Source organism: Thiobacillus sp., from assembly GCF_030696885.1.
Classification (GTDB): Bacteria; Pseudomonadota; Gammaproteobacteria; order Burkholderiales; family Thiobacillaceae; genus Thiobacillus.
Genome location: NZ_JAUYRI010000029.1, coordinates 1 through 49,315, shown reverse-complemented (window position 1 = coordinate 49,315; position 49,315 = coordinate 1). Strand labels below are relative to the sequence as shown.

Sequence of the window (49,315 nt, the reverse complement as noted above, 5' to 3'; positions counted from 1 at the left end):
GCTCAACTCAAACTCACGACACCAAATTAATAGCATCGCTTCATTCAAGTGTGAGCATTTATGCTAGTTGCTACCCCGGCCGAAACCAGAACAGCTACCGCAACAACACCCACACCTATCGGCTGTAAATTGTTAAAGATCGCTCGATAAAACCAGCGGCTTTCGCTGCAAGGCCGTTTCGAGAAGGTGCGCATTCTACAGAGCTCAAATCATCCGTCAACACTTTCGACCGATTAATTTTAAATAATTGTGACGCGGGCAAATTTCCGCTTGCCGACCTGCGCGACGACGGTCGTGCCGACCGGCACGCTCACGCCCTTGTCGGCCACGCGCTCGCCATCGAGCTTGACGCCGCCACCGGCGATCTGGCGGATGGCATCCGAAGTGCTGGGCACCAGCCCGGCCTGCTTCAGCAACTGCGGCACTGGCAGCGCGCCCTCGATGCCGGGTAGGCTGATTTCCGGCATCTCGTCCGGCAACGCGCCGCGCTGGAAGCGCGCCTCGAATTCGGCCAGTGCCTGGATTGCCGCCGCCGGACTGTGGAAACGCGCGACGATCTCCTGCGCAAACCGCACCTTGATGTCGCGCGGATTGGCACCTGCGGCAACCTGTTGCTTCCAGTCCTCGATGGTCGCGAGCGACTCGAACGACAACAGCTGGATATAGCGCCACATCAGATCGTCGGAAACCGACATCAGCTTGCCGAAGATCTCCTGCGGCGGCTCGTTGATGCCGATGTAGTTGCCGAGCGACTTCGACATCTTGTTGACGCCATCCATGCCTTCCAGCAAGGGCATGGTGAGGATGCACTGTGCGGGCTGGCCGTGATGCTTTTGCAGTTCACGCCCCATCAGCAGATTGAATTTCTGGTCGGTACCGCCGAGTTCGACATCGGCCTTCAGCTCAACCGAGTCATAACCCTGGATCAATGGATACAGGAATTCGTGGATCGCGATCGGCTGCTGGCTGGTGTAGCGTTTATGAAAGTCGTCCCGCTCCAGCATCCGTGCCACCGTATGGGTCGCCGCCAGACGGATCATGCCGACTGAGCCGAGCTTTTCCATCCATTCCGAGTTGAAGCGCACCTCGGTCAGCGCCGGGTCGAGGATCTTGAACACCTGTTCCTGGTAGGTTTTGGCGTTTTCCGCCACCGCTTCGCGGGTCAGCGGCGGACGGGTGGTGTTTTTGCCTGTAGGATCGCCGATCATGCCGGTGAAATCACCGATCAGGAAAATCACCTGATGCCCCAGCACCTGGAACTGGCGCAATTTGTTCAGCAGCACGGTATGCCCCAAGTGCAGATCCGGTGCGGTCGGATCGAATCCAGCCTTGATCCGCAAGGGGCGGCCCGTTTTCAGCTTCTCGACCAATTCGGCCTCAACCAGCAGCTCGTCGGCTCCACGCTTGATTTCCTGCAACGCGTCCTGCATCAAATTCCTCTCTACGACCGATCAAGTTTGTCCGAAACTGGCCGTAAAACATGAATATCGCCTCATCCCATGCACACAAGCTGCTGTTTGGATTGAGGAAGTTTCCGGGGGGCATTTGTGGTAGACTCCCCGCTTGCAAACAGAAGGGAAACGGTCCATGCCGCTCACCAAACTGAGAATCTTAACCGATCGCCTGACCGGAGCGGAACGCCGCTTCAGCCTGCGCACCTTGGTTGCCCTCTCCAGCCTGCCGCTTTTTGGCGTCGTCGCCGCGTTTGGCTTGGCCCCCGACACCAATCCGCTCGACATCACCCCGCAAACCATTACCGAAGCCATCACCCTGCCAACCCTGATCGGTTCAGGCAGCGAAGGCAGTTTTGAACGTGAAAGCCTGATCCAGTCCGGCGACACGCTGTCCATCGCGCTGTCGCGCCTGAAAATCGACGACCTGGAAATCCAGCGCCTGCTGGCCACCGAAGCGGTCCGTCAGATGGCCTCCAGCATCCGTTCGGGTCGACGCATTCAGGCCACGACCACCCAGGATGGGCAGTTACTGACCATCCGTTTCGACCGGGGCGACGCCCCTGCGCTGATGATCAACCGCCAGGGTGATGGCTTTGTCGCCTCGGAAAGCGAGGATGTACTCGAATCGCGCGTGGTGATGCGTTCCGGACGCATTCTGTCCTCGCTGTATGGCGCCACCGACAGCGCAGGCATCCCCGACAAGATCGCAAACCAGCTGGCCGAAACCTTTTCGACCAGCATGGACTTCCGCGAGGACCTGCGCCGCGGCGACACCTTCTCGGTGATCTACACGGTCAGCTACCGCAACGGCGAACCCATTGCCGCCGGCAAATTGCTGGCTGCCGAGTTCGTCAACGCCGGCAAGCCCCACCGCGCCATCCTATACCGCGACCCGTTCGGCCGCGAAGACTATTACACCCCCGAGGGCGAATCGCTCAAGCGCGGTTTCCTGCGTTCGCCGCTCGAATTCTCGCGTGTCACGTCCAGCTTCAGCAACTCGCGCAAGCACCCGGTTTACGGCTTCCACCGCGCCCACACCGGCGTCGACTTTGGCGCCCCCACCGGCACCCGGGTCAAGGCCACCGGCGACGCCACCGTGGCCTTTGCTGGCCGTCGCGGCGGCTACGGCAACCTCGTCATCCTGCGTCATTCCAACGGTTTCGAAACCTACTACGCCCACCTGAGCGCGTTCGCATCCGGGATCCGCGCCGGCCGTCCCGTCAGCCAAGGCCAGGTCATCGCTTATGTCGGATCGACCGGCGCCTCCACCGGCCCGCATCTGCACTATGAAATCCGCATTGCCGGCAAACCGCAGAACCCGATGGCCATCAAGTTGCCTGGCTCGCCTCCGCTGGTTGCCGAACAGCGCGCACGTTTCCTTGAGCAGACTGCCGACTGGTCCGACAAGCTGGCCCTGTTGCGCGGTACCAATCTCGCCGCGCTCGATTGAGCGCAGCTTCCCCACATGAGGCCGAGCGTTATGTCGGCCTCATGTCCGGCACCAGTCTGGACGGCGTCGATGCTGCCCTCGCCGAAATAGGCCCAGACGGCCAGACACGACTGCTTCAAACCCATTACCTGCCCTACCCGGACAGCCTGCGCGCTCAATTGCTGGCGCTGCATGCGCCGCAGCCCGACGAAATCCACCTGGCCGCCTGTGCGGCCAACGCGCTGGCACACCTGTATGCCGAGGCGGTCCGCTCGCTGCTAGAGGGCATTGCGCCCGGCAGCGTGCGCGCGCTCGGCTGCCACGGCCAGACCCTGCGCCATCGCCCCGCAGACGGCTACACGCTGCAGATCGGCAATGCCGCCCTGCTGGCCGAACTCACCGGCATCACGGTCGTCGCCGATTTCCGCAGCCGCGACATTGCCGCGGGCGGTCAGGGTGCGCCGCTGGTGCCCGCCTTCCATGCCCAGGCGCTGCGGCATCCGGACCGCCACCGCGTTATCGCCAATATCGGCGGCATTGCCAATATCACCGACCTGCCGCCGGATGGCCCGGTGCGCGGCTGGGACACGGGACCCGGCAATATGCTGCTGGATGCCTGGGTCCAGCGGCATCGCAATGCTCGCTACGACCGCGACGGCGCCTGGGCGGCGAGCGGACACCTTCATCCCGGCTTGCTGGCTGTACTGATGCGGCATCCTTATCTGCAGGGTCCGCCGCCCAAAAGTGGCGGGCGCGAGCAGTTCAACCTGGACTGGCTCGACGCCACGCTCACACACCTGAACGAAGCCATCGGCCCCGCCGACGTGCAGACCACGCTGCTCGAATTCACTGCGCTCAGTCTTGCCGATGCGGTGAAACGCGAATGCGCTGGCGTTCAGGAACTCTACGTATGCGGCGGCGGCGCCCACAACGGCGCGCTGATGCAACGCATCACCGCGCATCTGCCGGAAGTCGACGTGGCGACGACCGCAGCGCTGGGCATGGATCCGGACTGGGTGGAAGCGCTTGCCTTTGCCTGGCTGGCCCGGCAGGCAGTGCATCATGCGCCGGGCAACCTGCCGGCGGTGACCGGCGCGCGCGGCGAACGCATCCTGGGGGCGATTTACCCGGCTTGAAAGCCGCGCCGGAAACAAAAACGCGGCCGAAGCCGCGATGCTCTAATTGAAAAAAGCGGCCGAAGCCGCTTTTTTTATTCCGCGAGGAAACGCTTACGCCGAGAACGACGAGCCGCAACCGCAGGTGGTGGTGGCGTTCGGGTTCTTGATGACGAACTGCGCGCCTTCCAAGCCTTCCGAGTAATCGATTTCGGCGCCGACCAGGTACTGGAAGCTCATCGAATCGACTAGCAGCGTCACGCCGTTTTTCACCATCACGGTGTCGTCGGCATTCTGCGCTTCGTCAAACGTGAAGCCGTACTGGAAGCCGGAACAGCCGCCGCCGGAGACGAACACGCGCAGTTTCAGGTCGGGGTTGCCTTCCTCGTCGATCAGGTTTTTGACTTTGCTGGCTGCGCTGTCGGTGAAGATCAGCGGGACTTCCATTTCGGTTGCTGCATTCATGGTGGTGCTCCTTGAAAACGTATGAGGTGATTATCCGCATCACCCGGCTTGCGTCAAGCAAAGACCCTGTTTGGGCCACGGAGTTCCGCTGTTTAAGGCAGCATGCCGATGTCGGCCAGCGCCGTGTCTTCGGGCAGGTCAAACAGAATATTCATGTTCTGCACCGCCTGCCCCGCCGCGCCCTTGACCAGGTTGTCGATCACCGACAGCACCACCACGGTGTCGCCGCCCTGCGGCCGGTGCACCGCAATGCGGCAGACGTTGGCGCCGCGTACCGAGCGGGTTTCCGGGTGGCTGCCGGCGGGCAGCACGTCGACGAACGCCTCGCCCGCATAGCGCTTCTCGAACAGCGCCTGCAGGTCGACGTCCGCGCTGACTTTTGCGTACAGGGTGGCATGGATGCCCCGGATCAGCGGCGTCAGGTGGGGCACGAAGGTGAAGTCCACCGGCTTGCCGGCGAAGCCATCCAGCCCCTGCTTGATTTCCGGCCAGTGGCGGTGGCCGGCGACGGCGTAGGCCTTGAAGTTGTCCGCCGCCTCGGCAAACAGGATATGGGTTTCCGGCTTGCGGCCGGCACCCGATACGCCCGACTTGGCGTCCGCCACCAGAAAGCCGGTATTGACCGCACCCGACTCCAGCAGCGGCAGAAAGCCCAACTGTACCGCCGTGGGGTAGCAGCCCGGGTTGGCGATCAGCCGTGCGCCCTTGATCGCTGCACGGTTGACCTCCGGCAGGCCATACACGGCCTCTGCCACCAGGTCGGGGCAGGCGTGCTCCATCTTGTACCACTTCTCCCACACCGCGATGTCCTTGATGCGGAAATCGGCCGCGAGGTCAATCACCTTGACGCCGGCATCGAGCAGCGCACGCGTCTGCTGCATCGCCACGCCGTTGGGGGTGGCGAAGAACACCACGTCGCAGTGTTCCAGGCCGGCCTCCTCAGGCGTGGAAAACGCCAGCTTCACGCGGCCGCGCAGGTTGGGGAACATCTCGGCCACCGGCATGCCCGCTTCCTTGCGCGAGGTGATCGCCTTCAATTCCACGTGCGGGTGGCGCGCCAGCAGGCGCAGCAGTTCGACCCCGGTGTAGCCCGTGCCGCCGACGATACCGACTTTGATCATGGTGTGAATCCTTGCAATGAATGACTGAATTGTAAGACAGCCGTGCGTTCAGATATAAAAAAAGCCGCCCTGAAGCGGACGGCTTTTTTGGCTCGAAGCGAGTTTAACGCTTGGAGAACTGCTTGCGGCGACGCGCCTTGTGGAAGCCGACTTTTTTCCGTTCGACTTCGCGGGCATCGCGGGTCACCAGACCGGCGGCCTTCAGCGCGGGCTTCAGTTCGGGCGAGAACTCGATCAGCGCACGGGTGATGCCGTGACGCACTGCACCGGCCTGGCCGGATTCACCACCGCCTGCCACGTTGACCATGATGTCGAACGTGTTCAGGTTGTCGGTCAGCACCAGCGGCTGGCGCACGACCATGCGGCCGGTTTCGCGCGAGAAATAGTCGTCCACCGGCTTTTCGTTGACAACGATCTTGCCGCTGCCGGCCTTGATGAACACGCGCGCAACCGATTCCTTGCGGCGACCCGTACCGTAGTTGTAGTTACCGATCATGATGCAGCCTTAACGTTGAGTTCGAGGGGCTGGGGCTGTTGAGCCTCATGCGGATGGTCCGCGCCCGCGTAGATTTTCATTTTCTTGATCATGGCGTAGCCGAGCGGGCCCTTGGGCAGCATGCCCTTGACCGCCTTCTCCAGCGCACGGCCGGGAAAGCGCTCCTGCATCTTGTCGAAGTTGGTTTCGTAGAGGCCGCCGGGATAGCCGGAGTGGCGATAGTATTTCTTGTCGAGGCCCTTGTTGCCGGTCACGACCATCTTGCTGGCGTTGACCACCACGATGTAATCGCCGGTGTCGGCGTGGGGGGTGAACTCCGGCTTATGCTTGCCGCGCAGGCGGCGTGCAATCTCGGAAGCCAGGCGACCCAGCACTTTGTTGTCGGCATCAACCACGAACCAGTCGCGTTTGACTTCATGCCCTTTAGCGGAAAACGTTTTCATGACCCAACCTCTATACAGAGGACAATCTCGGAAAGCCGGGCATTTTAACTGCGCACCCTGCACAAAGTCAAACACTGCTTGCACCCGGCCGCAATGGCGCTGGCGGCCCCTGGACCGCAGTCGGGTTTGCCGCGCAATGGCCGCAAGGCTTGGGCAGGCCCCGTCGGGCAGCATACAATCCACGCCATGACCGCCTGGCTTGCAACCAACCTCATCGCCGCCGCCCTGCTGCCTCCGCTGGTGCTGGTGATCCTGCTCGCCGCCGGGCTCTTTTTTCATCGCCGCCGTCCACGCCTGTCCATGTCGCTGATCCTGCTGTCCACCACCGCGCTGTATGCCCTCTCCACCCCCTGGGTCGGCGGCCTGCTGCTGAAAACCCTGGAAATCAGCACGCCGGTCAGCCCCGATACGCTGCAGGACGCCCACGCCATCGTCGTCCTCGGCGGCGGCCGGCGGGTGGACTCGGCCGAATATGGCAGCGACACCCTCAACGGCATCAGCCTGGAACGCCTGCGTTACGCCGCCTTCCTCCATCGCGCCAGCGCGCTGCCGATCCTCGCCACCGGCGGCAAACCCGGCGGCGGCGAACTTGCCGAAGGCCGCATCATGCAACACATCCTGCAGACCGAATACGGCCTGACCACCCACTGGGTCGAAGACGCCGCCCTCACCACCTGGGACAACGCCCGATTGTCCGCAGCGCCGCTCAAACAGGCGGGCGTCCAGCGCATCGTGCTGGTCACCCACGCCTGGCACCTGCGCCGCGCCGTCCCCCTGTTCGAGGCGCAGGGGCTCGACGTCATCCCCGCCGGTATCCAGTTTTCCAGCACCCGGCTCGACTCCATCCTCGACGTCCTGCCCACGCCCGCCGGCTTGCGCGACAGCACCTTTGCCCTGCACGAATGGCTGGGCATTTTATGGTACAAACTCCGCTCGATTTTTGCCTGAAGGAAGCCCATGAAAGCCCGCGTCAAACTCATCGAAGGCGTCAGCTTCGTCGGCCAGAGCGAATCCGGCCACAGCGTCGTCATGGACGGCGCGCCCGAATCCGGCGGCAAGAACCTCGGCGTACGCCCGATGGAAATGCTGCTGATGGGACTGGGCGGCTGCTCCGCCTTCGACGTCGTCCTGATCCTGCGCAAAAGCCGCCAGCAGATCACCGACTGCGTCGCCGACCTCAGCGCCGAACGCGCCGACAGCGACCCCAAGGTGTTCACCAAAATCCACGTCCACTTCACCGTCACCGGCAAGGGCCTTGATCCCAAACGCGTCGAACAGGCGGTCAAGCTCTCTGCCGAGAAGTACTGCTCGGCCTCGATCATGCTGGGCAAGACGGCCGTCATTACGCACGATTTCGAGATTCAAGAAGCGTGACTGGATCGGGGCCTGCTTCGCGCTCCCGCACCCGGCGCTCCGCGCCCACCGAGTCGCTGCCTGCCCACCATCATGCTCGGCAAGACGGCCGAGATCACGCATGACTTCGAGAGGGTGGAAAGTGACAAAAAAAAACCGCGCTCCGGGGAAGCCAGCACTTATCGTGGCTCTGTTTAATTAGCCACTTCGGATGGTTTCTGCTGCCAACACCATTTTTGCCACATCCCACGCAAGGCATGCTCCAGATTGCCCGCGAAGCGTGGCGCATCACAAAGGGGCGAAGCCCGTAGGCGCTCGCGCAAACCTGCCCGTAAAGCTCCCAATTCCTGGATATCGCCAGAAAATGCCACCGCCTTTGCCACGTAGTCGTCTTCGTCAGCTGCGATCCATTCCGGCAGCCCGACGTTGTTCAAAATCGACTCCCCCTGATGGCTGATAAAGCGATCTCCTTTCATCGACAGCACGGGCACCCCCATCCAGAGCGCTTCTACCGTGGTGGTGATACCGGGATAAGGGAAAGGATCCAAGGCAATGTCGACTCGGTGATAAGCCCGGAAATGCTCCTCATGGTTGGCAAATTGCCCATCAAGGATCAGGCGTTCTGGAGCAATGCCGAAGCGGCCAAAGTCGGACACAAGCTTCTCGCGCACTTCAGACACGCCCAAAGTTTTGGTTTTCAAGTAAAGCCGCCCGCCAGGCACAGCCTGCAAAACACGCGCCCAGCAAGCAACAACCTGATCACTGATCTTGTTCAGATTGTTGAAGCAGCCAAATGTGACGTAACCCTCGCCCAGCGCGGCCAGGGGCTCGACCTCGAGAGTCAGATCCGGCGGCGAGAAACAGATATAGGTTTCGGGCAAGCGCCATGGCGTTTCCGTAAACTGCCTCTCCTCCCCGTGCGGCAACGCCCAGCGGTCGGCGAGAATGTAATCCATGGTGTCCAAACCGGTGGTTCCAAGGTAGCCCAGCCAAGTCACCTGCACTGGCGCCGCTTTCCATGCAAACACGGGGAGCCTGTTTTTCGACGTATGTCCGGCCAGATCGATCAGGATATCGATGCCGTCCGCCCGAATCTTGTTCGCAAGCACCTCATCACTCATCTTGGCAACGCTGGCATCGTGCCAGTGTGGAATCGACCGGCGCAGCCGCTCGTTGAGCGCATCCTTGCGCTCAGCCGTCGCGTAGACAAACAGCTCCAGCTTGTCCGAAGCGAGATGCTCCAGCACATTCTGCAAAAAATACCCCACTGGATGCTGCCCCAGATCGCCCGACACCAGTCCCACACGCAGTCGACGATCAGGGTCGATCGGATTGTCGTAATCTACAAACCTTACAGCCTTTTGCGCCGCTTTCTCGCCGAATACTCGCGCCTTGGCAAGCAACGTTTCCGGCGTATCGCGCGCCCGATAGTTGAGCACCAGCAGCAAATTGCTGTACGTACTGAAGAACCCTTCCGGATCGCGTGACAGAAGCGCCAGCCCCTGGTGATAGACGTCAATCGCTTTGTCGTAACGCCCCAGATCCAGCAAGGTACTCGCAAACAGATTAATCGCCGCAGCGGAATCCGGCTTCAACTCGAGCGCCCGCTGCAACGCGGTCAGCGCACCATCATGCCTAGATGCGTCTCTCAGCGTTGCGCCAAGGCTGATGTACGACGAGGCCTCATCCGGCCTGAGTTCGGCCGCATAGCGGTAAGCCGCGGCCGCATCTTCATAGCGCTTAAGTCTGCGTAAGGCATGGCCCAAACCTTGGTAGGCGTCGAAGTATTTGGGACGAAGCTTAATCGCGCGCTGCGAAACCTCAATGGATTCCTCGTATCTCCCCAGCAGGTGTAAGACCAGCGCGAGGTTGACATGGACTTCAACCAGGCCGGGTTGGAGATTGAGTGCCCTCTCGTAGGCGGATATCGCCTCTTCCAGCCGCTCCATACCCCGCAGGGCATCCCCGCGGTTCATGTGATATCCGGCTGATTCCGGCCGCAGCACGAGCGCTCTGTCGTAGGCCACCAAGGCCTCACTGGAACGATTGAGCTTCTGCAGCACATTACCCAGATTGTTGTGCGCATCCGCCAATTGCGGGGCAATTTCTATCGTGCGCCTGTAGGCTTCCAGCGCCTCATCAAAGCGCCCCAGCTCCTCCAGGGCGAAGCCGAGATTGAACTGCGCCGGCGCCATGCCAGGCTCGTGTTCCACTGCATGCCACAGCGGCTGTATCGCATCCTGGTAGCGCCCTTGTGCCAGTGCGGCCATACCCAGCAGATACCACACCCGTGGCGCTTTGGCGTGGCGGCGCTGCACCACTCTCGCAAACGCCTCCATTTCGGCATATCGGCCCGCCTGAAACAAGGCGTCGAGCTGGCGCAGCGCTTCGTTCAGCGGAACGGGTTTCTCGGCTTTCTGCTTGTGCCCGGAACGCGCCTGCCGGAGCAGTTCATCTGCCATGGGATGGCGCAGGCCCTTGCCGATCGCTTCGGAAATGAGCTTTTTCGCGTCTTTTGCGTGCCCCAGCGCGAGCAGGCATTGGGTCAACAGCAGCCAGTGCTGGGCGACACCGGGTTCCATCTGGCGCACCTGCTCCAGCAACGGCTGCGCTGCAGTGAAATTGCCTTTCTGCATCAGCAACTCGCCCAGATGCCCCAGCAAATTGGGCTGCCGGGGGTGACGAACGAGTCCGTTGCGGTACAGCGCTTCGGCCTCGTCGAGGCGTCCGCCCCTGCGGAATTCGAGCGCCAGGCGCAGCGTTTGCTGTAAATCAGGCGGCAGTGCGGCAACATGGAACGACGGCATCATTTGGAGTCTTTTGTCACAAGGTGAAACGAACCAACGGCTAAGGACGATATTAAGCGTTCGTATCCAGCATATCCAATAGAAACGGGCTCCCGAAGGAGCCCGTTTCAACTTCGTTTTTCAAACCGGGTTGCCCCGGCGTTGAATTAGAAGGTGTGGACCACGCCCAACGAGATGACGGAGATATCGCCACCACAGGTTGTGCAGGAACCAACCTGGTCGCTGGTGCCAGCGCCAGCACCCACGTTGATGTACTCGCCATTGGCGTACAGCGCATAGACGCTGGTGCGCTTGGACAGGTTGTAGTCAGCACCGATCGTCCACTGCTGGGGATCGTTGCCGGTGTTGTCGACATCACTCTCCATGTAGTTGGCTTTCAGCACGACGTTGCCCATAGTGAAACCAGCGCCCACCATCCAGGCATCGCTGTCGGCAGTGCCGGAGATGCTGTCGGTCTTGTCGTACTGAGCCACAAACTTCAAGTTACCCATGGTGAAACCTGCAGCCAGACGCGCCGCTTTGTCCACGGTTGCGGACAGGCCATCGCCGTCCTCGTAGGCGGCGCCCAGGAACAGGGGGCCGTTCTTGTAGGTGACGCTCAGGCTGTACATGTCGGTGTCGTCGGCATCAGACGTGGTAGTGGTGGAACTACCGGTGACATAGGCAGCAGCGATGTTCACGCCCGTGAAGGTAGGCGACGTGTACATCAAGACGTTGTTGGGACGGCCATTCGCGTCGGCCATCACGTTGCGCGAGTCAGCCATGGTGTCGCCGAACAGGTCGACCGTGCGGCCGACCAGCTTCAGGGGGGTGTCGTGACGGCCAATCAGCGCCGTACCGAAGCCGCCCTTCAGGCCGACAAAGGTGTTACGGGTGGCGAAGTTGCCGCTACCCTCGTCCATATTGACGGTCTGCTCGATTTGCCAAATCGCGGCCAGGCCGCCACCGAGATCTTCGGTGCCCTTGAAGCCGATGCGGCTGGCGTTGGAGGAAATACCCACATCACTGATGTTGGAGGGCTGATCGTCAAAGGCATTAATGGACAAATGCAGCTTGCCGTAGACGTCAACGTTGGCGGTGGCTGCGAATGCGGGGGCAGCGAAAGCGGAAACGATCGCTGCTGCGAGGATTTTCTTCATCATCTGTTTATCTCCTTGGATTGGAATAAAAGCTTGTTCAAGCTCTGCAGAGCTGTCCTGCACAGACTGAATGCCTGGGGACGAGGTCGATTATCCAGACAAGGGGCAGGCCAGCAAGCAAAGCTGTTGTTTTTTCTGCCACGAAGGGCGAAAAGTGTTGTTTTGTTGCACAGGTGCAACACGCCGGGCCGTGGCCGCGCGTCTGCAGGCGCGGCACCACGGGCTGGTGATCAAGCAGGGCCCCGGTATCATCAGACATTCAAGCGCCGCAGGCGCTATAGATAAAGTGCAGCACATCTCATAAGGAGGCGCCATGCGCTGGGAACGTGGACGACGCAGCGACAACATCGAGGACCGGCGCGGCATGCGGGTGGGGCGCGGATTGGCCGGGGGCGGCATCGGGGCGATCGTGCTGGCGCTGGTGGCGATGTATTTCGGGGTGGACCCGTCGGTGGTGCTGAACCAGGTGGGCAATCAGGCGCCGACGCAGGCGGAACAGCAGGCCACGTTCAGCCCGGAAGAGGAACGGCTGAAGGAATTCGTGTCGGTGGTGCTGGCGGACACGGAAGACGTCTGGGGCACGCTGTTCCAGGCGGCGGGCCAGCGCTACCAGCAGCCGACGCTGGTGCTGTTCTCAGGCGCGGTAGAGTCGGCCTGCGGCTTTGCCGAGGCGGCGGTGGGGCCGTTCTACTGCCCGGCCGATCAGAAGCTGTATCTGGACATGCGCTTCTTCAACGATCTGGCGCAGCGCCACGACGCGCCGGGCGACTTTGCGCAGGCTTATGTGGTGGCGCATGAAGTCGGCCACCACGTACAGACGCTGCTGGGCATTTCGAAACAGGTCCACGCGGCGCGCAGCCGGGCCGGCGAAGTCGAGGGCAACGCGCTGCAGGTGAAGATGGAGTTGCAGGCCGACTGCTTTGCCGGCGTATGGGCGCACCACGCCCACAAGGCACGGCAGATTCTGGAACCAGGCGACACCGAAGAGGCGCTGGCGGCCGCGGCGGGCGTGGGCGACGACCGCCTGCAGAAACAGGCCCGCGGCCATGTGGTGCCGGATTCCTTCACCCACGGTTCGTCGGCGCAGCGCATGCGCTGGTTCAGCAACGGCCTGCAGGGCGGCGACCCGGAGCAGTGCGACACCTTCCAGGCGGCGCGGCTGTAGGCGTTTGCCATGCATATCTGGGTTGACGGCGACGCCTGCCCGGCGGCGATCAAGGACATTTTGTTCCGGGTGGCCGAGCGGACGCAGCTGCCGCTGACGCTGGTGGCCAACCGCCTGCTGCGGGTGCCGCCCTCCCCTTATATCCGCGCACGACAGGTGCCGATGGGCTTCGATGTCGCCGACCGACACATCATCGACGAGGTGGCGGCCGGCGATCTGGTGATCACGGAGGACATTCCGCTGGCGGCCGCACTGATCGAACGCGGGGCCGCCGCACTGTCGCCGCGCGGCGAACTCTACAGCGCCGACAGCATCCGCGAACGGCTGGGCCTGCGCGATTTCATGGAAAACCTGCGCGGCGCCGGGGTGGATATCGGCGGGCCGGCGGCGCTGTCGCAGGCAGACAGGCAGGCGTTTGCGCGACAACTCGACCGTTTTCTGGCGCAGCCGCGCACCTGAATCCTCGCCCGTCCGCCACCTTCACGCCCAGCGCCCCGCCCCGGACAGCCCCACCATCAGCCGCACACCACCATATGCCAGCCACGACAGCATGCGCTGCGGCCAGGGGCGGCGCTGCCAGTCGGCAGGATCGAGCGGGGTGGACTGGGCGATGGCCAGTTGCAGGCGCTGCTGCAAATCGCGGGCAAATGCCGCATCGTCGACCACGATGTTGGCCTCGCGCGCGAGCAGCAGGCTGAAGGGATCGATATTGCTGGAGCCGACTGTGGCCCAGTGGCCGTCGAACACGGCGACCTTGGCGTGCAGTTCGCTCACCTGGTATTCGTAGAGATGGACACCGGCGGCGAGCAGGTCGCGATAGAGGGCGCGCGCGGCGGTCTGGAAAAACGGGTGGTCGGTATGGCCCTGCACCAGCAGGTGCACCTGGACGCCACGCGCGGCGGCTTTTTTCAGCAGCGTGCGGAAACGGCGCCCGGGCAGGAAATAGGCATTGGCAATGTAGATTTCGTCGCGCGCCAGCGCCAGCGCAGCGAGGTAGACCCGCTCGATATCGCGGCGGTGGGCGAAGTTGTCGCGCACCACAAAGGCCGCGCGCGTGTGGCCGTCGGTAGGCCAGCTGGGTTCGATGGGCACCTGCTGCCGGTCGGGCTGGGGCTGCAACTGCGTCAGGGCAACCAGCCGCCACAGGCGACGGGCGCTGAAATGCATGCTGGCCAGCAGCGGGCCCTGCACCTCGACGCTGAAATCGAGCCGGGGCGCGTCGAGGTGCAGGGGCTCGCGGTCATCGATCAGGTTCATGCCGCCGACGAAAGCGATCCGCGCATCGATGACCGCCAGCTTGCGGTGCAGCCGCCGCAGGCTGCGCGGGTTGGAGCGCCATCCGCGGCCCACCAGCGGACGATAGAACAGCACGCTGACCCCCGCCGCCCGGAGCGTTGCCAGCCAGTCAGCGGGCAGCGTGCCTGCCGAGCCCACGCCATCGATCAGCAGCCGCACCTGCACGCCGCGGCCCGCGGCGTGTATGAGCGCGTCGCGCACGCGTTCGGCCGTGGGGTCGGCGTTGAAGATATAGGTTTCGAGATGGACTTCGCTTTGCGCCGCGTCTATGGCGGCAATCAGCGCGGGGAAAAAGTCGGCGCCGTTTTGCAGCAGCCGCAGGCGGTTGCCGGGAACCAGCTCGACGCCGCTGAAAAATAAGCTACGCCAGCGATTGCGCTCGGCCATCAGGTCGGGCTGAGTTTTGCGCTCAACGCGGCGTGATCGGAAATGCGGTGCCAGGCGTTGCCGGTGTGGACGTGCGCGGCCTCGATGTTGAAGCGCCGCACATAGATGCGGTCGAGCTGGAACATCGGCATGAAGGACGGGTAGCTGCGTGCGGACCGGCCATGGTGCGTCTCGAACACTTCGGACAGGCCCAGCTCGTCCTCGAAATAGCGGCCGACACGCACCCGCCAGTCGTTGAAGTCGCCGGCGAGGATCAGCGGCGCATTGTCCGGCACCATCTTCCGCACGCGCGCGACAATCATCGCCAGCTGGCGCTTGCGTCCGCCTTCGTTCAGCGCCAGGTGCACGTTGATGCAGTGCACCGGGGTGGCCATGCCCGGCACCTCGATTTCGCAGTGCAGCATGCCGCGGCTCTCGTAGGCATGGGAGGAGATGTCCTCGTTTTCCCACGACAGGATCTTGTGGCGCGACAGGATGGCGTTGCCGTGGTGACCGGTGTCGTAGACGCAGTTCTTGCCGTAGGCGAAATCGGTGTAGACATGCCCCGCCAGGAACTCGGTCTGCGGCCGCCCCGGCCAGTGCTGGAAACGGCTGGCGCGCAGGCCGTGGCAGCCCTGCACTTCCTGCAGGAAGACGATGTCGGTGCCCAGCGTGCCGAGGCGGTCGCGCAGTTCGTGCACGGTCAGCCGCCGGTTGAATTGCGACAGGCCTTTATGGATGTTGTAACTGGCGACGTGCAGCGGAGAGCTCATCGGATCATTATATGCGTGCGGGAAGCAGCCGGATGGCCGCTGCATTGCTGGGTGAAAAGCACCGTTCGGCCGCGGTTTCCCACGGCAGCCATTCGTAGCGAAGGTGCTCGCGCGGCGCGAGTATGACCGGCTGCGGCGCGGGGAGTTGCAGGCCGAACACGTGCTCGGTGTTGTGGGTGACGCCGGGCGCATAGCGATGGCGCCAGCGTTCGTAGATTTCGAAACGGGTTTCGATGTCCCACGGCGTCAGTACGAAGGCCGTGGCGTCGAGCCCGGTCTCTTCGCGCACTTCGCGGATCGCGGTCTGTTCGAGCGTTTCGCCAGCATCCTGCGAGCCAGTGACCGACTGCCAGAAGCCCGGCGCATCGGCACGCTCCATCAGCAACACCTGGCCGTCTGCCGTGTGGATCACCACCAGCACGGAAACCGGAAGCTTGTGGGGGGTCACGCGATGCGGGCGTTGAGCGGGCTGCCCGTGGTCATGATCGCGATCAGGCGGTCGATATTGGGATGCTTGCCGGGGTGCATGCTCGCGTCTTCGGTGTGCTCGGCGAAAATCGCCAGCCCCTCGGCGGCGGCCTCGACGTTGATCGCGCCGTATTGCTGCGCGAGATGAGCATACACCCGGAACGACCCGGCGGTGCCGGGCGCGTTGGCGATGGTCGCCACCTCGACGCCGGCGGCGTCGGTCAGCACCAGTTTTTCGCCGGCGAACTCCGGCAGGGTCTTCAGGGTGTCGGCGAACTTCATTTCAAAACCCTTGATCAAGCCGCCTTGTCTGCCGCCGGCGTGTTGCGCAAACGGATATGCAGTTCGCGCAGCTGCTTGTCGTCGACCACGTTGGGCGCGTTGGTCATCAGGCAGGAGGCGCGCTGGGTTTTGGGGAAGGCGATGACGTCGCGGATCGACTCGGCGCCGGTCATTAGCGTGACCAGGCGATCGAGGCCAAACGCCAGGCCACCGTGCGGCGGTGCGCCGTACTGCAGGGCGTCGAGCAGGAAGCCGAATTTCTCGCGGCGTTCCTCCTCGCCGATGTTCAAGGCAGAAAACACCTTCTCCTGCACGTTCTGCTGGTGGATACGCACCGAGCCGCCGCCGACTTCCCAGCCATTCAGCACCATGTCGTAGGCCTTCGATAGGCACTTTCCGGGATCGGTCGCGAGCCAGTCTTCGTGGCCGTCCTTGGGCGCGGTGAAGGGATGGTGCAGCGCGTCCCAGCGGTTCTCGTCCTCGTTGTATTCGAACATCGGGAAGTCGACCACCCACAGCGGCGCCCAGGCGCGGCCGTCGACATGGCCCTTCTCGTGGCCGATTTTCAGGCGCAGCGCGCCGAGCGCGTCGTTGACCACTTTTGCTCGATCAGCCCCGAAGAAAATCAGGTCGCCGTTTTGCGCGCCGGTACGTTCGATCACCGCGGCGAGCGAAGCTTCGGAGAGGTTCTTGACGATGGGCGACTGCAGCCCGGCTTCGTTCAGCTGCGTGATGTCGTTGACCTTGATGTAGGCCAGGCCCTTGGCGCCGTAGATTTTCACGAACTCGGTGTAGCCGTCGATCTCGCCGCGGGAGAGGCTGGCGCCGCCGGGGATGCGCAGCGCGGCGACGCGGCCTTTCGGATCGTTGGCCGGGCCGGAGAAGACCTTGAATGCGACGTCTTTCATCACGTCGCCGACGTCGACGATTTCCAGTGTCACCCGCATGTCGGGCTTGTCGGAGCCGTATTTGTTCATTGCCTCGGCGTAGGTCATGCGCTGGAACGCGGCGGGCAATTCGATGCCCTGCGCCTTCTGCATCATGTCGCGGATCATGCCCTCGACCAGGTTCATGATTGCTTCTTCGTCCATGAACGAGGTTTCCAAATCCACCTGCGTGAACTCGGGCTGGCGATCGGCGCGCAGGTCTTCGTCGCGGAAGCATTTGGTGATCTGAAAATAGCGGTCGACGCCGGACACCATGAGTAATTGTTTAAAGAGCTGCGGCGACTGCGGCAGCGCGTAGAACATGCCGTCGTGCACGCGTGAAGGAACCAGATAATCGCGCGCGCCTTCCGGCGTGGAACGCGTCAGCATCGGCGTCTCGACTTCCATGAAGCCGTGCCCATCGAGATAATCGCGCATCAGTTTCGACACGCGATAGCGCAGGCGCAGGTTCTTCTGCATCGGCTCGCGACGCAGGTCGAGGTAGCGGTACTGCAGGCGGATGTTCTCGTTGATGGTGTCGTCGTCGATCTGGAACGGCGGCGTCAGCGAGGGGTTCAGCACTTCCAGCTTTTTGGTCAGCATCTCGACCATGCCGGTCGCCATGTTGGGGTTCTCGGTCCCGGCGGGGCGCGGCCGCACCAGGCCTTCGATCTTCAGCACGAACTCGGAACGCACGTCCTCGGCCAGCTTGAAGGCCTCCGGGGTGTCGGGGTCGATCACCACCTGCATCATGCCCTCGCGATCACGCAGGTCGATGAAGATGACGCCGCCGTGGTCGCGCCGGCGATGGGCCCAGCCGCACAGGGTCACGGTGTTGCCGATGTCGGCGGCGGTGACGGCACCGCAGTAATGAGTACGCATGGTCTTCCTAATCAATTACGGGGACGCGCCTGATTCGCGGCGGCGTCCATCAAAACGGTGTGCTTGCAGCGGAAACAAAGAAGCGGACGGCTTACACCGCCCGCTTCCCCGTCATGTCGCGGTCCTCAGGGGCAGGCCGGACAGGCGCCCGTGCCGCAGGCGGGCGACGGCGCGTCAGGCTTGGCCTCGGCCGGCTTCGCGCCCCCCTTGAAGTCGGTGGCGTACCAGCCGGTGCCTTTCAGGGCAAAGCCGGGCGCCGTCAGCTGCTTGGCGTACTCGGCCTTGCCGCACGCCGGGCACACCGAGAGCGGCGTATCGGACACTTTCTGCATTTCGTCTTGGGCATGGCCGCAGGACGCACATTTGTAGGCATAAATCGGCATGGTTCGCTCCGATAAATCAATAAGTTACGGGATTATAACCTTTGCGGGCACAAATGCCCACGGGCGCACCGGGAATCTGGCGCCGAGCGGCCCCGGTTTCAAGGCCCCTACCAGGCGACGCTGAGACTGCCGTAGACGCGCCGGCTGAAGACGTTGGTATCACGGAATTCCTGGTAATCGTTCCCCAGGTTCTGCCCAACCAGCGCGGCATCGAGGTCGTAGCCCTGCCATTTCCAGCGCCGCGCCAGGCGCAGGTCGACCCGGGTGTAGGCCTCGGTCAGATCACCTTCGGTCAGCCATTTCATCGCGTCGGTGCGCCACACGCCCAGGCTCGTCTCCCAGCCGCTGGCCAGGCGGTAGCTGGCGAGCATTCCCCAATTGTTGCGCGGAGCCGACTGCGGAATATCCTCATTGTAGTTTTCTCGCGAGGTGTCAGCGCGCAGGAAGACCCGGGCAAAGTGCGCACTTACGTCGAGCAACTGCGTAGGCCGCCAGCGCAGCTGGATTTCCCCACCTTGGGAGTCGATCGTGCCGATATTGTCGAACGTAAACACCTTCGGCTTGTAGGTGGCCTCGTCCGGCGCCCGGATCTGGCCGATGAAGTCGGTGATTCTGTCGCGATAAAGCCGCATGTCCAGCTCAAGATGCAGGGCGCGCCAGTTGCCGACGTAGCCGATCTCGCGCGACACAACGCGCTCCGGCTCCAGTCCTTCCGATGGCACCGTTTCGCTATCGACGACGGCGCCGGATTGCAGCACAAAAACCTGATTGCCTTCTTCCTCGAAGAAAGTCGGCGACCGGTACGCGCGCGAGACGCCCAGCCGGATGACGTGTCCCGGCGCCAGGGTGAAATTGACCGCGGCCCGCGGCGAAACGTCGGCGCCGGTGTAGAAATGGTGCTCCAGCATGGCGCCACCCTGTAGCAGCACGTGTTCATTGAGCCGCCATTCCAGGTTGCCGAATGCGCGTGCAAGCTCGCCGCGCACGGTCTTGCCGGAATTGTAGTTTTGCGGACTTTTGACCGTCTCCTGCCGCACTTCGCCGCCCCACACCCCGCGCAGATGCGGTGTCCACTGCTCGTTTACCTGCACTTCGAGGTTGCTGCGGGTCTGCATCAGGTATTGATCCACCGTCACCAGGCCCGCACCCAGCCCCGTCAGGTCCGCCTGCGTGTCGGCGTCGAAACGGTTCTGCGCATGGTAGGCCTGCACGCGCCATTCGCGCTGCGGCGATTCCACTTTGTGATAGGCGAGCTGCAGATAGAACGCACGCGAATCCTGCTCCGTGGGTTCGAGTACGGCGAGCGGATTGGCGGCCTGCCGACCGGCGCGCCAGTCGCCGCTCGACACGCCGAACTGCGCCATCAGGTCGGAATCCGGCGCAAGCTGGCGGTCCAGACGCCCGTTGACGAAGTAGGTCTGGGTGGCCTCGAAATAGCGCCCGTTATCGCCACTCGCAACCGATTTGAACGTCACATCCTGCTCGAAGCGGTCCCGCTGCTGCACGGACGCGGTCAGCCGGTAACGCAAGTCCGCGTCGCCGCCGCCGTGGCGCACGGTCAGCCCGCGCATATCCTGCTCGCCGGCCTGCAGCGAGACGAGTGCGCCCGGCACTTGGGCCGCGGTCTTGGTGATGATGTTGATGACGGCGACAAAGGCGTTCGCACCGTAGATCGCGGCGTTGGGGCCGCGTACTACTTCGATGCGTTCGATGTCGTCGATGGCCAGAGGCAGGTCGGTCCAGTACACCGCACCGTAGTGCGGGCTGTAGATTGAGCGGCCGTCCACCAGCACCTGGAATCGCCGCGAGTACGCATCGCCCAGGCCATGGTAGCCGGCCGTCCAGGTGTTTTTGCGGGTATAAGCCACGGAGAAGCCGGGCACCAAGCGCAGCAGCTCGGGGATATCGCGGAAGCCCGAGGTGCGGATCATCTCGTGGTCGATGATGGTGACGGCGGCTGGGGCCTCGTGCACCGGCTGCGACAGGCGCGACACCGACAGCACCACCGGTAGCTCGTCGAGAAAGTCGGATTCGGTGACCTGGGCCATGGCCCGCCCGGACCCTGCAAGCAGACCGCCCAGCAGGAGCGCCATCGGCACGACGTGGAGCATCGTTGGTGGGGTGCGGCGCACGATCATTACATGCCGGCGCTGCGCGCCGGCCTTACTCCGCATAGTTTGATGTCGACACTTGAATTGCGGCAGAACGGCCCACGAACTTGAATTGCGGCCCCCTGCCGCCGAGTCTGTAAGCAGACGCAGACGGACACTTCGTCTTCGCTCATACGCGCCCCGTTACCAGCCAATACTGAGGCTGCCGTAGACGCGCTGGCTGAAAATATTGGTATTGCGAAATTCCTCGTAGTCCTCGCCCAGGTTCTGCCCGACCAACGCGGCCTCGACTTCATGCCCCTGCCAGTCCCAGCGCCGCGCGAGGCGAGCGTCCCAGCGGGTAAACGCCTGAGTGACATCGCCATCCGACAGCCATTTCATCCGCCCCGAGCGATATACCCCTGCGCTCGCGGTCCAGCCCTGCCCCAGCTCATAGCGCGCCAGCAGGCTGAAATTGTTGCGCGGCGTGGATTGGGGCAGATCCTTATCAATGGCCGCGGCCGCGTCGATAAAGGCACGTGCGAACTGCGCCGACAGCCGCAGCCCGGAAACGGGCTGCCAGTTCAGCTGCAGATCGCCGCCTCGCACCGTGAAATCACCCCGGTTGTCGAACTGGTTAGGCGTGCCGTCGTTGTTGATGTAGTCGTACACGGTGTCACGAAACAGCCTTGCATCGAGCTGAAGGTGGAACGCCGGGTACTGGCCGACGTAGCCGATTTCGCGCGACAGAATGCGCTCGGGCCGCAGCGGGTCCGAGGGTACAAACAGTCGCGCGACCTGCGCACCGGCAGTGGTGTAGTAGGTCAGGTTGCCCTTCTGTTCAAAGAAGGTGGGCGAACGATAGGCCTGGGATACATTCAGACGCATCGTGTGGCCTTTGGCCAGGGTGTAGTTGACGGCGACACGCGGCGATATGTCGGTGCCGGTAAAGTGATGGTGCTCCAGCATCGCGCCGCCCTGCACCAGCAGGTCGGGGCGCGCGCGCCACTCCAGATTGGCGTGGACACGCCCGAGCATGCCCTCGAGTGGCTCGTCGGTGTCGAAATAGCGCTTCGATTTCACCGTTTCCTGCCGCAACTCGGCGCCCCACGCCATCCGCCAGGAGGGCGCCACGCGCTGGTTCACCTGCAATTCGACATTGGCACGGGTTTGCACGAGATCGCCCCCGGCATCGAGCAGCAATGACGTTGGTAAAGGTACCAGCGGGGGAACGAGAGGCGTCACGTGCGGCGCATCCAGGGCGTTGCGGCTGAAGTAGGCCTGCACCATCCATTCGTCGTCGGCACCCGTGGCACGACGATATTTGAGTTGAACGTACTGCGCTGACACCTCCTGCGCCGGCGGCTCTTCAAGCGCCAATGAATAACCGGCCTGCCAGTCCCCTGTCGATAGCCCGAACTGTGCGCTGAATTCGTCGGTCGCCGAAATCCGGTAATCCGCCCGCCCGTTGACGAAATAGGTCTGCGTCTCTTCGCCGATCGACGCGCCATTGGGTGCGTGGGTCTCGAAACGGTCACGCGTCTGCGCAGACACCGTCATGCGGTAACGCAGATCGCCGTGCTCGCCGCCGTGGCGGAACGTGACTCCCGACATGCCCTGCTCACCGGCCTGCACAGACGCGAAGGTACCCGGTGTCTGCGCTGGATCCTTGGTAATGATGTTGATCACGGCCAGAAACGCGTTGGCGCCGTAGCTTGCCGCATTGGGCCCGCGTACCACCTCAATGCGCTCGATATCGTCGATCGAAAGCGGCAGCTCGCCCCAGTAGACAGCACCATAGGCGGCGCTGTAGATCGAACGCCCGTCGACCAGCACCTGAAAGCGCCGCGAGAACGCGTCCGCCATGCCGTGATAGCCGACCGCCCAGGTGTTGTCGCGGGTGTACGCAACCGAGAAGCCGGGCACCAGGCGCAACAGGTCTGGGATGTCGCGAAAGCCCGAGGCGCGAATCATGTCGCGGTCGATGACGGTGACGGCGGCGGGGGCCTCGTGCACCGGCTGTGACAGGCGCGACACCGAGAGCACCACCGGCAGGTCGTCGAGGAAATCGGCTTCGGTGACCGCGGCCCACGCCAAGTGCGGTAAGGCCACGGCTACGGCACCGCCCAGCAGCAGTGCGCGCGTCGCCCTCCCGAAGTTTGTGTGTGGCCCCATGTTCACCGGCATCGACGCAGCACGCGCCGGCCTTCTCCGCATTGTTATGGATGATTCATGACATTAACAACTACTCACGTCCGCAACGTTGAACCTCAGAACGGAATGTCGTCGTCCATATCGTCGAAGCCGCTGCTGGCGGGACGTTGCGCGGCGGCCGGCGCGTTGCTGCGCGGCTGGCTGCGCGGGGGGGGAGACTGGTTAAAGCTGCCGTCGTCCATGTCGGCCATGCCGCCGCCACCGCCCTTGCTGCCCAGCATCTGCATGCGGTCGCCGCGGATCTCGGTGGCGTATTTCTCGATGCCTTCCTTGTCGGTGTACTTGCGGGTGCGGATCGAGCCTTCGACGTAGACCTGGCTGCCCTTCTTCAGGTACTGGCCGCAAACTTCGGCGGTGCGGCCGAAGAAGCTGACGCGGTGCCATTCGGTCTGCTCGACCATCTGCCCGGTCTTGTCTTTGTATTTGTCGGTGGTGGCGATCGCGAGGTTGGCGACCGCTTCTCCGCTCGGCAGGTAGCGCATGTCGGGGTCGCGCCCCAGGTTGCCGACCAGAATGACCTTGTTGACGGATGCCATCGTGTTTCCCCCGAATATTTGGATTGATTGAGCTTCGTGTGTTGCGGATTCTATCAGGCCTGCCGGGCCGGCAGCGCCGCATCCAGCAGCGTGCGCGCGGCGGCCTCGTCCCAGCCCTTGAGGCTGACCTTGAGCATGGCCACGCCCTCCTCGGCCACCACCACCGCCTCGACCACGCCCGTCACTTCGGCCAGCTGCATTTTCAGCAGCGCGGCTTGATCCGCCTGCATCACGCCGACGCGAAACAGACGGGTCTTGATCGCGGGCGGAGTGGTCATCGACAGGCTGGCCAGCAGCCAGATCGCCATCAAGATCACGCAGAAGATGAACACCGCGGCAAAACCGTAATGCTGGGCCAGCCAGCCGCCGAAGAAGCCGCCGAAGAACAGCCCCAGCGCCTGCGCAGTGTTGTAGACGCCCATCGCGGTGCCCTTGGCCGACGCCGGCGCGAGTTTGGAAATCAGCGAGGGCAGGCTGGCTTCGAGCAAGTTGAAGGCGACGAAATAGAAGAACAGCGCCCACACAATGCCCCAGAAATGATCAATGCCGTAGGCCAGTCCCAGCTGCGCCAGCAGCATCAGCGCCACCGAGCCGATGAAGATGGGCTTCATCTGGCCGCGTTTTTCGCCATAGATGATGCCCGGCACCATCAGCACGAAGGACCCCAGCAGCACCGGCAGGTAGACCGCCCAGTGGTGATCGGCAGCCAGCCCGCTGTTCACCAGCGCCACCGGCACCACCACGAACATCGCCATCTGCGCCGCGTGAAGGGCGAAGATGCCGAAGTCGAGGCGCGCGAGCTGGTCGTTCTTCAGCACATCCGCCAGTTTGGCCGGATTGGCCTGGGCGTCGGCGTGAAAGTGGGTGTCGGCCGGATCGGGCACCCACACCTTGACCACCCAGATCGCGGCCAGCGCCAGAATGCCGGTCATCGCGAAAATCCCCGGCACGCCGATCAGGCGGTTGAGCGCCGGCCCGGCTGCCAGCGACACGGCAAAGGCGATGCCGATGGTGGAGCCGATCAGCGCCATCGCCTTGGTGCGGTGCTCCTCGCGGGTGAGGTCGGCCAGCATCGCGGTGACGGCGGCCGAAATCGCCCCCGCGCCCTGCAGCGCGCGGCCGATGATGGTCCAGTAGATGTCGGTGGCCGCCATCGCGACAAAGCTGCCGAACGCAAACACGATGAGGCCGAAAATGATGACCTTTTTGCGCCCGATGCGGTCGGACGCCATGCCGAACGGAATCATCAGGATGGCCTGGGTCAGGCCGTAGATGCCGAGCGCAAGCCCGACCAGTGTGTAGTTGTCGCCGCCCTGCAGGTCTTCGGCATACAGCGCGAACACCGGCAGGATCAGAAACATGCCCAGCATGCGCAGGCCGAAGATCGCCGCCAGGCCCGATGCGGCGCGCTTCTCGGCGCGGGTCATGCTTTCGGACAGGTCGATCTGGGCCACTGCGGGTTCGGCTGAGTCGGGAAGTCCGTTATATTAGCAGGTTGCGAATTACGCCTGAGTGCAGCAAACAATGGAATTCATCCGCATCCGTGGCGCCCGCACCCACAACCTGAAGAACGTCAACCTCGACCTACCGCGCAACAAGCTGGTGGTGATCACGGGGCTGTCGGGTTCTGGCAAATCCTCGCTCGCCTTCGACACGCTGTATGCCGAAGGCCAGCGGCGCTACGTCGAATCGCTGTCGGCCTATGCGCGGCAGTTTCTGCAGCTGATGGAAAAGCCCGACGTCGACCTGATCGAGGGTTTGAGCCCGGCGATCTCGATCGAGCAAAAGGCGACCAGCCACAACCCGCGTTCGACCGTCGGCACCGTCACCGAGATCCACGATTATTTGCGTTTGCTGTACGCCCGCGTCGGCGACCCGCAGTGCCCCGAACACGACATCACACTGGCCGCGCAGACGGTGTCGCAGATGGTCGATGCGGTGCTGGCGCTGCCGGAAGACACCAAGCTGATGGTGCTGGCGCCGCTGGTGGTGGGCAGGAAGGGCGAGAACCTCGAGCTCTTTTCCGAACTGCGTGCGCAGGGTTTCGTGCGGGTGCGGGTCGACGGCAAGGTGCACGAGATCGACGCGGTGCCCAAGCTCGACAAGAACAAGAAGCACACCATCGAAGTGGTGGTCGATCGTCTGAAGGTGCGCGCGGACGCCAAGCAGCGACTGGCCGAAAGCTTCGAGACCGCGCTGCGTCATGCCGATGGCCGCGCGCTGGCGGTGGAAATGGACAACGACCGAGAACACCTGTTTTCCGCCAAGTTCGCCTGCCCGGTATGCAGCTACGCGCTGCCTGAACTGGAGCCGCGCCTGTTCTCGTTCAACAACCCGATGGGCGCGTGCCCGACCTGCGACGGCCTCGGCCAGATCACCTTTTTCGACCCGGCGCGTGTGGTCGCCTTCCCGCATCTGTCGCTGGCAAGCGGTGCGATCAAGGGCTGGGACAAGCGCAACCAGTTTTTCTACATGCTGCTGCAGAGCCTGTCGATGCACTACGGCTTCGACCTCGACACGCCGTGGGAAAACCTGCCGGCACGCATTCAGGATGTGGTTCTCAACGGCTCCGGCAAGGAAGCGATCGCCTTCCAGGTGCTGGCGCCGCGCGGCGGATTTTCCACCAAAAGCTATCCGTTCGAAGGCGTGCTCGCCAACATGGCGCGGCGCTACCACGAGTCCGACTCGATGGCGGTGCGCGAGGAACTCGCCAAGTACCAGAACAACAAGCCCTGCCCGGCCTGCCACGGCACCCGGCTGCGCGAAGAGGCGCGCCACGTGATGGTCGGCGGCGTGCCGATCTATCAGGTCAGCGCGATGCCGCTGAAGCAGGTGCTGGTGTTTTTCGAGGCGTTGACTCTCGACGGCCACCGCGCGCAGATCGCCGATCGGATCGTCAAGGAAATCGTCGCCCGCGTCGGTTTCCTCAACAACGTCGGCCTCGATTACCTGTCGCTCGACCGTTCCGCCGATACGCTGTCGGGCGGCGAGTCGCAGCGCATCCGGCTGGCTAGCCAGATCGGATCGGGCCTGACCGGTGTGATGTATGTGCTCGACGAACCGTCGATCGGCCTGCACCAGCGTGACAACGACCGCCTGCTGGCGACGCTGAAGCACCTGCGCGACATTGGAAACTCGGTGCTGGTGGTCGAACATGATGAGGACGCGATCCGCGCCGCCGACTACGTGGTCGACATGGGCCCCGGCGCCGGGGTGCACGGCGGCGAAGTGGTGGCGGAAGGCACGCCGGAAGCGATCCGCATGAGCGAACACTCGCTCACCGGGCAATACCTGTCCGGCCGGCGCCGCATCGCCATCCCGAAGACACGCCGCCCACCCGACCCCGAACGGCAGCTGGTGGTGACCGACGCCAGCGGCAACAATCTGAAGAACGTCACGCTGAACCTGCCGGTGGGCCTCTTCGTCTGCATTACCGGCGTATCCGGCTCGGGCAAATCGACGCTGATCAACGACACGCTCTACGCTGCGGTCGCACGCCATCTGTATGGCTCGTCGGCCGAGCCGGCACCGCACGGCGAAATCCGCGGTCTGGAATTCTTCGACAAGGTGATCAACGTCGACCAGAGCCCGATCGGTCGCACGCCGCGTTCCAACCCGGCCACTTACACGGGCCTCTTCACGCCGATCCGCGAGCTGTTCGCCGGCGTGCCGGAAGCGCGCATGCGCGGCTACGGTCCGGGACGCTTCTCTTTCAACGTCAAGGGCGGACGCTGCGAGGCCTGCCAGGGCGACGGCGTGATCAAGGTCGAGATGCATTTTCTGCCCGACATCTACGTGCCGTGCGACGTCTGTCACGGCGCGCGCTACAACCGCGAAACGCTGGAAGTGCAGTACAAGGGCAAGACCATCCGCGACGTGCTGGAAATGACCATCGAGCAGGCGCACGAATTCTTCGCCGCGGTGCCGGTGGTGAAAAGAAAACTCCAGACCCTGCTTGACGTCGGCCTCGGCTACATCCGCCTCGGCCAGTCGGCCACCACGCTGTCGGGTGGCGAGGCGCAGCGCGTCAAGCTGGCGCTGGAACTGTCCAAGCGCGACACCGGGCGCACGCTCTACATCCTCGACGAACCGACCACAGGTCTCCACTTCGCCGACATCGACCTGTTGCTGAAGGTGCTGCAACGGCTGAGTGACGCCGGCAACAGCGTGGTCGTCATCGAGCACAACCTCGACGTGATCAAGACCGCCGACTGGCTGATCGATCTGGGTCCCGAAGGCGGCGCCGGCGGCGGCGAGATCATCGCCGAAGGCACGCCGGAAGCGGTGGCCGACAACCCGGCGAGCCATACCGGGATGTATCTGCAGCCCGTACTCTCGAGGCACTGATGGCCGAGCCAGTCCGCCTCTCCAAGCTGATGTCCGAACGCGGGCTGTGCTCGCGCCGTGAGGCCGACAGCTACATCGAGAAAGGCCTGGTCTTCGTCGACGGCAAGCGCGTCTCCGAGCTTGGCACCAAGGTCGACCCCGACTGCGCGATCCGGCTCGACGCCGCAGCGAACGCCCGCCAGGCCGAGCGCGTCACGATCCTGCTGCACAAGCCGATCGGCTACGTGTCGGGCCAGCCAGAGCCCGGCTACCAGCCGGCCGTGACGCTGATCCGCCCGGAAACCCTGTGGCAGGACGGGCGCGCCGGCCGCGCATTTCACCCGACCCACCTGAAGGGACTGGCGCCGGCCGGGCGGCTCGACATCGATTCGACCGGTCTCCTGGTGCTGACACAGGACGGCCGCATCGCCAAACAGTTGATCGGCGACCACTCCGACGTTGAGAAGGAATACCTGGTGCGGATCGAAGGCCGGCTGGATGAAAAAGGGCTCGCCCTGCTCAACCACGGGTTGTCGCTCGACGGCCGCAGATTGCGCCCGGCGCGGGTTGTGTGGCAGAACGCCGACCAGTTGCGCTTCATGCTCAAGGAAGGCCGCAAGCGCCAGATCCGCCGCATGTGCGAGCTGGTGGGACTGAAAGTGGTGGGGCTCAAACGCGTGCGCATCGGCCGCGTGCGGCTGGGTGACCTGCCTCTGGGGCAATGGCGCTATCTTCGCGACGACGAGGCATTCTGACACGCGGGCGTGTTTGCGCAGGCTGGAAAACTTGTTCTGCAGCCTTTTTGGGGTTATTAATAAACGAGCGGGTGGCCAGACCCGCTTTCCTTTTACACACTCCAGGGAGACTCCGATGCAATCCAAACTACTCGTCGCACTGTTCGCCGCGCTTGCGCTGACCGCCTGTCAAAAGGCTGAAGAAGCTGCTGCCCCCGCCATGGAAGAAGCGCAGGAAGCCGCAAGCGACGCAGCTGATTCCGCTGCCGATGCCGCAAGCTCGGCTGACGACGCCGCGGTTGCCGCGGGTGAAGCCGCTGCCGCAGCGGGTGAGTCCACGGCCGATACTGCTGCCGATGCCGCGGCCGACGCCGCTCAGGGTGCCGCCGACGCTGCCCAGGCGGTGGCTGACGACGCCAAGGAAGCCGCCCAGTAATCCGGCCGCAACCGGCAATTCGAACGGCCAGGGTTTCCTGGCCGTTTTTGTTTGTGCGCACGCGGCACGCACCGCCAGCCGCTACAATTTGAACATCCGTCTTTCCCGTGCCGCCATGCGCCTCGCTCTCTGCCTCCTCGCCTTGATGTGCGCACCCGTGCTGGCCGCCCCGCCGCCCGCCGTCAAGAGCCGTCCACTGTCCGAGCTGGCCCTCCATCTGCAGCGCGAGGCATCGGCCCAGGTCGTGTCGCTCAACCTCGCCAAACTGTCGGCCGAGCTCGCCGCGCGCATCGGCAGCATCCCGGTAGAAGTCGGCCAGCGCATCAAGAAGGGCGCGGTGGTCGCGCAACTCGAGTGCGCCGACACGCGCATTGCCGCGCAGCGCGCGCAGGCCACGCTGGAATCCTCGCAGGCGCGCCACAAGCTGGCGCAGTTGCAACTGCAGCGCAGCACGGAACTGGCTGCCAAGAATTTCATTTCCGGCGATGCGCTCGACACGAAGAAAACCGAGGTCGCCGTGGTGGCCGCCGAAGTCAGGCTCAACACGGCCGCGCGCGCGGCCGCCCAGCGCGAAGTCGGCAAATGCACGCTGACCAGCCCCTTCCCCGCGATCGTCGAGGCACGGCTGGCCCAGGTCGGCGAACTCGCCAGCCCCGGCACCCCGATCGTGCAGCTGTGGGACACCTCGCGGATGCAGCTGTCGGTGCAGTTGCAGGCCGACGATGCCGACCTGCTGGCCCAGGCCAGACCGGTGTTCGTCAGCCAGGGCCGCGAATATGCGGTGACGCTGCTGCGCGTGTCGCCGGCGATGAACCTCGCCAGCCGCACCCGCGAGGCGCGCTTCGGCTTTGCCAAGGCCGCGCCTGCACCCGGCAGCAGCGGCGTGCTGCGCTGGCGCGACCCGCGACCCTTCGTGCCGGCCGACTATCTGGTCAAACGCGCGAACGCGCTCGGCGTGTTTGTCGTCCGCGGCACGACCGCGCACTTCGTGCCACTGCCCGGCGCGCAGGAAGGCCGCCCGGCGTCGGCCACGAGCCTGCCGGCCAACACCGCGCTGGTCACCGACGGCCGCTTCGTCCTGCAGGACGGCATGACCGTCACCCCACGCTGAACCCATGAGTCCCTACGCACGCTTCATCACCAACCATCCGTTGGCGAATGTCTCATTCGCGGTAATCCTGTTACTGGGCGTGCTGGGCTACCTCGGCATGCCACGCGAGCAGGACCCGGAAATCAATTTCAACTGGCTGGTGGTGAACACGGTGCTGCCCGGCGCATCGGCCGAGGACATCGAGAAGAAAGTCACCGAGCCGCTGGAAGAGGCGATCCGCACGCTGCCCGATATCCGCTTCGTCTCCAGCACCAGCCGCGACAATTCATCGACCATTCTGGTGCGCTTTCGCGAGGTGCCGGAGCGTCAGTTCGACAAGCACGTGACCGACCTGCGGCGGCTGGTGCAGAACAAGTACAACAGCGACCTGCCAAGCGACGCGAAGGAGCCCGACGTGCAGGAACTCACGACGTCGAACGGCTTCCCGACGGCGATGGTGCTGTTGACCGGTCCGGCCGCCGACGAGCGCCTGCGCCGCACCGCCCGGCAGATCCAGGACGACATCGAACGCCTGCCCGGCGTCGACCGCGTGATGGCCACCGGCCAGGGCGACCCCGAGCTGCGGGTGACGTTTTCGCCGCACGAAACCGCGGCGCGCGGGCTGACCGGCGCGCAGGTCGCCGACGCGGTGCGCGCCTGGTTTCGCGATACCTTTGCCGGCCGCGCACGGGTGGGCGACGACGACTGGCTGGTGCGGGTGATCGGCCAGCAGGCCGACGCCGACTATCTGGGCCGGCTGACGGTGCTGTCGCCCAGCCTGGGAACCCCGGTTCCGCTGTCTGCGCTGGCAACGGTGGAAACCGCGCGTGCGCGCGCCGCCAGCCTGGCGTCCGCCCATGGGCAGCCGGCGGTGATGCTATCCATCACCAAGAAGAGCAAGGTCAATACGCTCAACCTGGTGGCCGGGCTCAACCGCTACATTGCCGAGCGCGAGCCGGCGCTGAAGGCAGGTGGATATTCGCTGATGCTGTTCGACGACCAGACGGTGCCGACGAAGCGTGCCATCGGCGTGATGGAAACCAATGCGCTGATCGGCCTGATCATTGTGCTCGGGCTATGCTGGCTCTTCCTCGGCAGCCGGCTGGCGCTGCTGGTCAGCCTGGGCATTCCGTTCTCGCTGGCGGGGGCGTTTGCCATTCTGTACGCCTTCGATTTCACGCTCAGCATCCCGGTGCTGCTCGGCATCGTCATCGCGCTGGGCATGCTGGTCGACGACACGGTGGTGATCAGCGAGGCGATCTACTACCGCATCGTGCGCGGCGTCGACGCGCTGTCCGCCACGCTCGGCGCGATCCGCGAAGTCGGGTTGCCGGTGCTGGCTGCGGTCGCCACCACCATCGCCGCCTTCCTGCCGCTGATGCTGATGCCCGGCATCGTCGGCAAGTTCATGCTGCTGGTGCCGCTGGTGGTGACGCTGGCGCTGCTGATGAGCCTGCTGGAGGCCTACTGGATGATGCCGGCGCACGTGGTCGGCCTCAAGCTCGACTTCACCCGGCCGTCGCGCATGCAGCTGCGGCGCGAGCGGGCCACCCACACGCTGCGGGTGAAATACACCCGCCTGCTGGTGCGGCTGATGCGCCATCCCTGGATCATCGGCCTGGTGGTGGCGGCGCTGTTCCTGGGCGCGGTGACGCTGGTAGCCACCGGCGCGGTGCGCACGCAATTTTTCGCGTTCGATCCGATCCGTCTGTTCTATGTCAACGTCGACATGCCGAGCGGCAGCGCGATCGACGTCACCCTGCGCGAAACGGCGAAGGCCGAGGCGGTGGTGCGCCGCCACCTGCAGGACGACGAGGCACGCGGCGTGGCGAGCTACGCCGGCGTGAAATGGACCGATACCGAACCGCTGTACGGCGACGCCTACGGCCAGGTCAGCGTATCGCTGAATCCGCGCGACGGCGACATGCGCGAGGTCAGCGAAGTGGTCGACGCGATGCGCCGCGAACTGGAAGCCCTGCCCGGGCCCGGGCGGATTTCCTTCACCCAGCTGTCGGGTGGACCACCCGCCCAGAAACCGATCAAGCTGCGCCTGATGGGCGACGACGTCGCCGAACTGCGCGCAGCTGCGCAGGTACTGAAGCAGGCAGTGGCCCGGATCGAGGGCACCCGCGACGTCACCGACGACGACCTGCCGGGACGCCTGCAGTTGGTGTTGCAGCTTGACGCCGAAGCGCTCAAGGGCGCCGACCTCGATCCGGCCGCAGTGGCGCGGCTGGTGCGGCTGCACACCGAGGGCGAGATCGTCACCGACATCCGCGACAGCGGCGACAAGATCGAGGTGCGGGTGCGCGGCGCCACGGCCAACCCCGACGGCGCCCATCCAGACAACACCCACCCCGAGGCTGACGCTGCCGGCGGCCTTGCCGATATCCAGCAACTGCTGGCCGATCCGGTGGCGCTGCCCGGTGGCGGCACCACCACGCTCGGGGCGCTGGTGCACGCCGACACTCGCATCGGCTCGGGGGGCATCAAGCACTACAACCTCAAGCGCGCGATCACCATCGAATCCGACCTCGACAAGGACCGCATCGACACGGTCGACGCCAACGCGCAGATCGCCGCGCAGTGGGATGCGATCGAGGCGCGCTACCCGAACACCCGCATCGACTTTTCCGGCGAGCTCGACGACATCAACGAAAGCCTGGACGCGATGAAGATGCTGTTCCTGCTCGGCATCGGCCTGATCTATCTGATCCTCGCCGCGCAGTTTCGCTCCTACTGGCAGCCGCTGCTGATCCTGCTGACGGTGCCGATGGCCTTCACCGGCGTGGTGTTCGGCTTGTTCATCACGCAGAATCCGCTGTCGCTGTACACACTATACGGCGTCATTGCGCTCACCGGCATCGCGGTCAACTCAGCCATCGTGCTGATCGACGCCGCCAACAGCCGCCTGCGCGATGGCATGGGCCTGCTGCACGCCACGCTGTATGCTGCGCGGCGCCGCGTTGTCCCCATCATCATCACCACCACCACGACCATCGGCGGCCTGTTCTCGCTGGCGGTCGGACTCGGCGGCAAATCGTTGATCTGGGGGCCGATGGCAGCGAGTCTGGTATGGGGCCTGCTGGTCGCCACCACGCTCACGCTGTTCACCATGCCCATCCTGTTCCGGCTGGCGATGCAGGTCGGCCCGGGGCTGCGCAGCGGCCTCGCGCGCAGGCTGCGCCGCCCGGCTGCCGCCTGATCGAGGTTGCGCCCGATGAACCCACGCGAGCTGCTGCTGGAATCCTTCCGCGTTGCGGTAGCCGCCGCGGACCCCGCCCACATCCTGCCGCCCCACTTGCCCGCGCCGCCGCGCGGCCGCACCCTGGTGGTCGGCGGCGGCAAGGCTGCGGCCAGTATGGCCGCGGCCGTGGAAGCGCACTGGCCGGCCGACGCACCCTTGTCCGGGCTGGTGGTCACTCGCTATCAGCACGGCCTGCCGACACGCCGCATCGAGGTCGTCGAAGCCAGCCATCCGCTGCCCGACGGGCGCGGCGAGGCGGCTGCGCTGCGCATGCTGGAGAGGGCGGGTCAGTTGGGGCCGGATGACCTGCTGCTGGCGCTGGTTTCGGGCGGCGGCTCCAGCCTGCTCGCCGCCCCGGTCGAGGGCGTGTCGCTGAAGGAATTGCGGCAGGTGACCAAGGCGCTGCTCAGCGCCGGCGCGACCATCCACGACATCAACACCGTGCGCAAGCACCTCACCCGACTGTCCGGCGGACGGCTGGCGCGCGCGGCCAACGGCGCGCGCGTGCTCGCACTGATCATTTCCGATGTCGTCGGCGACGACCCGTCCCATATCGCGTCCGGCCCCTGTGCGCCCGACCCCACCACCTGCGCCGATGCGCTGGAGCGGCTGCAGCGCTTCGGCATTGCGCTGCCCGCCGGCGTGCGCCGTCATTTAGAGCAGACGACAGCGGAGGCCGACACGCCCAAGCCCGGCGACCCCTGCTTCGCGCGGACGGAAAACCGCATCATCGCCAGCGCCGAGGCCAGCCTGCAGGCTGCCTGCGCCTGCTTTGAACAGCACGGCATCCCGGCCATGGTGGTGTCGGACAGTATCAGCAGCGATGCGCAGACGGCGGCCAGGGCGCATGCTGCGCTGGCGCGTGCGACGACATCGCGTCCGATCGCGCTGGTTTCCGGCGGCGAGACCACCGTCACCCTGCAGCCGCAGCATGGACGCGGCGGGCGCAACACGGAATTTCTGCTGGCCCTGGCGCTCGAATGGGCGGACACCCCCGCCTGGGCGATCGCCTGCGACACCGACGGCATCGACGGCAGCGAAGACAACGCAGGCGCGGTGATCGGTCCGGATACGCTGGCGCGCGCGCAGGCGCAGCAACTCGACGCAGCTACCTGTCTGGCCACGCACGACAGTCATGGATTTTTCTCGGCCCTGGGCGACCTCGTCGTCAGCGGCCCCACCCGCACTAACGTCAACGATTACCGTGCGCTGCTGATTGGGCTCGATGAGGCAAGCCCCTAGTTCAGACGCTGCACCTGGACCGGGTCGCCCACTTTCAGGCCGAACGTGGTCGCAGCACTGCCGCGGTTGACCGCCAGTTCCAGCAGCCCGACGCTGTTGACGAACCAGAAGCCCTCGCCCTTGCCGACAAAGCCGAAACTCTCGCTGTGTTTGAATAGCTGGCCGGCGGCACTGACGCGTGCGCCCGGTTGCACACCTCGCACGCCGGTCCAGGCATTGCCAAAGTGGTCAATGTAGATCACCCGTGGCAGATCACCGGCGTCGAATTCGACATTCAGCGCGTCGATCGGGCTCAGCTTGTCGGTGGGGAATTCACCGCGCGCGATGTCGGCGGCAATCAGCGCAAACAGGTCGCGTCCGTGAAACGTGGCCGACATGCGCTCGGGCTGCCAGGTGATGCGCCAGCGCCGGGTGTCGGCATGGCGCGCGCCGACGATCGACAACAGCCCGTTGTCCGGGCCGACAAACCAGCGTCCATCCGCCAGCATCACCACGGCGTCGCGCGGCGTGCCGACGCCGGGGTCGACCACCGCAAGAAACACGCTGCCGAGCGGGAAGCTGGAGGCAAACGCCGCCAGCAAATGCGCGCCTGCATGCGGGTTGAAGTCCGGCACCTCGTGCAGCAGGTCTACCACCTGCTGGGCAGGCGCATGTTCGGCCAGGCGCGCCTTGACCTGTCCCACATAGGGATCACGCACGCCGAAGTCAGTGAAGAGAACGATCACGGGCTTTTCCTGATGACGGGAAGCAGCACTATGCCTGAGCGCGGCGCGCGCAGACAAGCTGCGGCTGGCGCGGACATGAAAAAAGCCGGGCAAGCCCGGCTTTTTTTATTGGATCGGAGTCGGCTTACTCGGCCTCGACCGGTTCAGCATCGGTCTCCGGACGGTCAACCAGTTCGACCAGCGCCATCGGCGCGTTGTCGCCCTTGCGGAAACCGTACTTGAGGATGCGCAGGTAACCACCGGGACGGGTCTTGTAGCGCGGGCCCAGTTCGCCGAACAGCTTGACGACGATGTCGCGGTCGCGCAGACGGTCGAACGCCAGGCGGTGGTTAGCCAGGCTCGGCTCCTTGCCCAGGGTGATCAGCGGCTCGACGAAACGGCGCAGTTCCTTGGCCTTCGGCAGCGTGGTCTTGATGACTTCATGCTTCAGCAGCGAGTTGGTCATGTTGCGGAACATGGCCAGACGGTGGCTGGTGGTGCGGTTGAGCTTGCGGTTGGATTGACGATGACGCATGGCGATTCCTTTCGTTCAGTATTCTTGGGCTAAGTCGCCTGCCACGGCGACCCGCACTTTATTATTTGATTCGGTTACGGGGTGTTGCTATGGATTCAGGGACGCTCGAGACCGGCGGGCGGCCAGTTTTCGAGCTTCATGCCCAAGGACAGACTCTTGGAAGCCAGCACGTCCTTAATTTCGTTCAGCGACTTGCGGCCCAGGTTCGGGGTACGCAGCAGTTCGGTTTCCGAACGCTGGATCAGGTCGCCGATGAAATAGATGTTCTCGGCCTTCAGGCAGTTGGCCGAACGCACGGTCAGCTCGAGGTCGTCGACCGGACGCAGCAGCAGCGGATCCACCTGCGGCGAACGCGGCGACTCGGACTCGGCCGGGGTACCTTCCAGATCGGCGAACACGGACAGCTGGTTCACCAAGATGCGGGCGGCGGTGCGCACGGCTTCTTCCGGCTCGACGACACCATTGGTCTCAATGTCGATCACCAGACGGTCGAGGTCGGTACGCTGTTCGACACGCGCGCTCTCGACCGAGTAGGCGACGCGGCGCACCGGGCTGAATGAGGCATCGACCAGAATCGAACCGACGGCGCGGGTTTCTTCCGAAACCTTGCGCGCGGTGGCCGGCTGGTAGCCTCGACCGGCTTCGACCTTGATTTCCATGTCGAGCTTGCCGCCCTTGGTCAGGTGGGCAATCACGTGGTCGGGGTTCAGCACTTCGATGTCGTGGCCGACTTCGATGTCGCCCGCGGTGACGACGCCTTCGCCGGACTTGGACACTTTAAGAATGGCCTCGGACTTGCCGTGCATCTTGAAGGCGATGCCCTTGAGGTTCAGCAGAATGTCGACGACATCCTCCTGCACGCCTTCGATGGTCGAATACTCGTGAACGACGCCGCTGATGGCCACCTCGGTCGGCGCATAGCCCACCATCGAGGACAGCAGGATGCGGCGCAGCGCATTGCCGAGCGTATGGCCGTAGCCACGCTCGAACGGTTCCATGATGACCTTGGCGTGCAGCGGGGAGGCACGATCGACCTCCACAATACGCGGTTTGAGAAATTCCGTAGCGCTTTGCATAGAGTACGTTTCCTTGAGAAGCAGCCCTTGAGACCGGGTCCGTCAGGACCGGGCCAGCTTATTTGGAGTACAGTTCGACGACCAGCGATTCGTTGATGGTCGACGGCAGTTCCGAGCGTTGCGGAGCAGCCTTGTAGGTGCCCTTGAGCGCCTTGGCATCGACTTCCACCCACTCGGGGTAGCCGCGCGCAGCAGTCGCCTCGGCAGCCGCCTTGACGCGCAGTTGCGCTTTTGCCTTGTCGGCCACTTCGACCACATCACCGGCACGCACCTGGTACGACGGGATGTTGACCCGGCGACCGTTCACGCTGATGCCGTTGTGACGCACGATCTGGCGCGCCTCGGTACGCGATGCGCCGAAGCCCATGCGGTAGCACACCGAATCCAGACGCGATTCCAGCATCGACAACAGGTTTTCGCCGGTCACGCCCTTGCGGCTGTCCGCACGCTTGTAGGTCAGACGGAACTGACCTTCGAGCACGCCGTAGATGCGACGGATCTTCTGCTTTTCACGCAGCTGAACGCCGTAGCCGGACAGGCGGGCGCCGCTTTTCTGGCCGTGCTGGCCAGGCGCATAGGGACGGCGCTCGATGGCGCATTTGTCAGTGAAACACTTCTCGCCTTTGAGGAAAAGCTTCTCGCCTTCGCGGCGGCACTGACGGCATTTGGGATCAAGATTACGAGCCATGATTTTCCCTGGAGATTAGATACGACGCTTTTTGGAGGGACGGCAACCGTTGTGCGGGATCGGGGTGACATCCGAGATCGCGACGATCTTGAAGCCCAGCGCATTCAGCGCACGCACAGTGGAGTCGCGACCGGGGCCGGGGCCCTTGATCCGCACTTCCAGGTTCTTGACGCCATATTCCTGCGCCATCTTGCCGGCATTTTCCGCCGCGACCTGCGCCGCGAACGGGGTCGACTTGCGCGAGCCCTTGAAGCCGGCGCCGCCAGCCGTCGCCCACGACAGGGCATTGCCCTGGCGGTCGGTGATGGTCACGATGGTGTTGTTGAACGAGGCGTGAATGTGCGCGATACCTTCGGCGACATTTTTCTTGACCTTTTTACGGGCGCGCGTTGCTGTTTTCGTTGCCATGATTAACCTTTGTTATTTCCTGATGGCCTTGCGCGGGCCTTTGCGGGTACGCGCATTGGTACGCGTACGCTGGCCACGTGCCGGCAGACCCTTGCGATGACGGAAGCCGCGGTAGCAGCCAAGGTCCATCAGGCGCTTGATGTTCATGGTGACTTCACGACGCAGATCGCCTTCGACCGTGAACTGGGCCACGCCTTCGCGCAGACGCTCAACTTCGGTCTCGGTCAGGTCCTTGATTTTCGACGACTGGGCAATGCCCGCGGCGTCGCAAATCTTGCCGGACGTGGTCCTGCCGATGCCAAAGATGGCGGTCAACGCGATTACCGCGTGTTGATGATTCGGGATATTAACCCCTGCAATACGAGCCATTCGCAATGCTCCGAACGGAAAACAAAAAATTATAACACGTCAACCCTGCTTTGGGTCGACTCGAATTCAATTCAGACCAACCCGAAGGTCAGCCCTGGCGCTGCTTGTGGCGCGGATCATCGCAGATCACGCGAACAACGCCCTTGCGGCGAACCACTTTGCACTTGCGGCACATTTTCTTGACTGAAGCCTGCACTCTCATGGTTTTCTCCATTCACTCGCCGGCAGCACGCTGCCGGACAACAATCACTTGGCCCTGAAAACGATGCGTCCCTTGGACAGATCGTAGGGGGTCAGCTCAACCGTAACCTTGTCGCCAGGCAGGATGCGGATGTAGTGCATGCGCATCTTGCCCGATATATATCCCAGCAATACATGGCCATTTTCCAGTTTGACCCGGAACGTGGCATTCGGCAGGTTTTCTAGGACCTCACCCTGCATCTGGATGACATCTTCCTTAGACATCTGCTTCCCCTGCCATCAGCGTCCCACCAGCCCGTTCCTGAAGTTGGCCTTCTTGAGCAAACCTTCATACTGATGCGACATGACGTAAGCCTGAACCTGCGCCATGAAATCCATCGTCACCACCACAATAATCAACAGCGATGTTCCGCCAAAGTAGAACGGCACGTTCCACTTCAGGATCAGGAACTCGGGCAGCAGACACACCAGCGTGATGTAGATTGCGCCCACCAGCGTCAGCCGGGTCAGGATCTTGTCGATGTAACGTGCGGTCTGGTCACCCGGACGGATGCCCGGAACGAATGCACCGCTCTTCTTCAGGTTGTCTGCCGTTTCCTTGGGATTGAACACCAGGGCCGTGTAGAAAAAGCAGAAAAATATGATCGCAATCGCATACATCAGCACATACACCGGCTGACCGGGCGCCAACGTCGCCGAGATATCCCGCAACCAGCCCATGTTTTCGCCGCTGCCGAACCAGCCCGCCAGCGTCGCCGGGAACAGGATGATGCTCGAGGCGAAAATCGGCGGAATCACGCCTGCCATGTTCAGCTTCAGCGGCAGGTGCGAGCTCTGCCCGCCGACCACCATCTTGCCAACTTGGCGCTTGGCGTAATTCACCAGAATCTTGCGCTGGCCGCGTTCGACAAACACCACCAGCGCGGTGACCAGCAGCACGCCGATGAACAGCACCAGCACCAGCGGGATCGAGAATGCGCCAGTACGCGTCAATTCCAGCGTGCCACCGATCGCGGAAGGCAGCCCCGCCACAATGCCGGCGAAAATAATGATCGAAATGCCATTGCCCAGACCGCGCTCGGTAATCTGCTCACCCAGCCACATCAGGAACATCGTGCCGGACGTCAGCGTCACCACCGTAATCAGGCGGAAACCCATGCCGGGATCCAGCACCAGACCCGCCTGCGATTCCAGCGCGATGGAAATGCCCAGCGCCTGGAAAATCGCCAGGAACAGGGTGCCGTAACGCGTGTACTGCGTAATCTTGCGACGGCCGGACTCGCCTTCCTTCTTCAGCGCCTCCAGATGCGGCGACACGGTCGTCATCAGCTGCACGATGATCGACGCCGAGATGTACGGCATGATCCCGAGCGCAAACAGGCTGAAGCGCGACAAGGCGCCGCCCGAGAACATGTTGAACATGCCCAGGATGCCGCCCTGCTGCGACTTGAACAACTGGTCGAGCACCATCGGATCGATACCCGGCACCGGAATAAAGGTGCCGATGCGATAGACGATCAGGGCGCCAAGCAGGAACAGCAGGCGACGCTTGAGGTCGCCAAATTTGTTCAAGCCGGTTTTGGGCATGGCCAAAGCGTGAGTCCTCGCTGACTTATTCGGCGATGGAGCCGCCGGCCGCTTCGATCGCGGCGCGCGCACCCTTGGTCACGGCGATGCCGCGCAGCTTGATCGGACGGCTGATTTCACCCGCCAGATAAATCCGCGCCATCTTGATCGAAGCGCCAACCAGGCCGGCTTGCTTCAGCACCAGCAGATCGATTTCGTCGACACCCACCGTTGCCAGTTCGTAGAGACGCACGCGTGCGGTATCCGCCTTGGTCAGCGAAACAAAGCCACGCTTCGGCAGGCGACGATGCATCGGCATCTGGCCGCCCTCGAAGCCGACCTTGTGGTAGCCGCCCGCGCGGGATTTCTGGCCCTTGTGACCGCGCCCGGCAGTTTTGCCAAGGCCCGAACCAATGCCACGTCCCACGCGACGCTTGTCTTTCTTGGCGCCGTCAGCCGGTTTAATCGTATTCAGTTCCATCTTAAGCCTCACACTTCACCAGATAGGCGACCTTGGTAATCATGCCGCGGTTTTCCGGCGTATCCAGCACTTCGACCGTGTGGTGCATCCGGCGCAGACCGAGGCCGCGCACGCATGCACGGTGCGCCTGCTTGGTTCCGATCAGGCTTTTGACCTGCGTCACCTTGATTTTCTTCTGTTCGCTCATGGCTGATTACCCCGTGATGTCTTCGACAGACTTGCCGCGCTTGGCCGCAATCTCGGACGGCGTCGACATTTTCATCAGGCCGTCGATGGTGGCACGCACCACGTTGTAGGGATTGGTCGAGCCGAGGCATTTGGCCAGCACGTTCTGCACGCCCATCACCTCGAACACGGCACGCATCGCGCCGCCGGCAATAATCCCGGTGCCTTCCGACGCCGGCTGGATCAGCACGCGCGACGCGCCATGCTGCCCGATCACCGTGTGGTGGAAGGTGCCGCTCTTCAGGTTGATCTTGACCAGCTTGCGGCGCGCTTCTTCCATCGCCTTCTGCACGGCCACCGGCACTTCGCGGGACTTGCCCTTGCCCATGCCGATGCCGCCGTCGCCGTCGCCAACCACGGTCAGTGCGGCAAAGCCCATGATCCGACCACCCTTCACCACCTTGGTGACACGGTTGATCGAAATCATCTTCTCGCGCAAGCCGTCGCCGCGCTCTTCGTTACTAGTAGGTGCTGTACGGGCCATCTTGATTCTGCCTCGTTAAAATACCAAACCGCCTTCGCGGGCCGCTTCTGCCAGGGCTTTCACACGCCCGTGGAACTTGAAGCCGGCACGATCGAAGGCCACTTTTTCAATACCCAGTCCTTTGGCCTTTTCAGCCAGGCGCTTGCCCACTGCCGCAGCTGCAGCAACGTTTCCGCCGTTGGTCAGGCTCGCGCGCAGATCCTTGTCGTTGGAAGACGCGCTGGTCATCACCGTGCCGCCATCCGCAGAGATAATCTGCGCATAGATATGACTGTTGGTACGGAGAATGGCAAGGCGGATCGCCTTGACGGCCGCGATTTTGGCGCGGGTTTTGCGCGCTCTGCGAATCCGTGATTGCTTGGTGTTCATTTTCTGTCCTTAAGCCTTACTTCTTCTTGGTCTCTTTCTTGATGACCACTTCGTCGCTATAGCGCACGCCCTTGCCCTTGTAGGGCTCCGGCGGACGGTATGCGCGCACGTCGGCGGCCACCTGCCCAACAACCTGTCGATCCATACCCTTGATCACGATTTCAGTCTGCGTCGGGGTTTCGACCTTGATGCCGGCAGGCATCTTGTGCACAACCGGATGCGAGAAACCCAGCGTCAGGTTGAGCGCATCACCCTGTGCCTGAGCGCGGTAACCGACCCCGACCAGCAGCAGTTTCTTCTCGAAACCCTTGGTAACGCCCTGCACCATGTTGTTGACCAGCGCACGCAGGGTGCCGGCCATGGCGTTCGCCTGAATGCTTGCACCGACAGGCGCAAACGTCAGCACGCCGTCCTTCAACGCGACCGTGACATCGTTCGCTGCGGCCTGGTTCATCGCACCGAGCGGGCCCTTGACCGAGATCACGCTACCTAGTGTGACTTCGACGCCTTTCGGCACGGTAATGGGATTATTGGCTACACGTGACATATCTGATCTCCCTTACGCAACCACGCACAGGACTTCGCCACCCACGCCCTTGGCGCGAGCATGGCGGTCAGTCATGACGCCGCTGGAGGTGGACACGATGGCAACGCCCAGGCCATTCATCACGCGCGGCAGATCTTCGGCGCCCTTGTAGATGCGCAGGCCAGGCTTGCTCACACGCTCGATGCGCTCGATCACCGGGCGACCTGCGTAATATTTCAGCTGCAATTCGAGTTCGGGCTTGCCCGCCTCGCCGCGAACGGCGAAATCCTCGATGTAGCCTTCGTCTTTCAGCACTTTGGCAATGGCCACTTTGACCTTGGAAGACGGCATGGTGACAGCCGCCTTTTCTACCGCTTGTGCATTGCGGATGCGGGTCAGCATGTCCGCGATGGGATCACTCATACTCATTTAGTTTGCCCCTTACCAGCTAGCCTTGACAATGCCCGGAATCTCACCGCGCATCGCATATTCGCGCAACTTGCCACGCGCCAGGCCGAACTTGCTGAAAACACCACGCGGACGACCGGTCAGCTGGCAGCGATTGCGCTGGCGCACCGGGCTGGCATTGCGCGGCAGTGCCTGCAACGCCTTGTATGCCGCCATGCGATCTTCTTCGCTGGTCTGAACATTGGCGATCGCGGCTTTGATTTCGGCACGCTTGGCGGCATATTTCTTCACCATGCGCGCGCGCTTTTCTTCACGGTTAATCAAGGATAATTTGGCCATGCCTACCTCAATTCTTGAACGGGAAACTGAAGGCGGCAAGCAGGGCTCGCGCTTCATCATCAGTCTTGGCGGTGGTGGTGATGGTGATGTTCATCCCACGCAGCGCGTCAATCTTGTCGTATTCGATCTCGGGGAAAATGATCTGTTCCTTGACGCCCATGTTGTAGTTGCCACGGCCATCAAAAGACTTGCCCGAAATGCCCCGGAAGTCACGGATACGCGGCATCGCGACCGTCACCAGACGATCCAGGAACTCGTACATCTGCCCGCGGCGCAGGGTGACCATGCAGCCCACCGGGTAGTTTTCGCGAATCTTGAAACCCGCGATCGACTTCTTGGACTTGGTCACCACCGGCTTCTGACCTGCAATCTTCTGCATGTCGCCCACCGCGTGCTCCATCACCTTCTTGTCGGCAACCGCTTCACCCACACCCATGTTCAGGGTGATTTTCTTGATGCGCGGCACTTCCATGACGGACCTGTAGCCAAACTGTTCTACCAGCTTGGGCACCACCGTCTCACGATAAAATTCTTGCAAACGCGCCATGATTACCCCTGTGCGTCAACCATTTCGCCATTGGACTTGTATACCCGCACCTTGCGGCCGTCCTCCAGCACCTTGTAACCCACGCGATCCGCCTTCTGCGTTGCGATGTTGTACAGCGCAATGTTCGAAGCCTGAATCGGCATTTCCTTTTCGACGATGCCGCCCTGGATGTTGCGCATGGGGTTCGGCTTCTGGTGTTTCTTGACGCGATTCACGCCCTCGACCACCAGATGGTCGCCTTCCAGCACGCGCAGCACGGTGCCGCGTTTGCCCTTGTCCTTGCCGGTCAGGACGATGACCTGATCGTTTTTACGAATACGTGCCATGATTCCCTCTCACAGAACCTCAGGCGCAAGCGAGACGATCTTCATGAACTTCTCGGTACGCAACTCACGGGTAACCGGCCCGAAAATACGGGTGCCGATCGGTTCTAATTTGTTGTTCAGCAGCACGGCGGCGTTGCCATCAAAGCGCACGAGCGAGCCATCAGGACGGCGAACGCCCTTGGCGGTGCGAACCACCACAGCATTGTAGATGTCGCCTTTTTTGACGCGACCACGCGGCGCAGCATCCCTGATGGTGACCTTGATGATGTCGCCCACGCTGGCGTAGCGACGATGGCTACCACCCAGCACCTTGATGCACATCACCGATCGTGCACCGGTATTGTCTGCAACGTCCAATACGGACTGCATCTGAATCATTTAAATTGCCTCCAACTTAATCCACCCACTTCAATCAACAGCGGCGGCCAGTTTTGGAACCCGTTCGGGAGATATTCCGCAACCAAGCTCAATCAAACCCTAAGCTCAATCAAACGTGGTGCGGAAAACACTGAGTCAGCGAACCGGAACACATACCGGCCAACCAACCGGAAAACCCGGCATTATACCGAGCCTATTAACTTCATGCAAGCTTTATACGCGAGCGCGCTCAAGCAGCTTGCTTACCGTCCAGGCCTTGGTACGCGACAGCTTGCGCGACTCCTCGATCTGCACCGTATCACCTTCGTGAAACTCGTTGTTTTCGTCGTGAGCGTGATACTTCTTCGACAGGCGGATCACCTTGCCGATCACCGGATGCTTGACGCGACGCTCGACCAGAACGGTCACCGTCTTGTCCATCTTGTCGCTCACCACGCGCCCGGTCAGGGTGCGCACCATCTTCTTGGTTTCAGTCATGCTTGACCCGCCTTCTCACGCATAATGGTCTTGACCCGTGCAATATCGCGACGCAGCTTGCCCAGGTCGGCAGTCTTGCTCGACTGCTGAGTGGCCACCTGCATACGCAATGCAAAGTGGGCACGCAGCAGGGATTCGAGCTCCTGCTTCAGTTCATCGGCATTCTTGCCGCGCATTTCTTTCGTATTCATCACTCAGCTCCCGATCATGCGGGTCACGAAGGTGGTGGCGATCGGCAGCTTGGCAGCGGCCAGGCGGAACGCCTCGCGCGCCAGCGTCTCGTTCACGCCGTCCATCTCGTACAACACCTTGCCCGGCTGGATTTCAGCCACGTAGTATTCCGGCGCACCTTTGCCGTTACCCATCCGCACTTCGGCAGGCTTACGCGAAATCGGCTTGTCCGGGAAAATGCGGATCCAGATGCGGCCGCCCCGTTTGATATGGCGGGTCATCGCACGACGCGCAGCCTCAATCTGACGCGCGGTCAGACGGCCGCGGCCGACGGCCTTCAGGCCGAAGTCGCCAAAGCTCACATCGGCACCGCGAGTCGCCAGGCCGGTGTTACGGCCTTTCTGTTCCTTGCGGAATTTTCTTCTAGCTGGCTGCAGCATGTTTCACTCCTGATTTCTTGCCGCGCTTGTCCGCTTCAGCCGCCGCAGGCTGCTCGCCACGGGTCAGCGCATCGCCCTTGTACACCCAGACCTTGATGCCGATGATGCCGTAGGTGGTCTTCGCTTCGGCAAAGCCGTAGTCGATTTCAGCACGCAGCGTATGCAGCGGCACGCGGCCTTCGCGGTACCACTCTGTCCGGGCGATCTCGGCGCCGTTCAGACGGCCCGCGCTCATGATCTTGATGCCCTGCGCACCCAGGCGCATGGCGTTCTGCATCGCACGCTTCATGGCGCGACGGAACATCACCCGCTTCTCCAGCTGCTGCGCGATGCCGTCAGCGATGATCTGCGCATCGGTTTCCGGCTTGCGCACTTCCTCGATGTTGACGTGCACGGGCACCGACATCAGGCGCGCAAGTTCGCCGCGCAGCACTTCGATGTCTTCGCCTTTCTTGCCGATGACCACACCGGGGCGACCGCTGAAAATCGTGATGCGCGCGTTCTTGGCCGGGCGCTCGATCAGCACCTTGGAGATGGACGCGTGCGCAAGCTTCTTCTTCAGATAGTCGCGAACCTTGATGTCCTCCAACAAGGTGGTGGCGAAGTTGCGATTCGAGCCGTACCACTTGGCGGTCCAGATGCGCTGAACACCAAGACGGAACCCAATCGGATGTATTTTTTGTCCCATGCCGCTTCCTTAATCCCCAACCGTCACACTGATGTGACAGGTCGGCTTGCTAATACGGTTGCCGCGGCCTTTGGCACGGGCAGTGAAGCGCTTCAGCACCGTGCCCTGGTCGACCAGAATCGTCTTGACCTTCAGGGTGTCGATGTCGGCGCCTTCATTGTGCTCAGCGTTGGCAATTGCCGACTCGAGCACTTTCTTGATGATGCCGGCGCCTTTTTTCGGGCTGAAAGCCAGGATGTTCAGCGCCTTCTCAACGCGCAGGCCGCGGATCTGGTCGGCGACCAGACGGCCTTTCTGTGCAGACAGGCGGGTACCACGCAAAATTGCAGAAACTTCCATCATGCGCTCCTTATTTCTTCGCCTTCTTGTCCGCAACGTGACCCTTGAAGGTTCGCGTCAGGGAAAACTCACCCAGCTTGTGACCGACCATGTTCTCGGTCACGAAAACCGGCACATGCTGACGACCGTTGTGCACCGCAATCGTCAGACCGATGAAGTCGGGCAACACGGTGGAACGACGCGACCAGGTCTTGACCGGGCGCTTGTCATTGGAGCCGCGGACGGCTTCAATCTTTTTCAGCAGGTGCCCGTCAACGAAGGGGCCTTTTTTAATTGAACGTGCCATTTCTATCTACCTCAATCAGCGCGCGTTGCGGCGGCGGACGATCATGTTGGAGGTGCGCTTGTTGCTGCGGGTGCGATAACCCTTGGTCGGCGTACCCCACGGGCTGACCGGATGACGGCCCGCAGCAGTACGGCCTTCACCGCCGCCGTGCGGGTGGTCACACGGGTTCATCACGACACCCCGCACCGTCGGGCGGATACCGCGCCAGCGATTGGCGCCGGCCTTGCCGATCGAACGCAGGCTGTGCTCTTCGTTGCCGGCTTCGCCCAGCGTGGCGCGGCAGTCGACGTGCACCTTGCGGATCTCACCCGAACGCAGACGCAACTGGGCGTAGCTGCCTTCGCGCGCCAGCAGTTGCACCGAGGTGCCGGCCGAGCGCGCGATCTGCGCACCCTTGCCCGGCATCATTTCGACGCAATGCACCGTGCTGCCGACCGGGATGCTGCGCAGCGGCAGGCAGTTGCCCGCCTTGATCGGCGCTTCGGCGCCGCTCACCAGCTGCGCGCCCACCGCCACGCCACGCGGCGCGATGATGTAGCGACGTTCGCCGTCGGCGTAGCACAACAGGGCCAGATGCGCTGTGCGGTTGGGATCGTATTCAATCCGCTCGACCTTGGCCGGCACACCGTCCTTGTTGCGACGGAAATCGACCACGCGGTAATGCTGCTTGTGACCACCACCCTTGTGACGCACGGTGATGTGGCCGTTGTTGTTACGACCCGAACCACGCTTCTTGGGCTCGAGCAGCGCCGCAACCGGCTTGCCTTTGTGCAGGCCGGGGGTAACGACCTTGACGACCGCACGGCGGCCGGCAGAAGTAGGTTTGACTTTAATCAGTGCCATGGTTTTCTCCCTTACTGTCCGGACGTGAAGTCGATGTCCTGACCCGGCTTCAGGGTGACATACGCTTTCTTCCAGTTGTCACGACGACCCGTGACACGACCGGAGCGTTTGACCTTGCCCTTGACGTTCAGCACCTGCACGCCCGCAACCTCGACCTTGAACAGATTGGCGACAGCAGCGCCGATTTCCTGCTTGGTCGCGTCGGGCAACACACGAAATACAACCTGGTTCAGCTGGTCGGCCACGCGGGTGCTCTTTTCGGAGATCACCGGCGCGAGAATGACTTTGAGCAGACGCTCTTGACTGATCGCACCCATCACACCATCTCCTCAAACTGCTTGACCGCCGCCTTGGTGATCAGCACGTTACCGAACTTGACCAGACTCCACGGATCCGCCTGATGCGGCTCGACCACATAGACATTCGGCAAGTTGCGCGACGACAACCACAGGTTGTCATCCACGGTGTCTGCAATAATCATGACCTTGCCGTAGCCCATCGACTTCAGCTTGCCCGCGAGCAGCTTGGTCTTGGGCGAATCGATGCCCAGGCTTTCCACCACTTTCAGCTTGCCCTCGCGTGCCAGCTGCGACAGGATCGTTGCCAAACCGGCGCGATACATCTTGCGGTTGACCTTGTGGCTGAAATTCTCGTTCGGCTTGTTCGGGAACGTAACGCCACCCCCACGCCAGATCGGGCTCGAGGTACGACCGGAACGCGCACGGCCAGTACCCTTTTGACGCCACGGCTTGTGGGTGGATGCAGTCACTTCCGCACGCGTCTGCTGCGCACGGTTGCCGCTGCGCGCATTCGCCTGGAACGCGGTCACCACCTGGTGCACCAGCGCCTCGTTGTAATCGCGACCAAAGGTTTCATCGGAGGCGGACACGCTGGCCACCTGCTGACCCTGGTCATTAATGACATTCAAATCCATTAGGCACCGCCTTTCACTGCCGGGCGCACCACCACGTGGCCACCCTTGGAGCCGGGAACGGCACCCTTCAACAAGACCAGGCCGCGCTCTGCATCCACACGCACCACCTCAAGATTCTGCTTGGTGCAGGTCACCGCGCCCATATGACCGGACATGCGCTTGCCCGGAAACACGCGGCCCGGATCCTGCGCCATGCCGATCGAGCCCGGCACATTGTGCGAGCGCGAGTTGCCGTGGGTGGCACGCTGAGATTTGAAGTTGTGACGCTTGATGGTGCCCGCAAAGCCCTTGCCCTGCGTCACACCGGTGACGTCCACTTTCTGGCCCGCCTGGAACAGCTCGACCGAAACCGTCGCACCCGGCTGGTATTGCGCAGCATCTTCCGCTGACACGCGGAACTCGCGCAGCAGTTCGCCCGCGTCCACACCCGCCTTGGCGAAATGACCGGCTTCCGGTTTGCTGACACGGCTATTGCGGCGGCTGCCATAGGCAAGCTGCACAGCGGAATAACCGTCATTTTCTGGCGTGCGCACTTGCGTCACACGATTGTTGGACATTTCCAGCACAGTCACCGGAACGGACGCGCCGCTCTCGGTGAAAATGCGGGTCATGCCGACCTTGCGGCCAACGAGCCCGATACTCATCTTTGTATTTCCTATCACAAGCCGGCCGCCGAAGCTGCCGACAAGGTTTGTAGGTGCCGATTACAATTGACCGGCGACTATTTGATACAGCTGAAGGGGCAGCATTATAACCATGCCGCCCACTTTTTACAACTTGATTTCGACGTCCACGCCAGCCGGCAGATCCAGCTTCATCAGGGCGTCGACCGTTTTTTCGGTCGGGTCCATGATGTCCATCAAACGGCGATGGGTGCGGATCTCGAACTGGTCACGCGAGGTCTTGTTGACGTGCGGCGAACGCAGCACGTCAAAACGCTCGATCGAGGTCGGCAGCGGAACCGGGCCCTTGACCACGGCGCCGGTGCGCTTGGCCGTTTCCACGATTTCGAGCGCCGACTGGTCGATCAGTTTGTAGTCAAACGCCTTCAGGCGGATGCGAATTTTCTGGTTTGTCATGGTTTGAAATTACTCTTCGATCTTCGCCACGACGCCGGCACCGACGGTGCGGCCGCCTTCGCGGATGGCAAAACGCAGGCCTTCGTCCATCGCGATCGGCTGGATCAGCGACACCTTGATGCTGACGTTGTCGCCAGGCATCACCATCTC

The 49,315-nt window shown here is 63.0% G+C and carries 59 protein-coding genes and 1 pseudogene; 12 read left to right on the top strand and 48 right to left on the bottom strand.

The features are described 5' to 3' along the window. Positions 1–239: 239 nt before the first annotated feature. On the bottom strand, positions 240–1,430 hold the full coding sequence (gene tyrS, locus Q8R61_RS13455) for a tyrosine--tRNA ligase (protein WP_305538115.1): 1,191 nt from the start codon (positions 1,428–1,430) through the stop codon (positions 240–242). A gap of 157 nt (positions 1,431–1,587) precedes the next feature. Between tyrS and Q8R61_RS13450 the strand changes: the two genes are divergently transcribed. Further along, on the top strand, positions 1,588–2,904 hold the full coding sequence (locus tag Q8R61_RS13450; RefSeq protein WP_305538113.1) for a peptidoglycan DD-metalloendopeptidase family protein: 1,317 nt from the start codon (positions 1,588–1,590) through the stop codon (positions 2,902–2,904). After that, entirely contained in the window at positions 2,901–4,019 is a 1,119-nt protein-coding gene (locus Q8R61_RS13445) for an anhydro-N-acetylmuramic acid kinase (protein WP_305538111.1), read from the top strand. The genes Q8R61_RS13450 and Q8R61_RS13445 overlap by 4 nt, the downstream gene beginning before the upstream one ends. Positions 4,020–4,112: 93 nt before the next feature. Here Q8R61_RS13445 and erpA read toward each other — a convergent pair whose 3' ends face one another. From erpA to rplM, 4 genes are all read right to left on the bottom strand, one after another. Next, complete coding sequence (gene erpA / locus Q8R61_RS13440) at positions 4,113–4,463, bottom strand: iron-sulfur cluster insertion protein ErpA (protein ID WP_018507883.1); 351 nt, start codon at positions 4,461–4,463, stop codon at positions 4,113–4,115. 92 nt (positions 4,464–4,555) lie between these two features. After that, the gene (argC, locus tag Q8R61_RS13435) at positions 4,556–5,584 is read right to left on the bottom strand and encodes an N-acetyl-gamma-glutamyl-phosphate reductase (RefSeq protein WP_305538107.1); all 1,029 of its coding nucleotides are present in this window, start codon (positions 5,582–5,584) and stop codon (positions 4,556–4,558) included. A gap of 103 nt (positions 5,585–5,687) precedes the next feature. Continuing rightward, positions 5,688–6,080: a 30S ribosomal protein S9 gene (gene rpsI, locus Q8R61_RS13430; protein WP_305538105.1), complete on the bottom strand. Its 393-nt coding sequence runs from the start codon at positions 6,078–6,080 to the stop codon at positions 5,688–5,690. Continuing rightward, on the bottom strand, positions 6,077–6,523 hold the full coding sequence (rplM, locus tag Q8R61_RS13425) for a 50S ribosomal protein L13 (RefSeq protein ID WP_305538103.1): 447 nt from the start codon (positions 6,521–6,523) through the stop codon (positions 6,077–6,079). Before rplM ends, rpsI begins: the two co-directional genes overlap by 4 nt. A 186-nt stretch (positions 6,524–6,709) precedes the next feature. Here rplM and Q8R61_RS13420 point away from each other — a divergent pair, with 186 nt between their 5' ends. Together Q8R61_RS13420 and Q8R61_RS13415 are read left to right on the top strand one after the other, a co-directional pair. Continuing rightward, the gene (locus tag Q8R61_RS13420; RefSeq protein ID WP_305538101.1) at positions 6,710–7,471 is read left to right on the top strand and encodes a YdcF family protein; all 762 of its coding nucleotides are present in this window, start codon (positions 6,710–6,712) and stop codon (positions 7,469–7,471) included. A gap of 9 nt (positions 7,472–7,480) precedes the next feature. Beyond that, positions 7,481–7,897, top strand: a complete 417-nt coding sequence (locus Q8R61_RS13415) for an OsmC family protein (RefSeq protein WP_305538099.1) — start codon at positions 7,481–7,483, stop codon at positions 7,895–7,897. Between the two features lie 173 nt (positions 7,898–8,070). Here Q8R61_RS13415 and Q8R61_RS13410 read toward each other — a convergent pair whose 3' ends face one another. Together Q8R61_RS13410 and Q8R61_RS13405 are read right to left on the bottom strand one after the other, a co-directional pair. Next, positions 8,071–10,686, bottom strand: coding sequence for a tetratricopeptide repeat protein (locus tag Q8R61_RS13410; protein WP_305538097.1), 2,616 nt, complete (start codon positions 10,684–10,686; stop codon positions 8,071–8,073). A 143-nt stretch (positions 10,687–10,829) separates the two neighbouring features. Further along, on the bottom strand, positions 10,830–11,825 hold the full coding sequence (locus Q8R61_RS13405; RefSeq protein WP_305538095.1) for a porin: 996 nt from the start codon (positions 11,823–11,825) through the stop codon (positions 10,830–10,832). A 310-nt stretch (positions 11,826–12,135) separates the two neighbouring features. Between Q8R61_RS13405 and Q8R61_RS13400 the strand changes: the two genes are divergently transcribed. Together Q8R61_RS13400 and Q8R61_RS13395 are read left to right on the top strand one after the other, a co-directional pair. After that, positions 12,136–12,987, top strand: coding sequence for a neutral zinc metallopeptidase (locus Q8R61_RS13400; RefSeq protein WP_305538093.1), 852 nt, complete (start codon positions 12,136–12,138; stop codon positions 12,985–12,987). Positions 12,988–12,996: 9 nt separating this feature from the next. After that, entirely contained in the window at positions 12,997–13,446 is a 450-nt protein-coding gene (locus tag Q8R61_RS13395) for a YaiI/YqxD family protein (RefSeq protein ID WP_305538091.1), read from the top strand. Positions 13,447–13,467: 21 nt separating this feature from the next. On the opposite strand, the gene clsB is transcribed toward Q8R61_RS13395, so the two are convergent. From clsB to Q8R61_RS13345, 10 genes are all read right to left on the bottom strand, one after another. Next, entirely contained in the window at positions 13,468–14,670 is a 1,203-nt protein-coding gene (clsB, locus tag Q8R61_RS13390) for a cardiolipin synthase ClsB (protein WP_305538089.1), read from the bottom strand. Beyond that, positions 14,670–15,422, bottom strand: a complete 753-nt coding sequence (locus Q8R61_RS13385; protein ID WP_305538087.1) for an endonuclease/exonuclease/phosphatase family protein — start codon at positions 15,420–15,422, stop codon at positions 14,670–14,672. Before Q8R61_RS13385 ends, clsB begins: the two co-directional genes overlap by 1 nt. 7 nt (positions 15,423–15,429) lie before the next feature. Next, positions 15,430–15,870, bottom strand: coding sequence for a dihydroneopterin triphosphate diphosphatase (gene nudB / locus Q8R61_RS13380; RefSeq protein ID WP_305538085.1), 441 nt, complete (start codon positions 15,868–15,870; stop codon positions 15,430–15,432). Further along, on the bottom strand, positions 15,867–16,172 hold the full coding sequence (locus tag Q8R61_RS13375; protein WP_305538083.1) for a DUF2322 family protein: 306 nt from the start codon (positions 16,170–16,172) through the stop codon (positions 15,867–15,869). The genes nudB and Q8R61_RS13375 overlap by 4 nt, the downstream gene beginning before the upstream one ends. 14 nt (positions 16,173–16,186) lie before the next feature. Continuing rightward, positions 16,187–17,980: an aspartate--tRNA ligase gene (gene aspS / locus Q8R61_RS13370; protein WP_305538081.1), complete on the bottom strand. Its 1,794-nt coding sequence runs from the start codon at positions 17,978–17,980 to the stop codon at positions 16,187–16,189. A gap of 125 nt (positions 17,981–18,105) precedes the next feature. Next, on the bottom strand, positions 18,106–18,363 hold the full coding sequence (locus tag Q8R61_RS13365) for an FmdB family zinc ribbon protein (RefSeq protein WP_305538079.1): 258 nt from the start codon (positions 18,361–18,363) through the stop codon (positions 18,106–18,108). 107 nt (positions 18,364–18,470) lie between these two features. Then, entirely contained in the window at positions 18,471–20,537 is a 2,067-nt protein-coding gene (locus Q8R61_RS13360; RefSeq protein ID WP_305538077.1) for a TonB-dependent siderophore receptor, read from the bottom strand. A gap of 120 nt (positions 20,538–20,657) precedes the next feature. Then, positions 20,658–22,640 (bottom strand): TonB-dependent siderophore receptor, encoded by a 1,983-nt coding sequence (locus Q8R61_RS13355; protein WP_305538075.1) that lies wholly within the window; start codon positions 22,638–22,640, stop codon positions 20,658–20,660. Positions 22,641–22,723: 83 nt separating this feature from the next. Continuing rightward, positions 22,724–23,203 carry a single-stranded DNA-binding protein gene (ssb, locus tag Q8R61_RS13350; RefSeq protein WP_305538073.1) on the bottom strand — a complete coding sequence of 160 codons (480 nt, stop codon included), beginning with the start codon at positions 23,201–23,203 and terminating at the stop codon, positions 22,724–22,726. A 53-nt stretch (positions 23,204–23,256) separates the two neighbouring features. After that, the gene (locus Q8R61_RS13345) at positions 23,257–24,630 is read right to left on the bottom strand and encodes an MFS transporter (RefSeq protein ID WP_305538123.1); all 1,374 of its coding nucleotides are present in this window, start codon (positions 24,628–24,630) and stop codon (positions 23,257–23,259) included. Positions 24,631–24,727: 97 nt separating this feature from the next. Here Q8R61_RS13345 and uvrA point away from each other — a divergent pair, with 97 nt between their 5' ends. From uvrA to Q8R61_RS13315, 6 genes are all read left to right on the top strand, one after another. Further along, complete coding sequence (gene uvrA, locus Q8R61_RS13340; protein ID WP_305538071.1) at positions 24,728–27,550, top strand: excinuclease ABC subunit UvrA; 2,823 nt, start codon at positions 24,728–24,730, stop codon at positions 27,548–27,550. Next, positions 27,550–28,284: a pseudouridine synthase gene (locus tag Q8R61_RS13335; protein WP_305538069.1), complete on the top strand. Its 735-nt coding sequence runs from the start codon at positions 27,550–27,552 to the stop codon at positions 28,282–28,284. Before uvrA ends, Q8R61_RS13335 begins: the two co-directional genes overlap by 1 nt. 115 nt (positions 28,285–28,399) lie before the next feature. Next, a complete protein-coding gene (locus Q8R61_RS13330) occupies positions 28,400–28,699 on the top strand; it encodes a hypothetical protein (protein WP_305538067.1) in 300 nt (99 codons plus the stop codon). A 115-nt stretch (positions 28,700–28,814) separates the two neighbouring features. After that, the gene (locus Q8R61_RS13325) at positions 28,815–29,810 is read left to right on the top strand and encodes an efflux RND transporter periplasmic adaptor subunit (protein WP_305538065.1); all 996 of its coding nucleotides are present in this window, start codon (positions 28,815–28,817) and stop codon (positions 29,808–29,810) included. 4 nt (positions 29,811–29,814) lie between these two features. Next, positions 29,815–32,994 (top strand): efflux RND transporter permease subunit, encoded by a 3,180-nt coding sequence (locus Q8R61_RS13320; RefSeq protein WP_305538063.1) that lies wholly within the window; start codon positions 29,815–29,817, stop codon positions 32,992–32,994. Positions 32,995–33,009: 15 nt separating this feature from the next. Further along, a complete protein-coding gene (locus Q8R61_RS13315; protein WP_305538061.1) occupies positions 33,010–34,278 on the top strand; it encodes a glycerate kinase in 1,269 nt (422 codons plus the stop codon). Here the strand turns inward: Q8R61_RS13315 and Q8R61_RS13310 are convergent. The 31 genes and pseudogenes from Q8R61_RS13310 to tuf form a co-directional block, all read right to left on the bottom strand. After that, positions 34,275–35,003 (bottom strand): S-adenosyl-l-methionine hydroxide adenosyltransferase family protein, encoded by a 729-nt coding sequence (locus tag Q8R61_RS13310; RefSeq protein WP_305538059.1) that lies wholly within the window; start codon positions 35,001–35,003, stop codon positions 34,275–34,277. The genes Q8R61_RS13315 and Q8R61_RS13310 overlap by 4 nt on opposite strands. 124 nt (positions 35,004–35,127) lie before the next feature. Further along, on the bottom strand, positions 35,128–35,517 hold the full coding sequence (gene rplQ, locus Q8R61_RS13305; RefSeq protein ID WP_305538057.1) for a 50S ribosomal protein L17: 390 nt from the start codon (positions 35,515–35,517) through the stop codon (positions 35,128–35,130). A gap of 95 nt (positions 35,518–35,612) precedes the next feature. Next, positions 35,613–36,593, bottom strand: coding sequence for a DNA-directed RNA polymerase subunit alpha (gene rpoA / locus Q8R61_RS13300; protein WP_305538055.1), 981 nt, complete (start codon positions 36,591–36,593; stop codon positions 35,613–35,615). 58 nt (positions 36,594–36,651) lie between these two features. Continuing rightward, positions 36,652–37,281 carry a 30S ribosomal protein S4 gene (rpsD, locus tag Q8R61_RS13295; protein WP_305538053.1) on the bottom strand — a complete coding sequence of 210 codons (630 nt, stop codon included), beginning with the start codon at positions 37,279–37,281 and terminating at the stop codon, positions 36,652–36,654. 15 nt (positions 37,282–37,296) lie between these two features. After that, positions 37,297–37,689, bottom strand: a complete 393-nt coding sequence (gene rpsK / locus Q8R61_RS13290; RefSeq protein ID WP_305538051.1) for a 30S ribosomal protein S11 — start codon at positions 37,687–37,689, stop codon at positions 37,297–37,299. Positions 37,690–37,701: 12 nt separating this feature from the next. Beyond that, on the bottom strand, positions 37,702–38,058 hold the full coding sequence (rpsM, locus tag Q8R61_RS13285) for a 30S ribosomal protein S13 (protein ID WP_305538049.1): 357 nt from the start codon (positions 38,056–38,058) through the stop codon (positions 37,702–37,704). A gap of 88 nt (positions 38,059–38,146) precedes the next feature. Next, positions 38,147–38,260, bottom strand: a complete 114-nt coding sequence (gene rpmJ, locus Q8R61_RS13280; protein WP_026240735.1) for a 50S ribosomal protein L36 — start codon at positions 38,258–38,260, stop codon at positions 38,147–38,149. Between the two features lie 44 nt (positions 38,261–38,304). After that, entirely contained in the window at positions 38,305–38,523 is a 219-nt protein-coding gene (gene infA / locus Q8R61_RS13275; RefSeq protein WP_305538047.1) for a translation initiation factor IF-1, read from the bottom strand. 15 nt (positions 38,524–38,538) lie between these two features. Further along, complete coding sequence (secY, locus tag Q8R61_RS13270; RefSeq protein WP_305538045.1) at positions 38,539–39,846, bottom strand: preprotein translocase subunit SecY; 1,308 nt, start codon at positions 39,844–39,846, stop codon at positions 38,539–38,541. A 25-nt stretch (positions 39,847–39,871) separates the two neighbouring features. After that, a complete protein-coding gene (gene rplO, locus Q8R61_RS13265; protein ID WP_305538043.1) occupies positions 39,872–40,306 on the bottom strand; it encodes a 50S ribosomal protein L15 in 435 nt (144 codons plus the stop codon). A 1-nt stretch (position 40,307) separates the two neighbouring features. Beyond that, entirely contained in the window at positions 40,308–40,493 is a 186-nt protein-coding gene (gene rpmD / locus Q8R61_RS13260; protein WP_305538041.1) for a 50S ribosomal protein L30, read from the bottom strand. 6 nt (positions 40,494–40,499) lie between these two features. Next, positions 40,500–41,015, bottom strand: coding sequence for a 30S ribosomal protein S5 (gene rpsE / locus Q8R61_RS13255; RefSeq protein ID WP_305538039.1), 516 nt, complete (start codon positions 41,013–41,015; stop codon positions 40,500–40,502). Between the two features lie 15 nt (positions 41,016–41,030). Beyond that, positions 41,031–41,384, bottom strand: a complete 354-nt coding sequence (rplR, locus tag Q8R61_RS13250; protein ID WP_305538037.1) for a 50S ribosomal protein L18 — start codon at positions 41,382–41,384, stop codon at positions 41,031–41,033. A 16-nt stretch (positions 41,385–41,400) separates the two neighbouring features. After that, complete coding sequence (gene rplF / locus Q8R61_RS13245; RefSeq protein ID WP_305538035.1) at positions 41,401–41,931, bottom strand: 50S ribosomal protein L6; 531 nt, start codon at positions 41,929–41,931, stop codon at positions 41,401–41,403. A gap of 12 nt (positions 41,932–41,943) precedes the next feature. Beyond that, positions 41,944–42,339, bottom strand: a complete 396-nt coding sequence (gene rpsH / locus Q8R61_RS13240) for a 30S ribosomal protein S8 (RefSeq protein ID WP_018507847.1) — start codon at positions 42,337–42,339, stop codon at positions 41,944–41,946. A 12-nt stretch (positions 42,340–42,351) separates the two neighbouring features. Continuing rightward, positions 42,352–42,657, bottom strand: a complete 306-nt coding sequence (gene rpsN, locus Q8R61_RS13235) for a 30S ribosomal protein S14 (protein ID WP_305538027.1) — start codon at positions 42,655–42,657, stop codon at positions 42,352–42,354. A 7-nt stretch (positions 42,658–42,664) separates the two neighbouring features. Beyond that, positions 42,665–43,204, bottom strand: coding sequence for a 50S ribosomal protein L5 (rplE, locus tag Q8R61_RS13230; protein ID WP_305538025.1), 540 nt, complete (start codon positions 43,202–43,204; stop codon positions 42,665–42,667). A gap of 2 nt (positions 43,205–43,206) precedes the next feature. Further along, positions 43,207–43,530: a 50S ribosomal protein L24 gene (rplX, locus tag Q8R61_RS13225; RefSeq protein WP_305538023.1), complete on the bottom strand. Its 324-nt coding sequence runs from the start codon at positions 43,528–43,530 to the stop codon at positions 43,207–43,209. Between the two features lie 9 nt (positions 43,531–43,539). Then, positions 43,540–43,908 (bottom strand): 50S ribosomal protein L14, encoded by a 369-nt coding sequence (gene rplN, locus Q8R61_RS13220; RefSeq protein ID WP_305538021.1) that lies wholly within the window; start codon positions 43,906–43,908, stop codon positions 43,540–43,542. 213 nt (positions 43,909–44,121) lie between these two features. After that, the gene (rpsQ, locus tag Q8R61_RS13215; RefSeq protein WP_305538019.1) at positions 44,122–44,385 is read right to left on the bottom strand and encodes a 30S ribosomal protein S17; all 264 of its coding nucleotides are present in this window, start codon (positions 44,383–44,385) and stop codon (positions 44,122–44,124) included. After that, the gene (gene rpmC / locus Q8R61_RS13210) at positions 44,382–44,576 is read right to left on the bottom strand and encodes a 50S ribosomal protein L29 (RefSeq protein WP_305538017.1); all 195 of its coding nucleotides are present in this window, start codon (positions 44,574–44,576) and stop codon (positions 44,382–44,384) included. The genes rpsQ and rpmC overlap by 4 nt, the downstream gene beginning before the upstream one ends. 3 nt (positions 44,577–44,579) lie before the next feature. Further along, positions 44,580–44,996 carry a 50S ribosomal protein L16 gene (gene rplP / locus Q8R61_RS13205; RefSeq protein ID WP_305538015.1) on the bottom strand — a complete coding sequence of 139 codons (417 nt, stop codon included), beginning with the start codon at positions 44,994–44,996 and terminating at the stop codon, positions 44,580–44,582. Then, the gene (gene rpsC / locus Q8R61_RS13200; protein ID WP_305538013.1) at positions 44,980–45,684 is read right to left on the bottom strand and encodes a 30S ribosomal protein S3; all 705 of its coding nucleotides are present in this window, start codon (positions 45,682–45,684) and stop codon (positions 44,980–44,982) included. Before rpsC ends, rplP begins: the two co-directional genes overlap by 17 nt. Before the next feature lie 9 nt (positions 45,685–45,693). Next, the gene (gene rplV, locus Q8R61_RS13195; RefSeq protein WP_305538011.1) at positions 45,694–46,023 is read right to left on the bottom strand and encodes a 50S ribosomal protein L22; all 330 of its coding nucleotides are present in this window, start codon (positions 46,021–46,023) and stop codon (positions 45,694–45,696) included. Between the two features lie 10 nt (positions 46,024–46,033). Continuing rightward, positions 46,034–46,309 carry a 30S ribosomal protein S19 gene (rpsS, locus tag Q8R61_RS13190; protein WP_305538009.1) on the bottom strand — a complete coding sequence of 92 codons (276 nt, stop codon included), beginning with the start codon at positions 46,307–46,309 and terminating at the stop codon, positions 46,034–46,036. Between the two features lie 15 nt (positions 46,310–46,324). Beyond that, positions 46,325–47,152, bottom strand: a complete 828-nt coding sequence (rplB, locus tag Q8R61_RS13185) for a 50S ribosomal protein L2 (protein WP_305538006.1) — start codon at positions 47,150–47,152, stop codon at positions 46,325–46,327. Between the two features lie 11 nt (positions 47,153–47,163). Next, positions 47,164–47,469, bottom strand: coding sequence for a 50S ribosomal protein L23 (gene rplW / locus Q8R61_RS13180; protein ID WP_305538004.1), 306 nt, complete (start codon positions 47,467–47,469; stop codon positions 47,164–47,166). Further along, positions 47,469–48,086 (bottom strand): 50S ribosomal protein L4, encoded by a 618-nt coding sequence (gene rplD, locus Q8R61_RS13175; protein WP_305538002.1) that lies wholly within the window; start codon positions 48,084–48,086, stop codon positions 47,469–47,471. Before rplD ends, rplW begins: the two co-directional genes overlap by 1 nt. After that, positions 48,086–48,730 (bottom strand): 50S ribosomal protein L3, encoded by a 645-nt coding sequence (rplC, locus tag Q8R61_RS13170; protein ID WP_305538000.1) that lies wholly within the window; start codon positions 48,728–48,730, stop codon positions 48,086–48,088. The genes rplD and rplC overlap by 1 nt, the downstream gene beginning before the upstream one ends. Positions 48,731–48,856: 126 nt before the next feature. Then, complete coding sequence (gene rpsJ, locus Q8R61_RS13165) at positions 48,857–49,165, bottom strand: 30S ribosomal protein S10 (RefSeq protein ID WP_305537998.1); 309 nt, start codon at positions 49,163–49,165, stop codon at positions 48,857–48,859. Positions 49,166–49,174: 9 nt separating this feature from the next. Next, positions 49,175–49,315, bottom strand: a pseudogene (gene tuf / locus Q8R61_RS13160) (elongation factor Tu); the annotation flags it as partial.

Coding starts and splice junctions, on each gene's coding strand:
- tyrS (WP_305538115.1), bottom strand. CDS start 1,430: ATGCAGGACGCGTTGCAGGAAATCAAGCGTGGAGCCGACGAGCTGCTG.
- Q8R61_RS13450 (WP_305538113.1), top strand. CDS start 1,588: ATGCCGCTCACCAAACTGAGAATCTTAACCGATCGCCTGACCGGAGCG.
- erpA (WP_018507883.1), bottom strand. CDS start 4,463: ATGAATGCAGCAACCGAAATGGAAGTCCCGCTGATCTTCACCGACAGC.
- argC (WP_305538107.1), bottom strand. CDS start 5,584: ATGATCAAAGTCGGTATCGTCGGCGGCACGGGCTACACCGGGGTCGAA.
- rpsI (WP_305538105.1), bottom strand. CDS start 6,080: ATGATCGGTAACTACAACTACGGTACGGGTCGCCGCAAGGAATCGGTT.
- rplM (WP_305538103.1), bottom strand. CDS start 6,523: ATGAAAACGTTTTCCGCTAAAGGGCATGAAGTCAAACGCGACTGGTTC.
- Q8R61_RS13420 (WP_305538101.1), top strand. CDS start 6,710: ATGACCGCCTGGCTTGCAACCAACCTCATCGCCGCCGCCCTGCTGCCT.
- Q8R61_RS13415 (WP_305538099.1), top strand. CDS start 7,481: ATGAAAGCCCGCGTCAAACTCATCGAAGGCGTCAGCTTCGTCGGCCAG.
- Q8R61_RS13410 (WP_305538097.1), bottom strand. CDS start 10,686: ATGATGCCGTCGTTCCATGTTGCCGCACTGCCGCCTGATTTACAGCAA.
- Q8R61_RS13405 (WP_305538095.1), bottom strand. CDS start 11,825: ATGATGAAGAAAATCCTCGCAGCAGCGATCGTTTCCGCTTTCGCTGCC.
- Q8R61_RS13400 (WP_305538093.1), top strand. CDS start 12,136: ATGCGCTGGGAACGTGGACGACGCAGCGACAACATCGAGGACCGGCGC.
- Q8R61_RS13395 (WP_305538091.1), top strand. CDS start 12,997: ATGCATATCTGGGTTGACGGCGACGCCTGCCCGGCGGCGATCAAGGAC.
- clsB (WP_305538089.1), bottom strand. CDS start 14,670: ATGGCCGAGCGCAATCGCTGGCGTAGCTTATTTTTCAGCGGCGTCGAG.
- Q8R61_RS13385 (WP_305538087.1), bottom strand. CDS start 15,422: ATGAGCTCTCCGCTGCACGTCGCCAGTTACAACATCCATAAAGGCCTG.
- Q8R61_RS13375 (WP_305538083.1), bottom strand. CDS start 16,172: ATGAAGTTCGCCGACACCCTGAAGACCCTGCCGGAGTTCGCCGGCGAA.
- aspS (WP_305538081.1), bottom strand. CDS start 17,980: ATGCGTACTCATTACTGCGGTGCCGTCACCGCCGCCGACATCGGCAAC.
- Q8R61_RS13365 (WP_305538079.1), bottom strand. CDS start 18,363: ATGCCGATTTATGCCTACAAATGTGCGTCCTGCGGCCATGCCCAAGAC.
- Q8R61_RS13360 (WP_305538077.1), bottom strand. CDS start 20,537: ATGCGGAGTAAGGCCGGCGCGCAGCGCCGGCATGTAATGATCGTGCGC.
- Q8R61_RS13355 (WP_305538075.1), bottom strand. CDS start 22,640: ATGCCGGTGAACATGGGGCCACACACAAACTTCGGGAGGGCGACGCGC.
- ssb (WP_305538073.1), bottom strand. CDS start 23,203: ATGGCATCCGTCAACAAGGTCATTCTGGTCGGCAACCTGGGGCGCGAC.
- Q8R61_RS13345 (WP_305538123.1), bottom strand. CDS start 24,630: ATGACCCGCGCCGAGAAGCGCGCCGCATCGGGCCTGGCGGCGATCTTC.
- uvrA (WP_305538071.1), top strand. CDS start 24,728: ATGGAATTCATCCGCATCCGTGGCGCCCGCACCCACAACCTGAAGAAC.
- Q8R61_RS13335 (WP_305538069.1), top strand. CDS start 27,550: ATGGCCGAGCCAGTCCGCCTCTCCAAGCTGATGTCCGAACGCGGGCTG.
- Q8R61_RS13330 (WP_305538067.1), top strand. CDS start 28,400: ATGCAATCCAAACTACTCGTCGCACTGTTCGCCGCGCTTGCGCTGACC.
- Q8R61_RS13325 (WP_305538065.1), top strand. CDS start 28,815: ATGCGCCTCGCTCTCTGCCTCCTCGCCTTGATGTGCGCACCCGTGCTG.
- Q8R61_RS13320 (WP_305538063.1), top strand. CDS start 29,815: ATGAGTCCCTACGCACGCTTCATCACCAACCATCCGTTGGCGAATGTC.
- Q8R61_RS13315 (WP_305538061.1), top strand. CDS start 33,010: ATGAACCCACGCGAGCTGCTGCTGGAATCCTTCCGCGTTGCGGTAGCC.
- rplQ (WP_305538057.1), bottom strand. CDS start 35,517: ATGCGTCATCGTCAATCCAACCGCAAGCTCAACCGCACCACCAGCCAC.
- rpoA (WP_305538055.1), bottom strand. CDS start 36,593: ATGCAAAGCGCTACGGAATTTCTCAAACCGCGTATTGTGGAGGTCGAT.
- rpsD (WP_305538053.1), bottom strand. CDS start 37,281: ATGGCTCGTAATCTTGATCCCAAATGCCGTCAGTGCCGCCGCGAAGGC.
- rpsK (WP_305538051.1), bottom strand. CDS start 37,689: ATGGCAACGAAAACAGCAACGCGCGCCCGTAAAAAGGTCAAGAAAAAT.
- rpsM (WP_305538049.1), bottom strand. CDS start 38,058: ATGGCTCGTATTGCAGGGGTTAATATCCCGAATCATCAACACGCGGTA.
- rpmJ (WP_026240735.1), bottom strand. CDS start 38,260: ATGAGAGTGCAGGCTTCAGTCAAGAAAATGTGCCGCAAGTGCAAAGTG.
- infA (WP_305538047.1), bottom strand. CDS start 38,523: ATGTCTAAGGAAGATGTCATCCAGATGCAGGGTGAGGTCCTAGAAAAC.
- secY (WP_305538045.1), bottom strand. CDS start 39,846: ATGCCCAAAACCGGCTTGAACAAATTTGGCGACCTCAAGCGTCGCCTG.
- rplO (WP_305538043.1), bottom strand. CDS start 40,306: ATGGAACTGAATACGATTAAACCGGCTGACGGCGCCAAGAAAGACAAG.
- rpmD (WP_305538041.1), bottom strand. CDS start 40,493: ATGAGCGAACAGAAGAAAATCAAGGTGACGCAGGTCAAAAGCCTGATC.
- rpsE (WP_305538039.1), bottom strand. CDS start 41,015: ATGGCCCGTACAGCACCTACTAGTAACGAAGAGCGCGGCGACGGCTTG.
- rplR (WP_305538037.1), bottom strand. CDS start 41,384: ATGAACACCAAGCAATCACGGATTCGCAGAGCGCGCAAAACCCGCGCC.
- rplF (WP_305538035.1), bottom strand. CDS start 41,931: ATGTCACGTGTAGCCAATAATCCCATTACCGTGCCGAAAGGCGTCGAA.
- rpsH (WP_018507847.1), bottom strand. CDS start 42,339: ATGAGTATGAGTGATCCCATCGCGGACATGCTGACCCGCATCCGCAAT.
- rpsN (WP_305538027.1), bottom strand. CDS start 42,657: ATGGCCAAATTATCCTTGATTAACCGTGAAGAAAAGCGCGCGCGCATG.
- rplE (WP_305538025.1), bottom strand. CDS start 43,204: ATGGCGCGTTTGCAAGAATTTTATCGTGAGACGGTGGTGCCCAAGCTG.
- rplX (WP_305538023.1), bottom strand. CDS start 43,530: ATGGCACGTATTCGTAAAAACGATCAGGTCATCGTCCTGACCGGCAAG.
- rplN (WP_305538021.1), bottom strand. CDS start 43,908: ATGATTCAGATGCAGTCCGTATTGGACGTTGCAGACAATACCGGTGCA.
- rpsQ (WP_305538019.1), bottom strand. CDS start 44,385: ATGACTGAAACCAAGAAGATGGTGCGCACCCTGACCGGGCGCGTGGTG.
- rpmC (WP_305538017.1), bottom strand. CDS start 44,576: ATGAATACGAAAGAAATGCGCGGCAAGAATGCCGATGAACTGAAGCAG.
- rplP (WP_305538015.1), bottom strand. CDS start 44,996: ATGCTGCAGCCAGCTAGAAGAAAATTCCGCAAGGAACAGAAAGGCCGT.
- rpsC (WP_305538013.1), bottom strand. CDS start 45,684: ATGGGACAAAAAATACATCCGATTGGGTTCCGTCTTGGTGTTCAGCGC.
- rplV (WP_305538011.1), bottom strand. CDS start 46,023: ATGGAAGTTTCTGCAATTTTGCGTGGTACCCGCCTGTCTGCACAGAAA.
- rpsS (WP_305538009.1), bottom strand. CDS start 46,309: ATGGCACGTTCAATTAAAAAAGGCCCCTTCGTTGACGGGCACCTGCTG.
- rplB (WP_305538006.1), bottom strand. CDS start 47,152: ATGGCACTGATTAAAGTCAAACCTACTTCTGCCGGCCGCCGTGCGGTC.
- rplW (WP_305538004.1), bottom strand. CDS start 47,469: ATGGGTGCGATCAGTCAAGAGCGTCTGCTCAAAGTCATTCTCGCGCCG.
- rplD (WP_305538002.1), bottom strand. CDS start 48,086: ATGGATTTGAATGTCATTAATGACCAGGGTCAGCAGGTGGCCAGCGTG.
- rplC (WP_305538000.1), bottom strand. CDS start 48,730: ATGAGTATCGGGCTCGTTGGCCGCAAGGTCGGCATGACCCGCATTTTC.
- rpsJ (WP_305537998.1), bottom strand. CDS start 49,165: ATGACAAACCAGAAAATTCGCATCCGCCTGAAGGCGTTTGACTACAAA.